Here is a 56,921-nt window from a genome sequence, read left to right on the forward strand (position 1 = left end):
TGCCGTCGTTCAGCCGGTAAATCAGCACGTGTTCGCGCGGGCTGGGAGAAAACGTCTTGAGGGCTTCGCGGTTCAGCGCCTTTTCCGCCTTTTTGAGGTCGCGCGGCGAGGTCAGGCGCAGAGCCAGATAGTCGGGCAGGTCGGGCTGGGTCAGCCAGTCCGCGAGGCGGTCGAGCGGCATCAGCCGGCGGGTCTGTTCCTGGTTCATGGGGCGTCCGGCGTAATAGTCGATCCTCGGATCATTGGTCACCAGGCTCGCGCCGGCCGGGATGTTTTCCCGTACCCAACCGCCGACATCGCGCAGGTAGAGCCGGTAGTCGGGAGTCACGACGGCGCTCTTGATGCACAGCACCGCGACCAGTCCTAGCGCAAGCCGCCTGGCCCAGGGCGATCCCGTTCCGGCGGCGATGCGTTCCAGGTATACCGTGCCGGCGAGCAGCAGCAGCGCGGACGGCAGCAGCGCGTAGCGTTTGTCCGGGACGAGCTGGACGGCCAGGAACACCAGCAGGGTGCCGCTGGCCATGGCGGCCGCCCAGAGGATCAGACCGAACCGGGGAGGCAGCCGACCGCCGAATCGATGCACGGCGTAAGCGAAAATCGCCAGCAGCACCGGTCCGAGATTGGCGCCGATCAGCCACAACAGGGTGGCGACGAGACCCGTTCCGAGGATCAGTTTCGCGTACTCCGCGCCGTAGTCGTTGGGGAGTGCTGCGGCCAGCCGATCGGCGTGCAGGGAGAAGAATTTCCAGATCAGCGTGGGGTCATGGTAGCCGTAGGCGGTGATTTCCCACAGCTTGCCGGGGGCGAGCCTGCCGCTGGCGAGGAGAGCAGCGCCCAGGATCAGCACCGGTACGATGCCGCTGATCGGCAAAAGGAAGTTGTGCGCCCTGGCGCGCCAGGGCAACGGCTCGACCAGGAAGTAGAGGGGAACGGAGAGGATCAGCACCAGTGCCTCGATCCGGAACACGAACGCCCCCGCCATGCCGGCTTGCCAGAGCAAGGCATGACCCAGCTTGCCCCGAGGCTCGAAACGGAACTGGACCAGATGCAGCAGTCCCCAAAGGCTGGCCGCCAGAAAGCCCCAGTCCCGGACGATGTTCAGCCGGTCGCCCAGCGCCGGGAAAGCCAGGATGAGCAGCACCGGCGTCCAGCCGGAGGGCGTTTCCCCGGCCCCCCGCAGGACGAAATGCAGCCGGACGAAGCAGTCCGCGATGACCAGGAAACAGAATGCGCCGAGCGCGTGGGCGGAAGTCTCCAGAGGCCAGCCGGTGAGGCGGGACACCGCCGCGATCAGCAGGGAATAGCCAGGCCAGCCGTAGACCGCCACCGCAGCCTTCACGCCCTGGTCGAGAAAGGCCGCTGCGGCATCCAGGTACAGAACGCCGTCTTTGTTGATGACATCGCCCACGGTCAGCGAAATGGCGAAGAAGCCGGTCATGAGCGCAGCCGCGGCGAGACGCGCGCCGGATTCATGACGGGGAATGAGGTACGGGGGACAGGACATGGCGGGCATCAAGGCGCGTGGGCGAAGGTTCGGACCCCGTCGGGGCGGGCGAGGAGCCGGCCGGCCACCAAGACGGCCCCCTTCACCGTGAGGTGGTTGCCGTCGAACTGGTAGATCAGGTCGTCGTCGTGATGGGCGTAGCAGTACCGAGCATCACACAAGACCGCCGCCGGGTCGAACACCCGGACCTTGCCCGGAAAGCGGGCCGCGGCATCTTCGAGCAGGGCGCGTGCGAGCGTCTGGTCACGTTCGTGATCGGCCCGCGGCATCTGGCAGCCGGTTTCCGGGCTTTTGGGAAGCAGCGGGCGCAGCAGCGAATAGCAGGCGGTCATGACGGTTCGGTCCATGTCCGGGTTGTCCAGGCTGAGGATGACGTATTTGTCGGCCTCTGCGAGGCGCTGCAGGGTGTCCGACAGGCCGACGCGGAACAGTCCTGCGGCGCTTTCGGCACCGCCGCCCCGCGTGCTGCGCAGCGTCATTCCGCCGTCCAGGTACTGCTTGTAGAACGCCGCGATGACCACCGTCGTGATCTCCGGCGTCCGCGCGATGAAGTCGATCACGTTGCCGACGAACGGCTGGCAGCCGGCGCTCTTGCCGTTTTTCTTGACCGTGTCCAGTCCGACGAAGGGCAGGCAGCTCCCGCGTCCGAGATTGATGACGGTTTCCGGGCGGGCCACCGCCGTCGCCAGGCCCTGGTAGAGCATGTTGCCGTGGGAGTCGCCGATCACAGCGGTCAGTGGCTGGTCCCTGGGCAAGTCACCGAGCTGGAAGAAGTCGTCGCCCGGCTTGAACTCGCCCTGGAAAAGCGCCCTCGCGACGCCGTTGTCGCGGTAGCCCTCCGTGGCCAAGCGGGGAAGGTCGCGGTCGATTTTCAGCCGGACCTCGGCGAGGGCGGCGCGTTCCGGCAGGCCGTCCGCCAGGAACACGGTGAGGCCCAGGCCAGCCGTGGCGGTGAGCATCAGCCCCAGCGATGCCAGTTTGAGCCGCTGCAACCCGGAAGCGCCGAAACGCAGAGGGCGTTCGACGTAGCGGAAGGTCAGCCAGGCCAGCAGGAAGGCGGCGGCGACGAGGAGCGCGGCACGATGATGCAGCGGCTCGCCCGAGCGCAGGATCAGCCCGAACGACAGCAGCGGCCAGTGCCAGAGATAGAGGGGGTAGCTGATGACCCCGATGAATACCATGGGACGGCTGGCGAGCAGCCGCCGGTTGATCCAGGTATCCGGGCCGGCGCCGATGAGCAACACGGCGCCCAGCGTGGGCAAGAGCGCCCAGGCGCCGGGGAAATCCTTGTCTTCGTCCAGAACCACGACCGCCGCGGCAATCAGCAGCAGGCCGCCAGCCGCCTGCAGCTGGTGGCGCATGTCCGTCGAAGGTTTGGCCGTGGCTCGCCGGAAATGGACGTAGGCCAGGATGCTTCCGCCCAACAGTTCCCAGAATCGGGTGAAGGGCAGGAAGAAGGCGGAAACGGCGTCGCGATGGACCAGGTAGAGGTTGCCGCCGAAGGACAGGGCGGCGAGCGTGAGCAGGGAGTATGCCGGATTGGCGCGGAGACGCCACAGCAGCGCTATGAGCACGGGATAGACCAGATAGAACTGTTCCTCGATGCCCAGGGACCACAGGTGCAGCAGGGGCTTGAAGTCGGCCGCCGTGTCGAAATAGCCCGATTCGCGCCACAGCACCAGGTTGGAAACGAAGCCGGCTCCGGCAGCGACGTGTTTCCCCAAGGCCCGGTACTCGTCGGCCAGCAACGCGAACCAGCCGAATCCCAGACCGCCCAGCAGCACGGTGATCAGGGCCGGGAAGATCCGCCGGGCCCGGCGTGCGTAGAAGTCCGCGAAACCGAAACTGTCGGCGTCGAGGTTTCTGAAGATGATGCCGCCGATCAGGTAGCCGGAAATGACGAAGAAGACATCGACCCCGGCGAAGCCGCCCGGCAGCGAACGCGGATAGGCGTGAAACACGATGACGGCCAGGATGGCGACGGCGCGCAGACCGTCGATGTCGGGGCGATAGGCGAGATGTCTGTGGATGCGCATGTCCGGTTCAGCAACGCCGGCGGAGGTGGCCGGCATGAGCCGGGCGCGGGGAGGCCGGCGGTGGGGTGGAAATTACGGTTTGCCCGGGGCGGAACGGCGGTCGAAATGACGTATGTGCTTGTCGGCGTTGTAACTTCGCTGTCGGTTGGGCATCATTGTAACGATGGCCGCCAGGCATTTCGAGATTTCCCCACGTTTTTCGCATGAAACATTCAGCTTCGGAGTCCAAGCCGCTGTCGAGCGGACTGGCCATCTACCGCCGCCTGCTCCGCTATGGATTTCCGTACTGGAGGTCGTTCTGCGTCGCCGTGGTGGCGATGATCGCCTATGCCGCCATCACGCCCTTCTTTGCCAAGCTGATCCAGCCGCTGATCGACGGCAGCTTCATCGACAACGATCCGACGGTGCTGCGCCAGGTGTCCCTGATGCTGATCGGCCTTTCCGTCCTGCGCGGCATCGCCGGCTTCCTGAGCGAATACTGCTCCGGTTCGGTCGGGCGGCGCGTGATCGCCGATCTGCGCCGGGACATCTTCGACCAACTGCTGAATCTGCCCTGCAGCTTTTATGACAACGCTTCGGGCGGCCAGCTCCTCTCCAAACTGCTCTATAACACCGAACAGGTATCGGCGTCGCTCCAGCAAGGCATCATCACCTGCATCCGCGAAGGCTTCACCGTCATCGGTCTGATGGCGCTGATGGTTTATCAGAATCCGGTGCTGTCCCTGGTCTTTCTGGTGCTGGGGCCGGTGCTGGGGCTGAGCGTCCGCTTCGTGAGCAAGCGGTTCCGCCGCCTGAGCATGCGCATCCAGGAATCCATGGGCAAGGTGAGCCATGTGACACAGGAAGTGATCGATGCCCAGCGCATCGTCAAGGTGTTCAACGGCAAGGCCTACGAGGCCGCCAAGTTCGCGACGGAAAACGACCGCAACCAGAAGCGGCAGATGAAGCTGATCGCCACCGATGCTCTGGGCGGCGGGGTGATCCATCTCATCAGCGTCGCCGGTGTGGCGGGCATCCTCTACGTCGTGTCGCTCGATTCCGTGCGGCAGACGATCACGCCGGGCAGTCTCATGGCGTTCATCGCGGCGATGGCCATGATGCTGAGCCCCATCCGCCGTCTCAGCCAAGTGGTGTCGGTCATGCAGCGTGGCATCGCCGCCGGCGACAGCATCTTTGCCATGCTCGACTTGCCGAGGGAGCGCGACCGCGGCCGAATCAGCCTGAAGCGCGCCCGCGGTTCGATCGAGTATCGGCACGTCAGTCTGGTGTATGACGACCGTCACGGCGCTGCGGTCGACGACGTCTCACTCGTCATCCCGGCTGGCAAGACCGTGGCCCTGGTGGGCCAGTCGGGCAGCGGGAAGACGTCGCTGGTGCGCCTCCTGCCGCGCCTTTACGAGGCGACGGCCGGGGAAATCCTGATCGACGGGCACGACATCCGCGAACTGACGCTGGAGAGCCTGCGCCGCCAGATTGCTTATGTCGGGCAGGAAGTGACGCTGTTCAACGATACCGTTGCCAGCAACATCGCCTACGGCTGCCTGGACAGGGTGGGCCTCGATGCCGTGCGCGAGGCCGCGCGGGCGGCGAATGCGCTGGATTTCATAGAGACGCTGCCGCAAGGATTCGATACCCTCGTCGGCCAGCAGGGCATCGTTCTGTCGGGCGGCCAGCGTCAGCGTATTGCCATTGCGCGGGCCTTGCTTAAAAATGCCCCTATTCTGATCCTGGACGAGGCGACCTCGGCGCTGGACGCGGAATCCGAGCGCTACGTGCAGCAGGCGCTGGAAGTCCTGATGCAGAACCGGACGACACTGGTGATCGCGCACCGGCTGTCCACCATCCAGAATGCGGACCAGATTTGCGTGATGCGCGGCGGGCGTATCATCGAGTGCGGCACCCATGCCCAGCTCATGGCGGCGCGGGGCGGTTATGCCGACCTCTACGCGATGCAATTCGGCTATTCGAGCGTGCCGGAAGCGGTGGCGGTGCACGCCGTGCGCCGCTGACAGGGCCGGGATGACCGGCGTGTGACAAGAACGGGGACCAACCCCGCCAAGCATTTCGAGGAGTGGCGTGATGACCGAGCTTCTGTTTGTCTTCACCGTGGTTTTTGTCGGTTATGTGCTTTACGAGGTGTTCAAGACCGTGTCCCGGCCGGCGTCGACGGCGGAGACGCACCGAGCCTGTGCGCCTGATGCGGCTGTGGAGAAGCACGCCGAAATTCCCCCTGAGCCGGTAGCCGAAGAACCCGCGGCCGAGACGAAAGCGCCGGTCGCCGAGAAAGCAGAGACCGGAGGGGAAGAAAAGGCGGTGTCACTGCGCGATCCGGTCACGGGTGAAATCGCCGCCGTCCCCACCAATTACCGTTTCGCCAAGAAATGGATCAAGGAGGCTCTGGTAACGGAGGGTCTCCTGGACCGCGTCTACAAGAACGCCGAGTTGGAAGGTGAAACGGCGCGGAAGGTCAAGGATGCGCTGGAACGTTTCAAGGGACTGGCCAAGTATCAGGGTTGAACCGAAGGCTCCGCCGCGGCCGGAGCCTTTTCCGTTTTTCGCAGCCGGTGGTGCAGGTACACCACCGCGCCTACGGCGGGGGCGTTCACGTCGTCAGCCCGCATCTTCAGTTTATTCAGGTCGATACATGAATCTCCACGAATACCAATCCAAGCGGCTGCTCGCCGACTACGGCGTGCCCGTGCCGCGCGGCGGTGTCGCTTTTTCCCCGGACGAGGCCCGCTCCTGCGCGCTGCAAATCGGTGGCGAGCGCTGGGCCGTGAAGGCGCAGGTGCATTCAGGCGGACGCGGCAAGGCCGGCGGCGTGAAGCTGTGCAGCAGTGAAGACGAGGTGGCCGCGGCGGCGCACGCATTGCTGGGTTCCGAACTCGTGACCAGTCAGAGCGGTGGCAAAGGGCTGCCCGTCCATGCCGTCCTGGTCGAAGAGGTGCGCGGCATCGCGCGTGAGATCTACCTGAGTGTCCTGGTCGACCGCTCCAGCGCGACGATCATGTTCTTGGCCTCCGGCGAAGGCGGCATGGACATCGAAGCCGTGGCGGCCGGATCGCCGGAGAAGATACTTTCCAGCCGTATCCATCCGGCCGCGGGGTTCCAGCCGTACCAGGGACGGGACATCGGTTATGCCCTGGGGTTGGATGCGGCCCAGATCGGCACATTGGTCCGGCTGATGGCAGCCATGTACCGCCTGTTCGTGGAGAAGGATCTGAGCCAGATCGAGATCAATCCCCTGATCGTCACGGCGGACGGCGAATTGCTGGCGCTGGACGCCAAGATCGGCATCGATGACAACGCGCTGTTCGCCCACCCCGAGCTGGCCGGGCTTCGCGATGCAAGCCAGGAGGACGCGCGCGAGAATGCCGCGCGCGAGCACGGGCTGAGCTATGTCACCCTCGGGGGCAACATCGGCTGCATGGTCAACGGTGCCGGTCTGGCGATGGCCACCATGGACATGGTCAAGCTGCACGGCGGGGAGCCCGCCAATTTTCTCGACGTCGGCGGCGGCGCAACCGCGGAAAAAGTGGCCGAGGCCTTCAAGCTGATCCTGTCCGATTCGGGGGTGCGGGCCGTGCTGGTCAACATCTTCGGCGGTATCGTCCGCTGCGATCTGATCGCGGAAGGGCTGATCGCCGCGGTGCGCGAAGTGCGGGTCGGTGTGCCGGTGGTGGTCCGGCTGGAAGGCACCAACGCCGGCGAGGGCCGGGCTCTGCTGGAGAGTTCGGGTCTTGCCATCATCGCCGCCGATGAACTGGACGAGGCGGCGCGCAAGGCGGTGGAGGCGGCGGCATGAGCATCCTGATCGGCAAGGACACCCGCGTCATCTGCCAGGGTTTCACCGGCAAGCAGGCGACTTTCCATTCCCGCCAGTGCCTGGACTACGGCACGCAACTGGTGGGCGGCGTCACTCCCGGCAAGGGCGGCAGCCGCCATTTGGACCTGCCGGTGTTCAACACCGTGCGCGAAGCGGTCGCCGCCACCGGCGCGAACGCCAGCATGATCTACGTGCCCCCGCCGTTCGCGGCGGATGCCATCCTCGAAGCCGCCGATGCCGGGATTTCGGTGATCGTGTGCATCACCGAAGGCATCCCTGTCCTGCACATGCTCAAGGTCAAGGCGGCGCTTGCCTCCTACGATGCGGTGCTGATCGGACCGAACTGTCCGGGCATCATCACGCCCGACGAATGCAAGATCGGCATCATGCCCGGATTTATCCATCGCAAGGGCAGCATCGGCATCGTCTCGCGTTCCGGGACCCTGACCTACGAGGCCGTCTACCAGACCACCCGGGTCGGCCTGGGCCAGAGCACCTGCGTCGGCATCGGCGGTGATCCGATCAAGGGGCTGGATTTCATCGATGTGCTCGGTATGTTCGAGGAGGACCCGGACACCGCCGGCATCATCATGGTAGGCGAAATCGGCGGCAGCGCCGAGGAAGATGCCGCTGAGTTCATCCAAGCCCACGTCAGCAAGCCGGTGGTCGGCTACATCGCGGGTCTGACCGCGCCGCCCGGCAAACGCATGGGCCATGCCGGCGCCATCATCACCGGCGGCAAGGGAACCGGCGCCGGTAAGGTGGAGGCGATGCGCCGGGCCGGTGTCGAAATGGTCGATTCGCTGTCCGACATGGGGCGGCGGATGCTGGAATTGCTGAAGAACTAAGGCCGACCGCCGATCGTAAGCCCGGCGCGCAACCGTCTTGAATCTCCGTATCGCCATCGCCCAGCTCGATTTCCTCGTCGGTGACGTCGGGGGGAATGCCGACCGGGTGCTCGCCGCCGCGGTCCGTGCACGTGACGAGCTGGGAGCCCACGCCGTGGTGTTCCCGGAGCTCGCCCTGGCCGGTTATCCGCCCGACGACCTCATCTTGCGTCCCGATTTCCTGACCGCCGTGGAGACGGCGCTGAAGGCCCTGGCCGAACGGGTGCGCGGGATCGATGTGATCGTCGGTTTTCCGGAGCGGCACGACGGTCTGCCCTTCAACAGTGCGGCGGTGCTGCGCGACGGCGGCATCCACAAGGTTTACCGCAAACAGATCCTGCCCAACTACGGCGTATTCGACGAGAAACGGCATTTTCTGCCGGGCAGCGCGCCTTGTGTGTTCGACCTCCGGGGCGTGCCGGTGGGCCTGACCATCTGCGAGGACGTCTGGTTTCCCGGACCGGTCGAACAGGCCGCGGCGGCGGGTGCAAGGCTGGTGCTGAACCTGAACGCTTCGCCCTTCCATGTCGGCAAATCGGTGGAGCGCGAGCACGTGGTACGCGAACGCATCGCCGCGGCGAGGGTGCCGCTGGTGTACACCAATCTGGTGGGGGGACAGGACGAACTGGTGTTCGATGGCGGCTCGTTCGTGATGGATGCCGCAGGCGGGCTGGTCTATCGGGCACCGCAGTTCGGCGAAACGCTGGACGCGGTCGGATTCACCGTCGATGAAGACGGGGTGAATCCCCTGCCAGCTAGGCTGGTCGAGCCCATGGGGGAGGTTGAGAGCGTTTACGCCGCGTTGGTGACGGGGATCCGCGATTACGTCGGGAAGAACGGATTCCGCGGCGCCGTGCTGGGGCTGTCCGGCGGCATTGATTCGGCGCTGACCCTGGCGTTGGCGGTCGATGCGCTGGGGGCGGATCGGGTCGAAGCGGTGCTGATGCCCTCACGTTACACGGCGGACATCAGCATCGAGGACGCGCGTCAGGAGGCCGAGACCCTGGCCGTGGCCTGGCATCTGATTCCGATCGAGCCTGTGTTCAGGAGCTTTCTGGAACTCTTGGCGGGACCGTTCGCCGGAGCGCCGGCGGACGTCACGGAAGAAAACATCCAGGCGCGCTGCCGCGGCGTCATCCTGATGGCCCTGTCCAACAAGCAGGGCCGGATTCTGCTGACCACCGGCAATAAAAGCGAGATGAGCGTCGGCTACGCCACCCTCTACGGCGACATGGCAGGTGGATTTGCGCCGCTCAAGGACGTGTCCAAGCTGCTGGTCTACCGGCTGGCCGAGTACCGCAATGCGGTTTCAGCGGTCATTCCGCCACGGGTGATCGAGCGCCCGCCCTCGGCTGAACTGCGGCCGGATCAGAAAGATGAGGATTCGCTGCCGCCTTATGCCGTGCTCGATCCGATCCTGGCCCTGTATGTCGAGCAGGACCGTTCGATCGCCGAGATAGTGGCCGCAGGTTACCCGGAAGACGTGGTGCGGCGGGTGGTCCGGCTGGTGGATCGCAACGAGTACAAGCGTCGCCAGGCGCCGCCGGGCATCAAGATCACCCGCCGCGCCTTCGGCCGCGAACGGCGTTATCCCATCACCTGCGGTTTCGAGCCATAGCCGGCGAGTAGCCGCTCCACGTCGGCACCGGACGGTATGCCCGGCCGTGCGCCCAGCCTCGTGCAGCAAAGCGCTCCGGCGGCGCTGGCGTAGCGCAGCATCTCCGGCCAGTCCATGCCGGCGGCGAGACCCGCGGCATAGGCGCCATGGAAGACATCGCCGGCGCCGGTGGTGTCCACCGCCTCGACCGGAAAGGCCGGCAGCCTTCCGGATTCCGCGCCGCGGCGCCAGATCAGGCCGTGCTCACCCAGCGTGATGACCACACAGGGCGAGTGTTCCGCCAGAGCGGCCAGAGCCCGTTCCGGATCGTTTCTACCCAGCCATTGTGCGGCAAATTTTTCCGAGGCGACGAGATGGCCGACACGGAACATGAGCCATTCGCTGCCGCCATGCAGAGAGCCCGCATCCAGGACGGTGGCGGCATCGTGGGTCCGCGCCCAGGCCAGGGCCGGTTCCGAAAGATCGGGTTCATGACCGTCGAAGAGGATGCAGCGCGCAGGCGTCGCAGGAGGAACAAAAGCTTGCGGAGGGAGAGGCCGGGTGTCGCCCTTGTGGTTGACCAGGGCACGCCTGCCGTCCGGTTTGACCAGCACGACCGACAGCGGCGTCGGGGAAGAGCCGCGGACCACCGCCCGCGTATCGATACCCGCCGCGCGCAGTTCCTCCAGATGGCGTTCGCCGTAGAGATCCATGCCGAGGTATCCGGCGAAGCCGGCTTTCCGTCCCAACCGGGCCACGGTCACGGCGGCGTTGGCGGCGGGGCCGCCGCCGCAGGCCAGCAGCGCGTCGGCGACGATCTTCTCGTCCGCGGCCGGATGGTGCGGGACGGAGAAGACCAGATCGAACGAGGCATGGCCGATGCAGAGGACGTCAAGGGGCCTCGTTGTCATTTGTCGAAGCCGATGAAGTCCCATACTTCCTCCATGACCGTGCGTTCGTAATCCTCGTCCTTGCTCAGGCGGCCTTCGGCATAATTCAGGGCATAGACGCGGGCGATGTCATCGGCCATCTGCGGCATGTCGAGCTGGCGGTAGGCGTCTTCCATGATCCTGAGCGCGTGGGGGATGGCCTGGGTCCGTTGGTACTTCTGGACCACTTCCGCCGACCGCCGGATCGCCGCCACGTAGGCCCGGCGTCTCATGTAGTAGTCGGCCACATGGATGTCGTACATCGCCAGGTTGTTGCGCAGGGCGATCGCGCGCTGTCTGGCGTCTTCGCGGTAGACGCTGTTCGGGAACTTGTTGAGCAGGGTCTCGAAATCATTGTAGGCGTCGCGCGCGGAGCCCGGGTCGCGCTGAGAGGAATCGGTGGGCAGCCAGCGGTCGATGAAGCCGATGCCGCGGTTGTAGTTGATGAGGCCCCGTAGGTAATAGGCGTAATCGACATGGGGTTCGGTCGGGTTGAGCTTGATGAAGCGGTCGACCGCGGCGATGGCCGATTCGGGCTCGTTGTTCTTGTAATAGCAGAAGGCCACGTCGATCTGGGCCTGGGTGGCATAGTCGCCGAACGGATAACGGGCCTCCAGTTTCTCGTATAATTTGATGGCTTTGTCGTAAGAGCCGTCCATCATCGCGTGTTTGGCTTCGGCGTAGAACTGGGCCGGGCCCCAGTCGGCATGCTCATCCTTGATGTCCGTGTCTTCTTCCTTGCCCGCCGACCAGAACGGGAAGCTGGAGCAGGCGGTGAGTCCGGATACCGCGCCTCCCAGCAGGGCGGCGATCAGTACGATGCTGCGGGGGAAGCCCATGGGGGGGAACTACCTCGTGTGAGCGATTGACGGGCGCGTCAGCCATGCGAAAGGCCACGCAGTATAACCTATTCACAGACCTTTTCCTCCTCACCTTTACCGTGACCCGAAGCCGAATCCTGACGACCGAAATTCCACATCATCTGGCCGGTTTGCGGCTGGACCAGGCGCTGGCAGTACTGTTTCCGGACTTTTCCCGCGCCCGCCTGCAGACCTGGATCAAGGACGGCCATGCACTGCTGGACGGCATTCAAGTGGCGCCCCGCCAGAAACTGCTCGGCGGCGAGCGCGTCGAACTGCGGGCGGAGGCCGATGCGGCCGTGGAGTGCGAGGCCGAAGCGATCCCTCTCACTGTCGTGCATGCCGACGAGTCTATCTTCGTCATCGACAAGCCCGCCGGCCTGGTGGTGCATCCCGCGGCGGGGCACCCGGCCGGCACGCTGCAGAATGCCCTGCTGCACCTCGATCCGGCGCTCGCGGCGATCCCCCGCTGCGGCATCGTGCACCGGCTGGACAAGGACACCAGCGGCCTGCTGGTGGTCGCCCGTACGCTGGAGGCGCACAAATCCCTGGTGGATCAGCTCAAGGACCGGAGCGTGAACCGTGAATACCTGGCCCTGGTCCAGGGGATGGTCACAGCCGGGGCGACGGTGGACGAGCCGATCGGGCGGCACCCCGCGGACCGCAAACGCTTCGCCGTGCGTCCGGACGGCAGGGAATCGGTGACCCATTACCGGGTGGAGGAGCGTTTCTTGCACCATACTTTGCTGCGGGTGCGGCTGGAAACCGGGCGGACCCATCAGATCCGGGTCCACATGGCGCATCTGCATCATCCCCTGGTCGGCGATCCGGTTTATGGCGGCCGTGCACGCATCCCGGCCGCCGCCGATCCAGTGCTGATCGATGCCTTGCGCGGGTTTCGCCGGCAGGCCCTGCATGCGGCGCGGCTGGGGCTGATTCATCCGGAGAAGGGCGGGGAGATGGCTTGGGAATCGCCGCTGCCACCGGATTTCGACGCCTTGCTTCGTCTCCTGCGGAGCCTGGGGTGATGCTCTGGCTCGAGCCCGACTGGCCGGCGCCGCCGGGCGTGCGGGCGGCATCGACTCTGCGCCCGGCGGGGGTGAGCGCGGGCGTCTATGCCGGCCTGAATCTCGGGTCCCATGTCGGCGACGATCCGGCCGCGGTTGCCGCGAACCGCGCGTTGTTACGCCGCGATTTGGGGCTGCCGGCGGAACCCGCCTGGCTGCGTCAGGTACATGGGAACGAAGCGGTGGAAGCCGGCCGGGAGGCCGAACCCGAGGCGGATGCCAGCTATACCTGGAACGCCGGGGTGGTGTGCGCGGTGATGACCGCCGACTGCCTGCCGGTCTTGCTGTGCACCCGCGACGGGGCGGGCCTGGCCGCGGTGCATGCCGGCTGGCGGGGGCTGGCGGACGGTGTGATCGAGCGGGCGGTCGCGGCCTTGGGTACGTCCGATCTGCTGGCCTGGCTCGGTCCGGCGATCGGGCCGGAAGCCTTCGAAGTCGGCGACGAAGTGCGTGCCGTGTTCCTGTCGCGGGATGCCGGAAGTGACGCGGCCTTCCGGCCCGGCGATAATGGCCGCTGGCTGGCCGATATTTATCTGCTCGCCCGGCTGCGCCTTCGGCGCCTCGGCATCAGCGACGTCTACGGCGGTCACTGGTGCACCTATAGCGACGAAAGCCGCTTTTTCTCCTACCGGCGCGATGGAGTGACGGGCCGGATGGCCACGCTCGTCTGGCGCGACCGCTAAACACCTTCGAACGTTTTTCGCCGATGAGCGTATTACTCTGGATTCTGCTGTTTTCTCTGCTGGGCGGTGTGCTCAGCGTCATTGCCGCTTCGCTGTTCCTGCTCATTCCGGAAGACCATCACCCGCACCTTCTGCCGCATGGCGTCAGTTTCGCCCTGGGATCCCTGCTCAGCGTGGCGTTCCTGCACCTCATTCCGGAGGCTGCCCAAGGCGTCGGCGTCGGCAACGTCGAGAGGCTGTTCGCCACGGTACTGGCGGGTATCCTCGGCTTCTTCATCCTGGAAAAGCTGCTGCTGTGGCGCCATTGTCATGCCGGCGACTGCGAGACACACGGCGAGGGCCATTTCCACCAGCCTGCCGGTACGCTCATCGTCATCGGTGATGCGATCCACAATCTGGTCGATGGCGTGCTGATTGCGGCGGCTTTCCTTACCGACATCCGGCTCGGCATCGTCACCGCCCTGGCTGTCGCCGCCCACGAGATTCCGCAGGAGGTGGGGGATTTCGCCATTCTGTTGCAAAGCGGCTACGGCCGGGGCCGTGCGCTGTGGTACAACCTGATGGCCAGCCTGGGGACAGTGGTGGGCGGGGTGGCAGCCTATTTCGCGCTGGAGCGGATGAACGGCGTACTGCCTTACGTGCTGGCGCTGGCCGCCTCCAGCTTCATCTATGTCGCCGTCGCCGACCTGATCCCCTCTCTGCACCGCCGGACGCACCTCTCCGCCGCTCTTCAGCAGCTCGCGATGATCGCGGCGGGCATTGCTCTGATCGTGATGGTCAACCATTGGGCCGAAGGCATGCATCCGGACACGCCGGAGACGGCTTCCGTCATATCGCGATGACGGTGCCGAGTTCCACCACCCGGTCCACCGGCAGCTTGAAGTAGCCGGTCGGATTGTAGGCGTTGCGGAACATGGAGATGAACAGCACTTCTTCCCAGCGGTTCAGACCCCGCTCGGCGGAGCGGATCAGCGTTTCCCGGCCCAGGAAGAACGTGGTCTGTTCCAGATCGATGTGCAGCCCGGCATGGCGGCAAAGGTTCAGCATGCGCAGCACATTGGGGCGTTCCATGAAGCCGAAGCGGGTCGTGATGCGGAAAAAATTGTGCTCCAGTGCCTCGATGGTGATCTTTTCCTTTTCCGCCGCGTAGGGCTTGTCGAGCGTGGTCATGGTGAGCAGGATCACCCGCTGGTGGATCACCTGGTTGTGCTCGTAGTTGCGTAGCAGGGCGAAGGGCAGGCTGAGGTTGCGGGCGGTCAGGAAGATCGCGGTGCCGACCGGCCGGAACGGCGGCGGCTCGTCGGTCAGCCGCTGCAGGAACCGGCTCAGGGATTCGGACTCCTGTTGCAGGCGGGCGAACAGGACGTCGCGGCCTTTTTTCCAGGTCGACATGACAGTGGCCAGAATCAGCCCCAGGCTCAGAGGAATCCAGCCGCCGTCGCCGAGCTTGGCCAGATTGGCCGTCAGGAACGACAGGTCGACGGACAGCAGGACCGCGCCGGTGACGAGCAGCGCCAGGCCCGGCCAGCGCCAGGTGTCGTGGGCCACGACCAGGGCCAGCAGGGTGGTCACCACCATGGTGCCGACCACGGCCAGACCGTAGGCCGAGGCGAGGCGGGAGGAGGAGCCGAACGCCAGCACCAGGGCCAGCACTGAGACCAGGAGCAGGCGGTTCACCGCCGGGGCATAGATCTGGCCCCGTTCGGATTCCGAAGTGTGGACCATGCGTTGACGTGGCAGGTAATCGAGCTGGATGGCCTGATGGGTGAGTGAGAATGCGCCAGAAATGACCGCCTGCGAGGCGATCACGGTGGCGGCCGTGGCCAGTCCGATCATCGGATAGAGTGCCCATTCCGGCACCAGCAGATAGAACGGATTCTGCACCGCTTCGGGGTTGCGGATCAGCAGGGCACCCTGGCCGAGGTAGTTCAGGATGAGGCTCGGAAATACCACGGCGAACCAGGTGACGCGGATCGGGGCTTTGCCGAAATGGCCCATGTCGGCGTACAGCGCTTCGGCCCCTGTGACCGCCAGCACCACCGCGCCCAGCGCCGCGAAGCCCAGACCCTGGTGGGCGGTGAGAAACCGGAATCCATGGAGCGGATTGAGGGCGGCGAGCACCTCCGGCGTCTGCCGCAGACTGACGAAACCCAACGTGCCGATGGAGAGGAACCACAGCAGCATGATGGGGCCGAACAATCGACCGACGCGTTCGGTTCCCCGTCGCTGGATCAGGAACAGCGCCAGCAGGATCAGGATCGAAGCCGGAACCACGTAGTGCGACAGCGCCGCAGTGGCTATCCCCAAGCCCTCCATCGCGCCGAGCACCGAAATGGCGGGCGTGATCATCCCGTCGCCATAGAAAAGCGCCGTGCCGAAGAGACCCAGGGAGATGATCCAGGCCCGGTGCTTGCGCCGGTGCCGCTGCCGCAGCGCGAGGGCGGTCAGGGCCATGATGCCGCCTTCGCCGTGATTGTCCGCATGCATGACGAACACCACGTATTTCACGGCCACGATGATGAACAGAGCCCAGAAGATCAGGGAGAGCGCGCCCAGGATGTTCTCCTGTGTCAGCTGGATCGCGTAAGCGCCGCCGAAGATTTCCCGCACGGTGTACAGCGGGCTGGTGCCGATGTCGCCGTAGACCACCCCCAGGGCGCCGGCGGACAGGGTCAGGAATCCGGAAGATTTCGATTTGGTTCGGTCCATGGACGTATCACGAGCTCCGGGTCGGAAGGAAGCGGCGTCGGTGGGAGCCTCGGCGCGAAGATTACCCAGAAGGAATCAGCTTTCCCACTGGCCTTGACTGATGCGGGCGCCCTTTCCGACCTCCAGTACGTAAACCGTCCCGGCGCCGGGTTGATGGGTATTGGCGGTTTCCAGGATGACGGCAGCGATGTGCTCGGCGAGGTCGTCGGGGGCGAAGATCTCGATCCGTTTCTTCGCCATGAAGGGGCTGAAATCCTGGGAGGCGCTGGCCTTGCCGCGGCCGAAGCCTTCGCAGTCCGACACGCTCATCCCGGGGAATCCGGGGATGTCGAGCAGCGCCATGGTCAGTTTGGACAGCATGAACGGCTGGATGTAGGCGCGTATTTCTTTCACGAGGCGGCTCCTCCGAAACGCCGGTAGAGGACAGGGAGCAGAGTCAGGGTCAGCCCGGTGGCGCTGATCAGCCCGCCGATGATGACCACGGCGAACGGCCGCGCCGTTTCCGAGCCGACCGAGTGCGACAGGGCCGCCGGAAACAGGCCCAGCATCGCCATCGATGCGGTCATGACCACCGGTCGCAACCGGCTCACCGAGCCGTCGATGATCGCATCCGTCATGCCGCGTCCTTCCCGTCGTAGCTGATTGATCTGGGACAGCAGGATGACCCCGTTCTGCACCGCGATGCCGAACAGGGCGATGAAGCCCACGGCGGCCGAGACGCTCAGGTGGATGCCGGTTGCCAGCAGGGCGCCGACTCCACCGATGAGCGAGAACGGCACGTTCATCACGATCAGTCCCGCGTGGCGCATCGACTTGAATGTCCAGAATAGCAGAAGAAAGATCAAAACCAGGCTGATGGGCACGATGATGGAGAGACGCTTCATGGCCCGCTGCTGGTTTTCGAACTGGCCACTCCATAACAGCCGGTAGCCTGGGGGCAGCCGGACCTCCCGGGCGACGCGCGCCTGGGCTTCGGCCACGAAGCCACCCTGATCGCGGTCGATCAGGTTGCATTTTACGGCGATGCGCCGCCGGTTGTCCTCCCGGCTGATGCGGGAGGCGCCCTGGTCGACCTTGATATCGGCCAATTCGGCCAGCGGCACGCGGCTGCCCTGTGGCGTCGCGACCGTGAGATCGGCGATGGCGCCGACCGAGTCGCGCGCCTCTTCCTTCATTCGGACCACGACGTCGAAACGCCTCTCGCCTTCGAGAAAGCGGGTGGCGCTTCGGCCGCCGACGGCGATACCGAGGGTGTCCTCCACGTCGTCGACGCTGACGCCGTAACGGGCGATGGCGGCGCGGTCGATCTCGATCACGGCCTGGGCCAGACCGGACTGCTGTTCGGCGGCGACGTCGGTGGCGCCACGGATGGAGCGCAGGATACGGGTGACCTGATCGGCTTTTTCCTGCAGGACTTTCAGGTCGTCGCCGAAAATCTTCACCGCGATTTCGCCCTTGACGCCGGAAATCGCTTCTTCCACGTTGTCTTGGATCACTTGCGAGAAGTTGAACTGCAGTCCGGGGAAGACGTCGAGGTTACGCTGCATGGCCTCGACCAGCCGGTCCTTGTCCGCAAAGCGCCAGGTGTCCTTGTCATGCAGATCGACCAGAATCTCGAGATTGTTGAAACCCTTCGGATCGGTGCCGTCTTCCGGCCGGCCGAGCTGGGTCGTGATCGAGCGGACTTCGGGAAATTCCAGCAGGCGTGCGCGGATGTCGCGCGCCAGCTCTTTGCCCTTGGTCAGCGAAATCGGCGTCGGCAGGGTGATGGTGAGCCAGACGTTGCCCTCGTCGAGTTTGGGCATGAACTCGGTGCCGATGAAATGGGTCGAGCCGCCGGCCAGCGCCAGCAGGAGGCCACTGGCGACGTACAATCGGACCGGCCGCCGCAGAATGCCGGCTAGCAGCCGGCGGTAGCGGTGTTCCATGAAAGTCACCAGAGGGTTGTGTGCCTCCGACAGACGCGGTCCCAGCAGATAGGTCAGCAAGACCGGGACAAGGGTCAGGCTGACGACCAGGGAGCCGAGGAGGGCCAGGCTCAGCGTGTAGGCCATCGGCGAGAAGATCCTGGCCTCCACCCGCTGGAAGGTGAAGATCGGCAGGAAGGCGGTAATGATGATGGCTTTCGAAAACAGCACCGGCCGTCCCATCTCGACACTGGTGTCGAGCAGGGTCCGCCGCATTTGCGGGAGCCCCGCCTTGCGGTCCAAATCGAGCGAGATGCGCACGATGACCGCCTCCACCAGCACGACCGCCGTGTCGACGATGATGCCGAAATCGATCGCACCCAGTGAAATCAGGTTGGCGGAGATGTGCAGGGCATCCATGAGGATGAACGCGAACAGCAGGGAGAGCGGGATGACCACGATGACCACCAGGGCGGTCGCCAGTCGGCGCAGGAACACCAGCAGGACGGCGAGGATCAACAAGGCTCCTTCCAGCATGTTGTGCTCGACCGTGTGGATGGTGTGGTGTATCAGCTCCGTACGGTCGTAGAACGGGACGATTTTCACGCCGGGCGGCAGGCCGTGCCGGTTCAATCCATCGATTTCGGCCTTCACCCCGGTCAGGACCTCGATGGCATCACGGCCCTTGATCAGCAGCACCACGCCCTCGACCACTTCATCGGTCTGGTTGAAGCCGACGATACCGGTGCGCGGCTGGGGACCGATGCTGACGGTGGCGACGTTCTGGACATGGACCGGCACGCCGTCGCGGGTAGCCACGACGATGGACTTGATTTCGTCCATCGATTTGAGCAGCCCGACGCCCCTTACCACCAGCGCTTCGTAGCCGTGCTCGATGTAGCCGCCGCCGGTGTTGCCGTTGTTGTTCGCCACCGCCTGGTAGACGTCCTGCACGGTCAGGCGATAGTCCTTCAGGCGGTTGGGATCGATCTGTACCTGGTACTGCTTGACCCCGCCGCCGAACGACACCACGTCCGCCACACCCTGCACGGTGCGCAGGCGCCGCTCGATGACCCAGTCCTGCAGCGCGCGCTGTTCGATCAGGGACAGTCCCGGGGCTTCGATCCGGTAGCGGTAGATTTCGCCGATTCCCGTACTGAGCGGCCCCAGGCTGGTGCTGGCCGAGGCAGGGAGACTCACCGCGCGCAGCCGCTCCAGCACCTGCTGGCGGGAGAAGTAGTCTTCGGCGTCGTCATCGAAGGTCAGTGTGACGACGGACAGTCCGAAGATCGACACCGAGCGCAGATTGATGAGATGGGGCAGACCGTTCATTTCGCGCTCGATCGGCAGGGTGACCAGTTTCTCCACTTCCTCCGGCGCCTGACCGGGAAATTGGGTGACGACCTGCACGAAGACGTTCTGCACGTCGGGAAAAGCCTGCACCGGCAGCTTTTCGAACGACAGGATGCCGCCCGCCGTCAGCAGCACGGCGAGACCGAGGACCAGCAGGCGCTGTTGCAGACAGAATGCAATGACCGGGCGAATCATGGTTTTTTCCCGCCGTCGCCCGCTGCCGTATCCAGTTCGGAGCGCAGCAGGAGGGCGCCGTCGGTCACGATCCGTTCGCCTGGCTGGACGCCCTCCAGCAGCACGGCTTCCTTCTTCAGCCGCAGTCCGACCCGTACCTCGCGTTTCTGGTAGCGGCCTTCACCGAGGGAGACGAACAGCCAGTCCGATTCCCCTTCCGTGAACAGGGCCGTGAGCGGGACGACGATCGCCTTGTCGTCGGGCGGGCTTTCTACTTCCACCGAGGCATACATCGACGGCAACAGTTGGCCTTCCGGATTGGGCAGCAGGCAGCGCACCTTCACCGTCCGGGTCGTTTCGTCCACCACCTTGCCGATGTAGTCGATCCTGGCCGGGAACCATCGGTCCGGGTAGGCCGGCACCGTGAGTTTGACGTCCTGTCCCGGATGGATCACGGCCAGGTCCTTTTCGAAAACATCGAGGAGAACCCAGAGCCGGTCCAGATCCGATATCACGAAGAGCGGCGTCGGAAGGTCCGGGCGGACCTCCATGCCGGGATTGACGTTGCGTTCGGTGACGACGCCGGCGATCGGCGCCTTGAGCGTGAAGTGGTTATCGGGGCGTTTTTCATGTACGCCGAGATTGGCCAGTCGTAGGCGGCTGCGTTCGGCCTCGCTGCGGGCACGTTCCAGCGCATCCTCGGCCTGATGGAATTCCTTGTGGGGCGCGATGCCATTGTCGTACAGACTTTTCAGACGCTCGAAATCGCGTTCCGCCAACTTTAGATCGGCGGTGGCCTTCGCGTACTCCGCCTGGGCTTGGCCGAGTTCGGGACTGTCCAGCTCGAGCAAAGGCGTACCGACCCGGACGACGGCGCCGGGCTGTGCCGGTATCGCGGTGACGCGGCCGGCGATGGGGGAGGATACGCGTACCGTACGGGTTTCATCGTAAGTGATCTTGCCGGTGAGCGGCTCCAGCAGCGGCCGCTGCTCCGGAATGGCTTCTGCTTCCCTGATGTGACGGATCTTGGGGGAGTCCACCGGCAGCTGGAGGATGTCCTGCGGATTGATGGACAGTTCGGCCCGGTCCTCGTCATCGGCACCGTGGCAGGCGGCGAGCGCGAGCGCACAGGGAAGGAGCCATTGCCAGGGGCGATGGAGTTTCATGTCGTCGGACTCCTGGAGATTTGACCGGGGGACGGTGGGAATGTCGAGGGTAAGCCGGACTTCCGTCCGCTGTTTCGGTCGGAGGCCAAAGCAACATTCACGCCCAATGATACGATATGTCCGAACTGGAGACTGTTACCGATTTTAGCGCAGGCCGTGGGAGGATCATGCGGACGGGATCTCCTGCCACGGTGGTAAAGCCCCGTCTGTCAGGGTACTTTTAGACCGATACCGCTATACTTAGGCGAGCGTCGCCGCGGTCGGCGACAGCGTCCGCTGTCCGGGCAACGGGCCCGGCTTTTCGGTGTGTTCTCGAACGTTTTGGAGGTGCATGTGATGGCCAAGAAAGAAGCGCATGAGAAGGAATCCACGGGGAAGGAAGTGAAGGCCGCCGAGCCCGTGGCGACGAGAGCCTACCCGAGTCCCTGGGAGGAAATGGAGCGGTGGATGGAGCAGGTGTTCCCGGCGGGATGGCTGGAACACGAGCCTTGGGCGCTGATGCGCAGGCCCTGGCCTTCCTTGTTCCGAACCGGTCTGTCCGGCGTCCGGGTGCCGAAGGTCGATGTGATCGACCGTGCGGACGAAGTGGTGGTCAGGGCGGAACTGCCGGGCATCACCAAGGATGACCTGGAGATCACCCTGAGTGAGGACATGTTCACGTTGCAGGCATCCTCGCAGTCCGAAAGCAAAGAGGAGAAAGGCCAGTACTTTTACCGTGAAATGAGCCGCGGCGAATTCAGCCGGAGTCTGCGGCTGCCGTGCGCCGTGGATGCGGACAAGGCCAAGGCCTCCTTCAAGGACGGGATACTGGAAGTGGTGATTCCCAAGGCGGCGGGCAGCAAACGCCAGAGTATCAAGATAGACTGAGGGGAGCATGGCCGGACCGGAGTACCATGCGTCCGGCCCCCGCTCATTCAGACGGGTCAAGCAAGAGAACGGTGTTCGCCATGCGATATCCACGATAAGGCCGGGGCATTCCATGCGCGGACCTTTTTCCCCCCTGTATTTCCTGTTTTTTGCCGGCTTGTTGCTGTGGCTCGTCTTCAGCATCAATTTCCAGATCATTGCGCTGACTTTCGAGAAGCTCGGTCTCGACCCGTCTTCCGCTCTCAGCCTGGTCCTGACTTCTTTGCTGGGCAGCGCCATCAACCTGCCGGTGGCCACCATCGAGGCGGACCGCCCCCCTGTCGTTCCGCCACCGCCGTTCCGGGGCTTGCTGCGCCTGCCGGAAATTCCGTTCACCGGCCGGACGAAGATCATGGTCAACGTGGGGGGCGGACTGGTTCCGGTGGCCTTTTCGTTTTACCTGCTCGCCAATGATGGCATCCCGCTGCCGCAGTTGGCGCTGGCGACAGCGATCGTCGCGGCGGTGGCGTATGGCTTCAGCCGGCCCATTCCCGGCTTTGGCATCGGCATGCCGATCCTGATCGCCCCCCTGGCGGCGGCGCTGGTTGCCCTGGTGCTGGGCGGCGAACACCGGGCGCCGGTCGCCTACATCGCCGGAACCATGGGCGTGCTGATCGGGGCTGATCTGCTACGCATCCCCGACATTCGCCACCTCGGCGCGCCGGTGGCCTCCATCGGCGGCGCGGGAACTTTCGATGGCATCTTCATGACCGGTCTGGTTGCCGTCCTTCTGACCTGATGGGCGGGGCAAGGGAGATGGCGGTGATCGACGGACCGGGGGAATTGGTGGGGCCATCCGGCCTTCTTCCGGCGGCTGCCACCTGTATTCTGGAGCAGCACCCGGATGGCCATGTCACGGTCGTCCATGCCGACCCCGCGATGGAGGACATGTTCGGGGCGGAGCCCGGCCGCCTCCTGCACGCCGCCGGCATCGAAGCATCGATGTGGCCGGAGGATCGGCGGCGGGCGGAGCCGCGGCAGGAAACGGCCCAGCGCGGTCCGATGCCGCTCAGGACGGAGTTCCCGGTCGAACATCCCGTCCGGGGGCCACGCTGGCTCGAGCTTTCCGCAGTGCCAGAGCCTCTGTCGGACGGCGCGATCCGCTGGCACGGGTTTCTCACGGATGTCACCGAACGCAGGCAGGCCGAGGTGCAAGCCGGGCTGGTCGGCAAGGCGCTGGATCACCTCGCGGAAATGGTGTCGATCTGCAATGCCGAGGGTCGGTTCGTCTATGTCAACGAAGCGTGGCGAAAGGCCCTGGGTTACCGCGGCGAGGAGTTTCTGAACCTGTCCGTCGCCGAGGTCGTGCCCGATTTGGGGTCACGGTCCTGGGCCGGTCATTTCCGCGAAATCCGGGAGAAGACTTCCGCCCAGTGGGAAACCATCCACCGTACCCGAGACGGACATCGGGTGCCGGTCGTCGTCGACGCCCGCTATCTGGAGCACGAAGGCTGCGGTTACGTGCTGGCATTGGTGCGCGACACCCGCCTCCTCAAGCGGACGGATACGGCATTGCTCCGGCGTGAACGCGAGTTCCGCTCGCTCGCCGAGAATTCACCCGATAGCATCATGCGATACGACCGGGATTGCCGCATCGTCTACCTCAATCCCAGTCTGGAGAACACGCTGCTGTTTTCCGCCAGTGACATGATCGGCCGGACACCGACCGAGCTCCATCCCGGTGACGAGCGGTTCGAAACTTACGAGAGCAAGCTCAGGGCGGTCGTCGCCACCGGCAAGGCCGACGAAATAGAACTCCTGCTGCAGGGTACGCACAAAGGTCCCCGCCTGCTTCACATCCGTCTGGTGGCGGAACACGATCCGGATGGCGAATGCACCGGTGTGCTGGCGGTCGGTCGGGACATCACCGAGGTGGACGAATACCGGCGGCGCATTCAACGCCTGGCGTTCTTCGATCCGCTCACCGACCTGCCCAACCGGGCATTGCTCAACGACCGGATCCGCCAGTGTCTGACCGATGCCGCTGCCCGAGGCAGTCAGTTCGGTCTGATGCTGCTCGACCTGGACCGCTTCAAGGAGGTGAACGACACGCTGGGGCACAGCGCAGGCGACCGGCTGCTGTGCGAGGCTGCCCGGCGCCTGAACGCATGCGTCCGTGGCTACGACACCGTGGCGCGGCTGGGTGGAGACGAGTTCTCGATCCTGTTGCCAGTGGTGCGCGATCGGGGCGATCTCCGCGCCATCGCCGGCAGGATACTCGAGGCCTTCGGCGAGGCCTTTATCATCGAAGGCAAGGAGCTGTTCGTTTCGGTCAGCATCGGGATCGTCCTGCATATGGAAGGCCAGTGTGACGCGGACCGGCTGTTCAAGCAGGCGGATCTGGCCATGTACCATGCCAAGCGACAAGGCCGGAACAATTTCCAGTTCTACGCGGAGGAGCTCGCCGTCCAGGTATCGGACCGTACGGCGATGGAAGGGGCGCTGCGCAAAGCGCTCGGGAATGGCGAACTGGAACTGTACTATCAGCCGCAGGTGGCCTTGCCGGCCGGACGCATCGTCGGCGCAGAGGCCTTGCTGCGGTGGCGGCATCCGCAGGAAGGTATCATGACGCCCGACCGTTTCATTCCCATAGCCGAGGAAACGGGGTTTATCCGCGACCTGGGGCACTGGGTCCTGACGACCGCCTGCCGCCGGGCGGTCTACTGGCACCGGACCGTCGATTCGCCCTTCAAAGTCGCGGTGAACCTTTCCACCCGGCAGTTCGTCCGCAACGATCTGCCCGGCGAATTGCAGCGCATCGTCCAGGATACCGGCTGCCGTCCGGAATGGCTGGAACTCGAGATCACCGAGAGCCTGTTGCTCGGGAACGATGCCGAGGTCGGCGCAGCCTTGGAGGAGCTGCACGACATGGGCTTCGCGATTTCCATCGACGACTTCGGCACCGGCTATTCGGCGTTGAGTTATCTCAACCGTTTTCCGCTGGACCAGATCAAGATCGACCGCTCCTTCATCCAGGGTTTTCCCGCGGACAGGGAAAAGGTGGAACTGGTCAAGGCCATCATCTCGATTGCCGGTGCTTTGCAACTCGAAGTGATCGCAGAAGGGGTGGAAACGTCTCATCAGGCGGAATATCTCCATGCCCAAGGCTGTCGGCTGGCGCAGGGGCATTTGTTCGGCAGGCCGCTGCCGCAGGACCGGTTCGAGCGGCTTCTGGCGGGCAACGCCTGATCCCGCCAGTTTTCGGGGGCATTCACGCCGTAAGTTCGTGACGGAGGCTGGGTTGGAACGCAAGGAAACCTTGGCATGGGACAACGTCATGTTCCAGGCGATGATCGAATGCCTCCAGGATGAGGTGGTGACGGTCCACGACATCGAAGACTGCGCCCGCATCATCTACGCGAACGAAGCGGCCTGTCGCCATTTCGGCGTGGGTCTCGAAACCCTGTTGACCTGGTGCCCGCTGGATTTCGATCCCACATACGACGAAGAATCCCTGCGCCTAGCCCTCGAACGGCACCGTCAGACCGGGGGCACGAAGTTCGAGACGCTGCACCGAGTTGCGGAGGGGATGGAGATTCCTGTCGAGGTGACGGCGAACCTGTTCGAGCAGGACGGCAGGTTACTGGCGATGTGCATCAGCCGCGACATTCGCCCCCGCCGTGAGGCCGAGGCGCGCATGAAGGAGCTCGAGAGGCTGCAGGCCGAGCGGGAAGGGCTGGACCGTCTCGCCCGTTTCGCCCAGTGTGCGCCGGGATTCATGTATACCGTGGAGGCGCACGCCGACGGACGCCTCGTGATGACGTACGCCAGCTCCGGCGTGGAGGACATCCTGGGACTGAGCGTGGAAGCGGTCTTGGCAGACATCGGCCATGTTCATTCGCGCATCGTTCCCGAAGACCGTGACCGGGTCATGCGCTGCAAAGAGGCCTCGGCTCGTGAGCTGCAGCCGTTCACGGAGGAATACCGTATCCTTCACCCCGTCAAGGGCGAGCGTTGGCTGGAGGCCCGCTCCGTGCCGGAGCGGCAGAAAGACGGCATCACCCTGTGGCACGGTTTCCTGATCGACATCACCGAGCGGAAGCGGATGGAGGAAACCTTGCAGTTCATCGCACAGCGCAGCTGGGCCACGGAAGGCGAAGCATTCTTTTCCGCCATTGCGCATTACCTCGGCAGGATTCTCGGGGTCGATTACGTCGTCATCGACCGGCTGGCCAGGGACGCCGAACTCGCCGAGACCGTCGCGCTGTATGCCCGCGGCGAAGACTTGCCCAACATCTGCTACAGACTCGCCGGAACGCCCTGCGAAAACGTCATGGGCCGCAGCCTATGCTGTTTCCCCCGCCAAGTACGCCGGCTGTTTCCTGACGACCTCATGCTGCAGGACATGGGGGTGGAAAGCTACGTCGGCGTGCCGCTGTGGGATTCGGCCGGAACCGCGATCGGCCTGATCGCGGTGATGCACGGCGAGCCGATGGCGGAGCCGGAGTCCGTGACCGCCCTCCTGCAGCTCGTGGCGACCCGGGTCGCGGCGGCTCTGGAACGCGACCGCTCGGAGCGGCAGCTCAAGGCGCGTGAACAGGAGTTCCGTTCCCTGGTCGAGCACTCGCCCGACACCGTCGCCCGCTATGACCGGGACTGCCGCCGTATCTACGCCAATCCCCGGCTGGTGGAAGAAGCCGGCGTGCCTCTCTCGGAACTCTTGGGGAAAACGCCGGTCGAGTTTCCGGGCGGCGAAAGTTCCCGTGCCTACCAGGCGAAGATTCGGCAGGTTTTCGAAACGGGGGAGCCGGCGGAGTTCGAGCTGAGCTGGAAAACGGCGCAGGAACGGGAGCTGATCTCCCATATCCGGCTGACGCCGGAATTCGGTTTCGACGGCGAAGTCATGCATGCGCTGGCGATCGGGCGGGACATCACCGAAATCGACGCCTATCGGCGGCGTATCCATCACCTCGCATTTTTCGATTCCTTGACCGGACTGCCGAATCGGGAAATGCTCAACAAGCGTATCCGGGAGGTCATGGATGGCAATCCCCGTCCGGGCCGGCAGTTCGCCCTGATGATGCTGGACCTCGACCGCTTCAAGGAAATCAACGACACCCTGGGACACGGGATCGGCGATCTGCTGCTGGGAAGAGCCGCCCGCCGTTTGCTGGGGGCGGTCGGCAAGGACGATACGGTGGCGCGGCTGGGCGGCGATGAATTCGCCGTTCTGGTGCCGGCGCCGGCCGCTTCCCAAGAACTCACGGCGCTGGCTGGCCGGATACTCGACGCCTTTGCCCGGCCTTTCCTGATCGAGGGCCGCGAGCTGTTCGTTTCGGTCAGTCTCGGTATCGCGCTTTACCCCCGCGACTGCACCGGCATCGATACCTTGTTCCGTTATGCCGACACCGCCATGTATCACGCCAAGCGGCAGGGGAGGAACAACTTTCAGTTCTATTCGGCCGAGCTCACGGCTCGGGCGGCGGAGCGCATGCGGATCGAATCCGCCCTGCGCCGGGCGCTGGGGCGCAACGAACTGGAGCTGCACTTCCAATCGCAGATCGACATGGTTTCCGGAACCATCGTCGGCGCCGAGGCCCTGCTGCGATGGAACAGGCCGGGACGCGGCATCATACTGCCGCGTAAATTCATCCCGATCGCGGAGGAAACCGGTCTGATCGTCGGCATCGGCGACTGGATCCTGGTCCAGGCCTGCCAGGCCGTCGTTGCCTGGAACCGCCACCGCGAGCAGCCGCTGCGCGTAGCCGTCAACCTTTCCACTCGCCAGTTCATCCTGAACGACTTGGCCGGTACGGTGCAGCGCATTCTGGACGAGACCGGCTGCCGGCCGGAGTGGCTGGAGCTGGAAATCACCGAAAGCCTGCTGCTGGAAGACAGCAGGGGGGTCCACGCGACCCTCGATGCCTTCGACCGCATGGGGCTGTCGATCGCCATCGATGACTTCGGTACCGGCTATTCCGCCTTGAGCTATCTGCATCGCTTTCCGGTGAAACGGATCAAGATCGATCGCTGTTTCGTCCACGGCATTCCGTCCGACCGCTGCAAATCGGAGCTGGTCAAAGCCATAATCTCGATTGCCCAGGCCCTGGGCCTGGAGGTGCTGGCGGAAGGCGTGGAAACCCCACGACAGGCCGTCTATCTCCAGGCGCATGGCTGCCGTCTGGGCCAGGGCTATCTGTTCGGTGAGCCGCAACCGCTTGTCGGTTTCGAGGCATCGATCGGACAGGACCGGAGCGCCATTTCCTGAATCGCGGCCATCGCCGGCGGGCGAGACCGGCGGCGACGCTGAGCCGTCATCTTTCCGTGTTGTTCAAGGGAGGATTTTTTTGGGAGATGAGGGAATGCCCGGATGAACATGCCGCGTCCGTCGTGCTGGGCCGATGCGCCGACCATCGTCAATCTGAGCTGCGGGGTATCGGCGAAATTCGCGGCTATCCAGGGGCATCCGGAAATCGGCGCGGCGCTGATCGCGCTGGCGGTGGTGTGGGACTCGCTGGATGGCAAGGTGGCTGCCTGGACCCGCCACGGCGGACGCGAATTCGGCAAGCAGCTCGATTCCCTCGGAGACCTGGTTTCCTTCGGCCGGGTCCCAGCCTGCTCGTTTGTCGGGATGAACGAGCCGTCCTGGCCGGCCATTGCGCCGCTGCCGTGCTTCGTCGGCTGTGGCATGCCCAGGCTGGCGCGTTACAACATCTCCACGGGCAAGGTTTCGAGGGAGTACCGATCACGGTCAACGGCGGCGTGCCGTTTCCGCTGCTGTATCTGCTTTCGGTGATTTTTCCTCCCAGTCTCAGCGTCTGGCCCGCGGCGTTCCCGGTGATGGGCCTGCTGATGGCCTCCAGCCTCAAAGTGCGCCGGCTGTTCTAATCCCAGCGGGCGTCTCGGATCTGGACCATGCCGTCTGCGACGCGGACGGCGAAACAGGTGAGGTCTTCGTAGGCGGGAGGTGAAAGGACCTTGCCGGTCTTGAGGCAGAAGCGGGCGCCGTGGCGGGGGCAGACGATTTCGTCACCGTCCAGCCGGCCGCTGGCGATCTCTGCGCCATCGTGGCTGCAGGCGTCCTCGATGGCGTAGAACTCGCCGCCCAGCTTGAATATGGCAACGGGGATGCCATCGAGATTGGTCACGACGTGCCCCCCTTCGGGCAGGCAGTCCGCCGGAGCTACGTCGATCCAGTCGTTCATCGGCGGCGAATCCTCACTCTGTGGTGACGGTCGTTTCCTGGTTTTCCAGCGCGGCTTCCAGCGAGTGCCAGGCCAGGGTGGCGCATTTGACCCGCGCCGGATAGGCGCGCACGCCGGCCAGCACGGCCAGCTTGCCCAGTTCTTCCAGGTTGACGGCGTCGTCCTTGCCGGTGGCGATGCGGTGGAAGGTCTCGAACAATGCGTGGGCCTCGCTCTCGTGCATGTTCCGGACGATCTCGGTCATCAGCGAGGCCGAGGCGGTGGAAATGGCGCAGCCCGAGCCCTGGAAGCTGACGTCCCGGATGACGCCGGCGTCGTCGATCTTGACGTAGAGGGTGATCCGGTCGCCGCACAGCGGGTTGAAGCCCTCGACGGTGCGGTTGGCGTCTTCCATCACCCGGAAGTTGCGCGGATTGCGGTTGTGGTCGAAGACCACCTCCTGGTAGAGATCCCGAATCTGGTCCAGCATCAGCCGAATACCTCGATGACCTTGTGGATGCCTGCGATCAACGCGTCTACCTCTTCAAAAGTGTTGTAAAGCCCGAACGACGCCCGCGCCGTCGCGGGAATGCCGAAAAAGTCCATCACCGGCATGGCGCAATGATGCCCGGCGCGGATGGCGATGCCGAGGTGATCCAGGATCGTGCCGATGTCGTGGGGGTGGATGCGGTGCAGGGTGAACGACAGGATGGCACCCTTCTCGGCGGCCTGGCCGAACAGCTCTAAGCCCGGGATGCGTAGCGCCTGTTCGGTGGCGTAGGCCAGCAGCCGCTGTTCGTGTCCGGCTATGGTTTCCATGCCTATGCCGTTCACATAGTCGATGGCGGCACCCAGGGCGATGGCGTCGACGATGCTCGGCGTGCCGGCTTCGAACTTGTAGGGCAGGGTGTTGTATTCGGTCTTCTCGAAGGTCACCCGGCGGATCATGTCGCCGCCTCCCTGATAGGGCGGCATCTTGTTCAGCAACTCTTCCTTGCCGTACAGGATCCCGATGCCGGCGGGGCCATACAGCTTATGGCCGGAGAAGGCGTAGAAATCGCAGTCCAGCGCCTGCACGTCCACCGCCATGTGCGGTATCGCCTGGGCGCCGTCGACCAGCACCGGCACGCCGTGGCGATGGGCCTGTTCGATCAGCGTTTCCACCGGGTTGATCGTGCCCAGCGCGTTCGACATGTGCGCCACCGCCAGCAGCCGGGTACGGTTCGACAGCAGGGCTTCGAACCGGTCCAGTTCCAGGGTGCCGGTGCGGTCGATCGGGACGACCTTCAGCACGGCGCCGGTCTGCTCGCACAGCATCTGCCAGGGCACGATGTTGGAATGATGCTCCATGGCCGTGATGAGGATTTCGTCCCCCGCCTTGAAGCGTGGCCGTCCGTAGGACTGGGCGACCAGGTTGATCGCCTCGGTGGTGCCGCGGGTGAAGACGATCTCGTGCGAATGGCGGGCGTTGAGGTGGCGCTGCACCTTTTCCCGTGCCCCCTCGAACAACTCCGTGGCGCGCTGGCTCAGGGTGTGTACGCCGCGGTGGACGTTGGCGTAGTCTTCCGTGTACACCTTGGCGATGCAGTCCAGCACCGCCTTGGGTTTCTGGGCGGTGGCGGCGTTGTCCAGATAGACCAGCGGCTTGCCGTGAACCTGCTGTCCGAGGATCGGGAAGTCCGTCCTGATCCGGGCTACGTCGAAAGCCGGGACGGCGGCGGGGGCGGTGTTCATGACGACTCCTTGCTCATTGTGCGTTCGGGAAACGGGCCAGCAGCAGGCCGCGCAGCCGCTCGCGCAGCGGGCCGAACCGTTCGACGATTTCGGCCGCGAAAGCGAAGGTCAGCATCTCGCGCGCCGTGGCCGCGTCGATGCCGCGCGATTCCAGGTAGAACACCGAATCCGGATCGAGCTGGCCGATCGTGACACCATGGACGCACTTCACGTCGTCGGCATGGATCTCGAGCTGGGGCTTGGTGTCGATCTCGGCGTCATCGGACAGCAGCAGGTTGCGGTTGTTCATTTCCGCGTCGGTCTTCTGGGCATCCGCGTGCACCACGATTCGCCCCTGGAACACGCCGCGCGAGCGGTCCTCGAGGATGCCGCGATAGCTCACGCGGCTGCTGCCATGCGGTTCGTCGTGGTCCACCCGGATGTGGTTGTCGACATGCTGCCGGTTTTCGCTCAGGAACACTCCGTTCATCTCGGTCTGGGCGGCGTGGCCAAGACGGGCGTGCACCTCGTTGCGGACCAGCAGTCCGCCCAGCGACAACAGGTGATGGCCGAAGCGGCCGTCGCGGGCGACGCGGGCGTAGCTGCCGCCGAAGTGGTAGGCCCTGCCGCCGTCGAGCTGGAGCTTGTAATGGTTCAGCCCGCCGTTGTCCGCGACTTCGATCTGGTTGACCACGGCGCCCAGATAGCCGGTCTCCGGCGGGCCGACGTGGGTTTCGACGACGCGCGCCTCGGCGTTCCTGCCGATCCGGATCAGGTTGCGCAGCGTGGAGCGGCCGTCGTTGCGAGTCGAGACGAAGAACAGCTGGACCGGTTTTTCCAGCGCGACGCCCTCTTCCAGGCGCAGTACGGCGCCGTCGGTGAAGAAGGCGGTGTTGAAGTCGAGGAAGCCGTGCCGATCGGATTCGGTTTCTTGTTCGAGTCCGTATTCCAGCCAGGCGGCATTTCCGTCGGCTTCGCTCAGGGCGAGCAGCGAGGCGAGGCTTTCCAGCGTGACGCCGGCAGGCAGGCCATGCCGCTCGGACAGCTCGGGCACGAACATGCCGTCGACGAACACCAGCGACCAGGCGTCGGCGATCCGGCAGCTTTCGATCAGCGCTTCGGCAGCGCCGGTGTCGGCGGAACCGGTCGCAGCGGTGAACAGCTTGCGCTCGATCGGCGCGACATGGGTGTAGCGCCATTCCTCGTCGCGCGGGGAGGGAAAGCCGGACGCCTCGAAACGCGCCAGCGCCTGCCGGCGGAGCCGGCTCAGCCAGGCAGGTTCATTGGTGGCCGGTTCGCGGTATGAATCAACGTAAAGGCTGTGAGATAGCGCACTCATCTCAGGCCCCCGCGGCGGCCGCTTCGATCCAGCCGTAGCCTTTCCGTTCGAGTTCGTGTGCAAGACTTGCGTCGCCGGACCTGACGATGCGGCCATGCGCCAGCACGTGGACGTGGTCGGGCTTGATGTAATCCAGCAGGCGCTGGTAATGGGTGACCAGGATGAAGGCCCGTTCCGGCGAGCGCAGCGCGTTGATGCCGTTCGCCACCACCTTGAGCGCGTCGATGTCCAGGCCGGAGTCGGTTTCGTCGAGGATGCACAGGGTGGGTTCGAGGATCGCCATCTGCAGGATCTCGTTGCGCTTCTTCTCGCCGCCCGAGAAGCCCTCGTTGACGCCGCGGTACAGGAACTGCTCGTCCAGGTCGACCATGCGGGTCTTTTCCTTGACCAGCTTCAGGAAGTCCAGCGCGTCGACTTCGTTGAGGCCGCGGTGGCGCCGTATGGCGTTGTAGGCCGCTTTCAGCAGATAGATGTTGCTGACCCCGGGAATCTCCACCGGGTACTGGAAGGCCAGGAACACGCCCTCGCGGGCGCGCTGTTCCGGCGGCAGCTCCAGCAGGTTCCGGCCGCGATAGGTCACCGTGCCCTCGGTCACTTCGTAGCCGGAGCGCCCGGCCAGGACGTTGGACAAGGTGCTCTTGCCCGAGCCGTTCGGGCCCATGATGGCGTGGACTTCGCCGGGTTTGACCGTCAGGTCGATGCCCTTGAGGATGGCTTTGCCGTCGACGCGGGCGTGCAGGTTTTCGATGCGGAGCAGGGTGTTCATGTACGGGCTCATTGGGCTTTCAATCCGATTCAACCGACGCTGCCTTCCAGGCTGATGCCCAGGAGCGCCTGGGCTTCCACGGCGAATTCCATGGGCAGTTCCTTGAAGACCTGCTTGCAGAAGCCGTTCACGATCATGGAAACGGCATCCTCCGCCGACAGGCCGCGCTGCTGGCAGAAGAACAGCTGGTCTTCGCTGATCTTCGAGGTCGTCGCCTCGTGCTCGACCTGGGCGGAGGGCTGCTTCACCTCGATGTAGGGGAAGGTGTGCGCCCCGCAGCGGTCGCCGATCAGGAGCGAATCGCACTGGGTATAGTTGCGGGCGTTCTCGGCGCTCTTGAGGATCTTCACCAGGCCGCGGTAGCTGTTCTGGGCGCGGCCGGCGGAAATGCCCTTGGATATGATCGTGCTCTTGGTGTTCTTGCCGATGTGGATCATCTTGGTGCCGGTATCGGCCTGCTGGCGGTGGTTGGTGACCGCCACCGAATAGAACTCACCGACCGAGTCGTCGCCGCGCAGGATGCAGCTGGGGTATTTCCAGGTGATGGCTGAACCCGTCTCCACCTGGGTCCAGGAAATCTTGGAGCGCGCCCCCCGGCAGTCGCCGCGCTTGGTGACGAAGTTGTAGATGCCGCCGCGGCCTTCCTCGTCGCCCGGATACCAGTTCTGCACGGTCGAGTACTTGATCTGGGCGCCTTCCAGCGCGACGAGTTCGACCACCGCCGCGTGCAGCTGGTTCTCGTCGCGCATCGGTGCGGTGCAGCCCTCCAGGTAGCTGACATAGCTGCCTTCGTCGGCGACGATCAGGGTGCGTTCGAACTGGCCGGTCTTGGCCGCATTGATGCGGAAATAGGTCGAGAGTTCCATCGGGCAGCGCACGCCCTTGGGGATGTAGACGAAGGAGCCGTCCGAGAACACCGCCGAGTTGAGCGCTGCGAAGAAATTGTCCCCCGCCGGCACCACGCTGCCCAGGTATTGCCGGACCAGGTCGGGATGCTTCTCGATCGCCTCCGACATGGAGCAGAAGATCACGCCGGCCTGGGCCAGCTTGTCCTTGAAGGTGGTCGCCACCGACACGGAATCGAACACCGCGTCCACCGCGACGCCGGCCAGCTTTTCCTGCTCGTACAGCGGGATTCCGAGCTTGTTGTAGGTCTCCAGCAGCTTGGGGTCGACCTCGTCCAGGGATTTCGGGTGGTCCGTGGTTTTCGGCGCCGAGTAGTAGCTGATGGCCTGATAGTCCACCGGAGCATATTCGACGAAGGCCCAGTGGGGCTCCATCATCGTCAGCCAGTGGCGGTAGGCGCTCAGGCGCCATTCCAGCATGAATTCCGGCTCGTTCTTCTTCTTCGAGATGGCGCGGATGACGTCTTCGTTCAGGCCGGGCGGAAGCGTGTCGGTTTCCAGCTCGGTGACGAAGCCGGGCTTGTAGTCCTGTTTGATCAGGCGGTCCAGGGTTTCTGCCGTGGCGGACATGGCGGTGCTCTCGCGGGGGTTATCGGGGTTGGGGTTGCAGCCGGGCCAGCGAAATCGGCACTTCGGCAGGCGCAGCGGACACCGGGCGGATCATGTCCGCCAGGCTGACCGATTCCAGCGCGGTCTGCACCGCCCGGTTGATCACGTTCCAATGGCTGCGGACATCGCAGGACGAGGACTGCTGACACAGTGCCTGTTCGGCGCTGCATTCGGTGAGCGCGATCGGTCCTTCGATGGCATCGATGATTCGGGCGACGCTGGTGTGTTCCGGCTTCTGCGCCAGGGCATAGCCGCCGCGGGCGCCCCGTGTCGAAGTGACGATTCCGGCCCGCGCCAGCGCCTTGAGGATCTTGCTCGTGGTCGGCATGGCGATCGAGGTCTGATCCGCCAGCTCGGCGGCGGCGAAGGTCTGTTCTCCCGCGCGGGCCATCTGGCCCAGGAGGATGATCGCGTAGTCGGTCAGTTTGCTTATTCGCAGCATTGCGGCACCTGCTCAAATTCCGGACCATTTTAGTCCTGATTAATTTCCAAGTAAACAACTCGGGTAAGCTGCGTCGGGGCCCGAAGGGGAACGATTTTTCGCGACGGTTTTCCGTGTGCCGCCCTCGTCACCGTCCTGCAAACAAACCCTTCTAGGATCCGCGTCTCGGCAACTTTTTTCCACACACTGGAGGACATCGTGAGACACGAGAGAGATTCCCGGCCGGTTCGATGGGTGACGCGCGGACGAGGTGCAACGGCACTGTTTCTGCCTCTGCTGGCGACTGTCGCCCTGGTTTCGCCCAATGTTTCCGGAGACGAGATGGGACGCGGCCTTCCTTATGCCATCGGGCTCTGGGGCGACCTGCCGTATTCCACGGCCCAGGCGGCCGGTGTCAACAACCTCATTGCAGACATGAACGCTCAGTTCCTGGCCTTCACCGTCCACGACGGCGACCTGAAATCGGGGGGCAGCGAGTGCACCGACGCGGTTTACACCACGGCGCTCGGCTATTTCAATGCGCTGAAGGCGCCCGCCATGTTCACGCCCGGCGACAATGACTGGACCGATTGCGACCGCAACCCCAATTACAACTCTCTGGCCCAGCTCGACAAGGAACGGAAGCTGTTCTTCTCGACCCCGTTTTCCCTGGGCCAGCGCCGTATGCGTCAGGAGGTCCAGACCAGTCCGCTTTGCCTCGGCGCGGACGGTTCCTACGTCGCTTGCGTCGAGAACCGCCGCTGGAGCGTCGGCCGGGTGATCTACGCGACGTTGAACGTCCAGGGCTCGTGCAACAATCTCTGCGACGTCAAGCCCGATCCGGTGGAATATGCCGCACGCAACGCGGCGAACATCGCCTGGATGAAGGAGACCTTCGAGCTGGCCAAGACCCGCAAGGCCGCGGCCGTCATGTTCATCTCGCAGGCCAATCCCGGCTGGGACCTGAACGATCCGGAGCGGGCGCCGCTGCGCGATCCGAAGACGCTCGCGGAAACCGACGGCTACCCCGATGGATTCCAGGAGTTCCTCAGCGCGTTGCGTGATGAGGTCATCGCATTCCGCCGGCCGGTCGCCTACGTGCACGGCGATTCGCACTATTTCCGCGTCGACAGGCCGTTCCTGGACGCCCAGGGACGCCGGCTCGAAAACTTCACCCGCGTCGAAACCTTCGGCGACAATCAGGGCAACGGCACCAACGACGTACAATGGCTGAAGGTGCTGGTCGATCCGGGCAGCCGCGAAGTGTTTTCCTACCAGCCGCAGATCGTTCCGGCCAACCGCGTGGCGGTCCCGGCACCGTAAGCGGCGCAACCCGTGGGAGCGGACTGCAACCGGGCGCGGTTCGCCTCCCGCTTCAGATGTCCCCGGCGGGGCCCCGCGCCATCTGTACAAGCATCACGAACTCCTGTAATTGGTATTTGTCACCGTCATCGAGACGGTGCCTCGAGGTCGGCAAGCTGCCGGGGAGGAGGGGATGGGCACGGTTGAACCAGGCGCTATCGGACAACATCTGCTCGCCTGCCTTTACCAGGCGGGCGTCGGGCACATCTTCGGCGTTCCCGGCGATTACGTGCTGGGCTTCTACGATCTGATGGCCAAAGGTCCCGTCCGGCATATCGGGACCACGCGGGAGGACACCGCCGCCTTCGCCGCCGACGGCTATGCCCGCTGCCGGGGCATGGGCGCGCTGGCGGTGACTTACGGGGTCGGTGCGCTCAACACCGTCAACGCCGTCGCCGGCGCCTATGCGGAATCCTCGCCGGTGGTGGTCATCAGCGGTGCGCCGGGGGTGCGCGAGCAAAGGGAAGACCCGTTGATCCACCACCGCTTCGGGCCGTTCCGGTTCCAGCGCGAGATATTCGAACGGATCACCTGCGCCGCCGTGGTGCTGGACGATCCGGTGATCGCCTTCCGGCAGGTGGAGCGTGCGCTCGCGGCCGCCCGTCAGCACTGCAAGCCGGTGTACATCGAGATTCCCGCCGACCGGGTGATGGCGCCGGGATATCCGATTCCACAGGAAACCCCGGAAACGCCTTCCAGCGACGATTCGGCCCTGGCGGAGGCGGTCGCCGAGGCCGCGGAGCTCCTGGGCCGTGCGGTGTCGCCGGTGATCCTTGCAGGCGTCGAGTTGCACCGGCGAGGGCTCCAGGACGCCCTCGTCGGCCTCGTCGAGCAGGCGCGCCTGCCGGTGGCGGCGACCTTGACCGGCAAGTCGGTGTTCGCCGAGCGCCATCCCGCCTATCTGGGGGTGTACGAGGGTGCGATGAGCACGGAAAACGCGCGCTACATGGTCGAGCAGTCCGACCTCCTGCTGATGCTCGGGGTCACGCTGAACGACGTCGACACGGGCATCTACACGGCGCGTCTCGATCCGCAGCGCATCGTCCGCGCAGCCCAGAACGAGGTCGTGATTCGCCATCACCGCTATCCCCGCGTCCTGCTCGCGGACTTCGTCACGGCCCTGGCGCGGTCCGTCAAGGCCCGGGGCGAGGCGTTTCCGATGCCGGCGGGGCCGGAACCGTGGGACTTTCCCGCGCCGGACCGGCCGATGACGATCGCCCGGCTGGTGGAGCGGCTCGACCGCGCGCTGACCTCCGACATGATCGTAGTGTGCGACGTCGGCGACTGCCTGTTCGCCGCCACCGACCTGCGCGTGCACGAGCGCAGCGAATTCCTGGCGTCCGCCTTCTATACCTCGATGGGGTTCGCGGTGCCCGCCGCCCTCGGGGCGCAGATCGCCCGTCCGGACCACCGGGCGCTGATCCTGGTCGGCGACGGTGCCTTCCAGATGACCGGAACGGAGCTGTCGACCCATGCCCGTCTCGGCCTGGCGCCCATCGTGGTGGTGCTCGACAATCGCGGTTACAGCACCGAGCGCTTCATCCTCGACGGAGCCTTCAACGACATCGCCGACTGGCGCTTCCACCGGCTGGGCGAAGTGTTCGGCCCCCTACAGGGCTACGACGCGCCCGACGAAGCGGCGTTCGAAAACGCGCTCAGCGAAGCGCTGGTCAACCGAAGCATGCCGAGCCTCATCAACGTCCGTCTTTCCCCCGGCGATGCCTCGATAGCCATGAAGCGTCTCGCCGGGCATCTGCAGTCCCGGGTCAAGGGCGAGGGCTGAACGGGCTTTCCGTCCGCCGGGTCTTCGAAGCCTCGCGGCTTTGGCGGCGTCACCGCCGGATCGAGGAAAGCCGCGACGGTTCGGCTCGTCCGGCGATGGCCCGTGGGGATACGGCATAGATGCCGATGTCTCCGGAGGCGAAAACCCGCGGATAGCGCTGCTCGAAATAGCTTCCATCGCGCTTGAACCTGTCCCGCTCGTAGCTGCTGAAATAGACATAGTCGACCTTGTATTTGGCGCTGAGTTCGGGAAAGGCGGCGGGATCGCCGTACATCCTTTCCAGCTCGGACCAGCGCGTCTCATAGCCGATGCCGTGGAAGAACAGGTAGATGGGCGTGCCGACCAGGATGTTCCGTCCGGCCAGGGCGGCCACGGCGTTGTTGTGGTTGTCCGCGGTGATGAACAGCGCGTCCTTCGGGGTATGGAGCCGGATGAATTCCGCGGCCGAGACCTGGTGGCGGTCGAAGAGCTGGTAGTCGGAGACGGCCTCCCTGCCGATCGAGAGGATCGCGGAGAAGCTCGCGACGAACAGGATCAGGGCCGAAGCGATCCAGCGGCCGCGCAGTCCTTCGAGACGCCGGTGCAGATCGTGCAGGAAGCCGCCGACCAGGATGCAGCTCAGGAGGTACCAGACGTAGAACAGCTTGTTGTTGTCGTATTCGTTGGGCTGGAACAGCACCAGCTCGGCCAGCACGAAGATGCCTACGGCGCCGGAATACAGGGACAGCATGCGCCGGTTCGCCGCCCATAGCGCCGCGGGCAGCAGCACGAACACCAGTCCTACGTTCTTCACCCAGAACCAGGGCCAGATATCGTCGTGGTTGGCCCAGTCGAAATGGAATTTCAGGAAACCGCCTTCGTCGGCCTGCTGGAAGGTCCAGGCGAAAAGCTGCGGCGCCGCCAGGCCGACCGCGATTGCCCCGTAGAGCATCCAATCCTGAAGATAAGGCCTGACGGTCCGCCGCGTCTGCTGCACCAAGTACACCGGCAGCCAGATGGCGGAGATGATGCCCAGCCCGAGGAAGGAATGGGTATGGATCATCGGCAACAGGCCCGCGCCGATTCCCGCGGCGACCGAATACTTGCGCCGGCGGCGGGTGAGGCCGGCGTACAGCAGCCACAGGCACAGCATGAGGAAGCACCAGCCGGCCAGGGTGGTGCGCTGGGGCACGAGCATGTCGCAGATGACGTTCGACCAGCGGATGTTTTCTTCCACCAGGTTGGTGGGCGTCTGGTAGAAACCGGTGAAGATGCGGAAGAAGTTTTCCGGATTCTTGCTGGCGCCTTCCAGGAAATAGGCAAAACCGAAGCCGCCGTTGAGAAAGAACAGCACCTGCGCCCACAGCACGGCCGAGCGGTTTTGCAGGATTTCCCTTGCCAGGCTGGTGAAGCCGGCGACCACGCAGAAGGCCATGACGAAGCTGGGCAGGAGAACGGCCCAGCGCAGCGGCGTGCCGAGCAGGTAGAGGCTGGCGGAGAGCGAATTCACCAGGAACGGATAGTTCAGGCGGTGGCCGGGGAAGATCGAATAGTCGGGCGGAAACTCGCCCTGTTCCGCGATGCTGGTGACGATCCCCAGGTGCAGGGCCAGATCGCCGTAGGTCGACTGGCCCACGCTGAGCCCGCCGTCCGCATTGGGGTAGATCACGTGGGTGTAGAGCAGCAGGCAGATCAGCAGGGTGAACAGCGCCACCATGCCTGTTTCCGCCCGGCTCGGCCTGTCCGCGGGGGGCATTCGAACCGGCGCGGAGGCGAAGCGCAGCGTCAGCAGGGTCAAGACGCCCATCATGCCGGCCGCGATCCACTGGCAGCGGGACGTGAAGCCGGTCAGCAGGGCGGTGGTGGCCGGCAGCCAGATGAGTCCCAACAGGCCGCCGGCCAGCCCCGCCCAGGCACGCACCCAGGGGCTGTGTTCGGCGAACAGCCGGTGGGAAATCGCCAGTCCGCAGCCGAGAAAGAAGACGAAAAATGCGATGCCCATGGGCGAATATCGTGGCCGGTGAGTAGTCGGAAGGACGGTTCATCGGTACGCCTCCACCTGCAGTCGCACCATGGCGACGTGCACCCGTCCCGAGGCATCCGGCGGGTGCGCCGCCAGATAGCGTCCGGCCGCGGCATCGATGAAGCGGTCCCGGCGATCCGCCGGAACCCGCGAAGTATACGGATGCCAGGCGGTCCGCAGCCAGCCGGCGAAGGCCTCGCGGCCGGTGTGGACCATGTCCCTGGGGACCGATTCGACCCTGGCCGGATGCAGGCCCGCTTCGCCGAGCCAGCGGCGATAGCCCTCCGCATCATGGAAACCATAGCTGGATTCGAAGTCCGTGAAATGCCAGCGCCATTCGTCTTCTTCCGCAAGTCCTTCGAAGGCGGCGATCACCCCGGCCCCATTGCCGTGGCCGCCCATCTCCAACAGGCAGCGCCCGCCCGGCTTCAGGGCGCGGGCGATGCCGGCCAAAGCCGGCCGGTGGTCCTTGATCCAGTGCAGGGCGGCGTTGGAGAAGACGGCCGTGAATTCGGCATCGAACGGCAGGTTCTGGGCGTCAATCCGCCTGAATGCGAGATTGGGGCGGTGATGGTGCGCCTGGGCGTGGCCGATCATGTCGGATGACAAATCCACGCCGACGACCCGGCCTTGCGGTACCCGGTCGGCGATGGCGGCGGTGATGCGCCCGTCGCCGCAGCCGACGTCGAGCACCGCGTCGTCCGGCCGCAGCTTCAATCCGGCCAACAGATCCCGCGCCCAGGCCTCCTGGCCGGCGGAGTTGCGGGCGTAGTCTTCGGGGTTCCAGCGGTACATGGCTTGCTCCAGAGGTTGAACGTCCGGAGGCAGGATGCCGCAGGCGGCAGGACGGGAAAATCGATCGTTTGCGAGGCCGCCATCGCCGTTGGCGATGGCCGGTCAGGAAGGCAGGCCGGTGAGATGGTCCAGCAGCAGCCGGGAAGCGGCGGACAGGCTTTCCTTGGAGCGCAGGCAGATGTGCAGGCGGCGCTTGCTCCAGGCGTCTTCCAGCGCGACCGCCACCAGCCCGAGCGATGCCGTGTAGGCCGCGGCGGCGGCCCGCGGTATCACGCCGATGCCTAGGCCCGCCGCCACCATGGCGCAGACGGCATCGAAGCTGGTGACCTGGATCTTGAGTTTGAGCGGCCGTCTGGCCTCGGCGGCGGCGCGGAGCATCAAGTAGTGCAGGGCGCCGTCCGTGTGCAGTCCGACGAAGTCCGAATCCAACGCCTCGCCGAAGCCGGCGCTGCCCCGTGCCGCCAGCGTATGGTCCGGCCGGACCAGCAGCACCAGTTCGTCCTCGCGGAAGGGTATAGCCACGAGCTTGCTGCCGGAGGGCAGCTCGCTCAGTATTCCCAAATCGGCGCGGCTTTCGGCGACGGCCTCAGCGATGTCGGTGCTCACCCGCTCTTCCAGCTCCACTTCGATTTCGGGATGGGCGGCGAGAAACGAGGCGAGCGCCGAAGGCAGGAATTCCACGATGGCCGAGATGTTGGCGAACACCCGCACCCGTCCGCGCAGCCCTTTCGAATAGCCGCGCAGCTCCTGCTCCAGCTGGCCGGCCTGATGTAGCACGGCCCTTGCGCGGCCGAGCAGGGCGAGACCAGCGGCTGTCGGCGCGATGCCCTTGCTGCTGCGCAGCAGGAGCGCCGTGCCGTAGGCGGCTTCCAGGTCGGACAGCCGTTTGCTGACGGCGGAGGCCACGGTATGGCAGCGCTCGGCCGCCTTGGCGATGCTGCCGGCCTCCGTCGCGGCGACGAACAGCTCCAGGTCTTTCAGATCGAAACGCATGGCGGGATGATGCCGGGTAGGAACAGGGGGGCTTTTGGGATTCGAGCATACCGGTTCCGTTGCCGGGAGCGAAGACGAGGGGAGGGTACCTTGCGACGAAAAGAGAGACTGCTGCTGGTCCTGGCGGTTTTGGCCGTGACCGGTGCCTTGTTCGTGCCGGCCATTCCGCAGGATCCCGCCTATCACCGGTTCGCGGACGGGACCGCCCGCTTCGGCATTCCCAATTTCTGGAACGTCGTCAGCAATCTGCCGTTCCTCGCGGTCGGCCTGGCGGGGGTGCTGGAAGTGTACCGGGGAAGGCCGGCCATCCTGGGGGAATTCCGCGCCGCCTACCTGGTCTTTTTTGCCGCGGTCGCGCTGGTGGCGCCGGGTTCGGCGTACTACCACCTGAATCCGGACAACGCCACCCTGGTGTGGGACCGGCTGCCCATGACCGTCGCCTTCATGGCCCTGTTTTCCATAGTCCTCGCCGAGTACGTGTCGGTTGCCCTGGGGCGGCGCCTGCTGTGGCCGCTGCTGGCGATCGGCATCGTGTCGGTGTTCTACTGGGATTTCACCGAAGCGCGAGGCCGCGGCGACCTCCGCCTCTACGGTCTGGTCCAGTTTCTGCCGATGCTGCTGATTCCGCCGATCCTCCTCCTGTTCCGGTCGAGGTTCGGCGGCACGGCCTACCTGTGGGCGGTGCTCGGCGCCTATGCCGCCGCCAAGGCCGCGGAACTCCTGGACGAGCCCATCTTCCGGATGTTCCATCCCTTGAGCGGACACGCCCTCAAACATCTGCTGGCGGCCTTGGGGGTGTATGTTTTCCTGGCCGCGATCCGGAGGCGAAGTGCGGTTTCACCGTCACCTATGTAACGTCATGAACAGGAAACCCCATGAGCCTGACCCTGGTCATCGGCTACAAGAACCATTCGTCCTGGTCCCTGCGTCCCTGGCTGTACCGGAAGCACCACGGCCTGGCCTTCGAGGAGATCCGGATTCCGCTGTACCGGGAGGACCCGAAGGCGGAGATTCTGGCCCATTCCCCGGCGGGGAAGGTGCCGGTGCTGATCGACGGCGACCTCGCGGTGTGGGATTCCCTGGCGATCCTGGAATATCTGGCGGAGCGTTTTCCCGAAACCGCCGGCTGGCCGCAAGCGCCGGCGGACAGGGCGCGTGCCCGTTCGCTCGCGGCGGAAATGCACTCGGGCTTTCTGGCGCTGCGGACGCACTGTGGCATGAATTGCCGCCGGCCTTCCGCCGTCAAGGCGGTGCCGGAGGCCGTGCAGCAGGATGTTGCCCGCGTCGGGCAAATCTGGCGGGATTGCCGGGAGCGGTTCGCCGGCGAGGGTCCGTGGCTGTTCGGCCGCTTCAGCATCGCCGACGCGATGTACGCGCCCGTCGCGCTGCGGTTTGCGACTTACCGGCTCGAGGCCGGTCCGGTAGCGGCCGAGTACGTGAGCACAGTGCTCGGCCATCCGGCGATGTGGGAATGGATGGAAGCCGGTCGGGCCGAGATTGAGGTGATCCCGGCGTTCGAGGACTGACGGGACGCCCGCATCGCCTCGCGTATGGCTGAGATTACCGCCTCGGGCTTTTCCAAGGGAATGACATGCCCGCTATCGACCCATATTTGCTTGGAGCCGGGATAAAGCCGGGCGATGTCTTTGCGTTTTGCGTTGGCATCGTCCGCCAACGGCGATTTTTCTTTCATCGGCTCGGATGCGCTTAGAACGAACACCGGTTTATTCGACAAGGGCGGGAAGCCAAGCACTTGCCCGCCGGTTTGAGGCAGCAGGTCGAGTTCCTCCCTGGCCGTACCCGTCACCAAAATGCCGAGTAAACCCCGAATCAAGAATGGCAGCTTATCCAGAGAGCCTTCGCCCTCGAACTGTTTTGGATGAGTGGAGTCGACGAGAATAAGCGCGCTCACCTCGTCCGGGTACCGTCGGGCAAAAAGCTGCATATACAAACCGCCGAGCGAGTGGCCCACCAGAACGTAGGGCGGGTTCATACCTTTGCTTCGGAGCAGCACGCGCAGCTCATCCACGATGTGCAACCCGTCTCGGGGTGTCGATACGGGATCGCTATCCCCGTAACCAGGACGGTTGTATGCGAATGTCGTGGTATCTGTTGAGATATCGGCAATTACCTTTTCCCACAACTCCATTCTTCCGCCCAGTCCGTTTTCGAAAACAACGGGGACGGTGTCGCGCCGAGTCAATGCGAACTCGGTGCGGCGATCATTGATTTTCTCTGTAATCGAATGGGGCAGCGATGCGCAACCGGTCAGCAAGGCTGCCAGCAGGACGGTAACGCCTTTTGATGGCGGTATCTTCAACACTGGCCGGCAGCTCTTAATAGGTCGTTGCAAGCGGGAGCGGGCTTGCTTTTCGACGCATTTCCTTCCATTTGCGCGCAAACCGCATCGGAAGTGCCTGACATTCCAAAAGTCACGACCTTGGTAAGGCAACCCGAATCCACGATGTAACACTTGTAAAATGCGCCATCCTTGGTGCGGGCATCATACGTCGTTTTCGATGTGGCTGCCCCGCCTTCATTGACCACATTCGATATGCTGAATTGTCCGATTTCCCGGCCAATAGCGAACGAAGTCTTTTTGTCGATATCTTCTGGCTTGAGTTTAACGCCGGTGCAACCACAAGCCAATACCACGGGTATCAACAATAGCTTTTTCATGAGTATCCTTAAACGAATGACGAAAACAAAGACTAAAATCCATCGGTAAGATCGAGTTGGCCCAGTCTTGGGTCAGGCTATGCGCCACATGCCGCCTATACCATCAGCAAAGACAGGCCCGTGAATTGTAATGGCAAGTGATGGTGCCGCTTGGCCAACTTCTGCCAACCGGCCGACGGCTGCGGCAGACGGCAAAAAATTCTGCGAATGGCGATTTTTTCTGGATGAACGGTGCTTTGCCAGTGCCTCCGGCAGGGAGATAATGTGCCCATGAACAAGACCGCCGACATTGCCGCCACCACCAATGAGTCCTGCAGCGTCATGCAGGCCACGCTGCGCCTCAACCTGCTGTATTGGCTCTGCATGTTTGCGGCCGACAGCCTATTGGGTTATTTCATCAATATCGATCCGATTGAATCAGCCCCGCTGAAACTCGTGTTATTCGGCTTCAGCGCGTTGATGACCTATGCGATGGCGAGATTATTGTTTCGCCTGCGTCACAGGCTGTCATTTCTGCAAAAGGCCTTTCTCTGTTTCCTGATGGCGGCAGTCGCCGCGCCGGTCTACACCGCGATAGATTTTCTCAACTACACCCTCTGTCAATATCCAAAACCCGTCACCCTCGATCCGGTGTATTCCGGTTATACCCTGATTGAAGGCGCCTCCATGCTGTTCGGATGGAGTTGTCTATTCGTCGCGGTGCTCGATAACTTTGAAGTCCTTGAGCGCGAACGCCTGCTGGCTGTCGCGCGCAAAGAAGCGCTGGCCGCTCAAATGCAGGCGCTCCGCTACCAGATCAACCCGCATTTTCTGTTCAACACGCTCAACTCCATCGCCGGACTGATCGAAGAAGGCGCCGCCACCCGCGCCGAACGCATGGTGCTTTCGCTCTCAACCTTCATGCGTACCACGCTTGCACTCGATCCCATGCATGACGTGTCGCTCGCCGACGAAATTGCTCTGCAGGAAGAATATCTGGAGATCGAACGCGAGCGATTCGCTGACCGCATGACGTTCAAAATCGACATGCCGGATAGCGTGCGCAACGCACTGGTGCCCAGTCTCATCTTGCAGCCGTTGATCGAAAATTCCGTTAAGCACGGCGTCGGCGCTACCAGCGGCCCGGTCGAAATCGTGCTTAGCGCCTACCGCGCCGCCGATCGCCTCCATATTGCCCTGGAAAACGACATGCCACGCGACGACGCAAAAGAATATCGTCGTCCGGGTATGGGCGTCGGGCTGCGCAACGTAGAAGAGCGCTTGAGTGCCAGATTTCAAGAAGATGCACACTTTTCAGCCGGGTGTATTGCGCTCGGCCGCTACCGCGTTGCCATGGAACTACCCTGGAGGCAGGCATGACGGGTCTCAATGTGCTCGTTGTGGATGACGAACCGCTTGCCCGACGCCGGTTGGTTCGCCTGCTGGGCAAACTTGATTGGGTTGGCTACATCGAACAAGCAGCCGATGTGGCGGAAGCCCGCCGCAAAATACTCGATTTGCAGCCGGACCTCCTGCTGCTGGATATTTTGATGCCCGGAGGCTCAGGTTTTGAAGTATTGGAACAATTAGGCCCGGAGCCGCCCATTGTCGTCTTCGTCACCGCCTTCGATCACCACGCTTTGCGCGCGTTCGAAGCCAATGCCGTCGATTACCTCACCAAACCGATCGAACCTGGCCGTTTCGGGCTGGCGATGGAAAAGGCAAAATCCGCTGTCGCCGCGCGCAACCAAAGCGACCGTATCACCGAATTGCAAGAAACCATCGCCGCCCTCAAACGCAGCCTGCGCGAACAACCCAGGCAAAAACACGAATTCTGGGTCAAGGTTCGGGGAGAACACATCCGCATCGCGCAAGAGGGCATCATCCGGTTCCAAGCCGAACGCGACTATGTGCGCATCCATGTCGCGGGGGCGGAATATCTCTACCACGAAACGCTGACAGCCCTCGAACGACGCCTGGACCCCGAAGAGTTCATCCGTATCCATCGCAGCGCCATCGTGCGCTGCAGCGCCATTGCCCGTCTCAAATCCGCTCCCTTCTCCGCATTGATTGCGGTGCTGGAAGATGGCTCGGAAATTCGTGTCGGCAGAACCTATGCTCCTGGCGTTCGCGGCAGGCTTATTCAAGGTTAAGCGCCCGGTCACGGCCTTTAGAATCGGCGCGACGCTCCCCGGCGGCGGAATGAACCGAGGCGCCAATGCGGGAATCGAGGTGATCCCGCATTGGAGAGGATTGACGGAGCGGGTTTCAGCCTGCCTTGAAGGTGGAGCAGAGGACGATTACGGCGGCCCGGCCGAAGCCGTAGCTGGTGAGGGTCACGCTGGCGACGGCGTACAGTCCGAAGGCCGCCTGCGCCGAGTTGCCCGGCGCGGGTGGCGCATCCAGCGCGGGGACGATCGCCTGCAGCAGAAACAGGCTGGAGTTGGTGAAGGCGCCGAGCACCATGGCCCAGCTGACCGGGCGGGGCAGAAGGATCTTCGCGGCATGGAAGCCGAACAGCAGGGCGCTCATCAGCAGCAGATCCAGATGGGCCTGCACCAGACGGGTGAATTTGCCCGCGAAGAGGGAAGGCAGCAGGGGCAGGCCGAAGTTCAGTCCGACCAGGCACCAGGCCAGGATCAGGGCCAGCAGCAGCCACAGGGCGGCGCCTTGCAGCAGCAGCTTGTTTTCCGGCGGTGAAGATTGGGGCATCGATCGTTCTCCTTTGCGGAGCGGGGTCATACCGGCCCGCCCGCCGAAACCGGGATTATGCCAGCGTCGGTTATGAACGCCATGTCCGCGTAGCGCCCGTCGCCTTCGCGGCCCTGGAACAGACTGAGGGCGATCAGCCATACGCGCACGATGTTGCCCGGCAGCAGGCCGCCGATGTAGTCCTGATAGTCCTGGAACACGTTCCGCTCCTCGTCGAGCCACTGGCCCAGACCCTCGCGGCCGGAACGGATCGCCACATGGGTTTCGCGCGCGGTCCAGGTGGGAATCGGGCAGCGGTAGGCGGTGCCCACGGGCAGCTCGGCGCTCCAGTAATAGGTGATGTCCTGGCCGTTGTCGAATTCCACGGCGATGCTCATGTAATCGTGGGTCGCGAGCGTGTCCTCGCGCACCTCCGAGGGCAGGCGATCCATGCGCCAGGCCCAGCGCAAGCGCGTGTTCGGCTCGAATGGCAGGGAAACGTCCTTCTGCAACAAACCCACATCGCGATGGGTGTGGCAGCAGATGGCCGGTTCCTTTTCCGGAGTCCGGCAGGATCGGTAGATTTCCGCAGGCCCCACGAACCACAGATAGTTCCAACCTGGCGGCGGGACGACCGGATCGGTCAAACGGTCGATTTCGGACGCGACTAGGCCGTCCACGTCGCCGAGCGCCGCCAGCCTTTTCAGCCCTTCGATCGGTTCGACCCGCCAGCGTACGATCAAGGCCGCCAGGCAACCGCTCGCCTGCTCGTAGACTTCGTCCGGCGTCGCCAACTCGCCGGTTCGGGTGGCCCATTCGCCGGGAAAATAGCTGGCGAGATACAGCCGATCCGGCTTTTCTACGGCGAAGGTATTGCTCGCTCGGGTGCCGCGGAAGATTTCGCCGTCCGGACCGATTCGGCACCATAGCTGGAAATCGGCGCCGAACCAGAGATCGGTGCCCTTGAGGCAGGTCTTGCCCACGGCAAAGGTGGTCACCCGCTCGCCCGCGGACAAGTCGATGCCGGTATCCAGCCAGGGTTTTCGATCCGAGGGAATATCGATGAAGGCGTAATCGATCATATTGTCCTTTGAGAGCTGGCTCAGCAAAGCCTCGAAACGCGATTGAAATTCCGTGCGTGTCAATGTGTCGTTCATGGAAATCCTCCCGGAAAAGTTCTGGAAAACGCCGGTTCCGGTTCATTATGATGGACGGCGTATCACTATGGATTGCCGAGCCGCCAGACCGTCTCCGCCTATGGCCGGCGCTCGGGATTGTACTCACGTCTCGCCGACAGGACTTGCATAAACTGGCTATGCGCGCGCTTTATCCCGGGACTTCGCAGCTTTACATGGGACACGGACGGGTACTCTATTGCGGTCCGATCCAGCATCTGGAAACCCACGTCTATGGCGCCAACGTGCTGCACGTGGGCATCTATCGCCCGTTTCGGATCAGGCTGGCAGACGGCGAATGGCGGAGTTGCCGTTGCGCGGTGGTGCCCGCGGGGATTCGGCATGCCCTGGATATGGCCGGCGGCGTGCACGGAAAGCTGTTCGTGGAGCGAAACGGCCCCGACGCGACAGGATTCCGGAAGCGTTTTCCGTATTCGGAAACGACAGTAAGGTTTTTCGAGGATGCGGAAACGATCGAATGCTTTCGCTGGGTCCACGAGGAAGACCCGAACCGTATCGCCGTCGAACAGCGCCTGGATCGGCTGCTGAATACCCGCGATCAGCCGCCGATCGAGTTGGATGAACGCATTCGGCAGGTCATCGAGCGAATTTGCCGCGAGCCGGACCGGAATTTCTCGCAAGAGGAGTTGGCGAAGCTGGTCGACCTTTCACCCTCCCGCTTCCTTCATCTGTTCCGCCAGTGCACCGGCCTGCCTTACCGTCGATTCCGTCTGTGGAAGCGGATGGTGTCGGCCTTGGAACTGCTGCATGCCAGCGACACTCTGACCCGCGCCGCGCTGGACGCGGGTTTCGCCGACGCGACCCATTTCAGCCACAGCTTCCGCGCCACCTTCGGCGTCAATCCGGCGCCGGTGTTCCGAAATCTGGGCCGGTTCGAGCTCGGGCGTTGATTTTCGCGCGGCTTGCTTACGGGGTGCATGTCCTGTGGTATATCCAGAAAGCCGGCAAAAACCTTGGCGTCCTGACAAGAGGCGCTCGGCAGTTTTCCGTATCGCAGTGTTTTAGAGGCTTATGACCGCTGTTTTTGCACCCCTGGTCTTTATCGTTTTCATCGGCGCATTGCTTCGTCTTCGAAATCCACAGATGGAGGATGTCCGGCGAGCGATGAACCGGCTGGTTCTCGTCGTCTTCCTTCCGGCGCTGGTCTTTCGGACCGTCATGGAAACGAACCTTGACCGGCTCTTTTACGAAATTCCTCTCGCTGCAGCCACCGGCATCGTGGGATGTCTCTTGGTGTCCCTGATGGTTTTCCACTTCTTGCCGATTCCAGGCCGTACCAAGGGCGCGATGGTCCTGGGCGCCAGTTTCGGCAACGTCACCTACTTGGGTCTGCCTGTCCTGCTCGAAACCTTCCCGAATGCGTCCGAGCAAGTATCCGAGGTGAGCGTTCTGTTCGAGGTCACCAAATCTTCGATCAATCTGACCGTAGGGGCCATGATCGCTATCCATTACGGAAGCCGCGAGGCGATTACCTTTCGAAAAACGGCATTCGAGGCGTTTAAGCTCCCCCCTATCTGGGGCCTGTTCCTCGCGATACTGTTCAAGGTCAACGGGATTCCCTGCCCGGCATTCCTACAGGAGGCCATGCATATCCTGGCATCGGCAGTGAGTGGCCTGATGGTGCTGTCGCTCGGCATGGCCTTTCACTTCAGGGGCTCACGCCTGTTCTGGCTGGTCATACCGGTTTCCGTGATCAAACTGATCCTCTCTCCCTTGCTGATGGCTCGAGTAGTCTCCTGGTACGACATCGCCGGTGTGTATGCGGATGCCGCGATCTTGGAGGCTGCCATGCCCAGCCAGTTGCTTTCGTTTGTCATTTCGTCCCGGTTCGAGCTGGATGAGGAAACGTTGGCCGTCGTTATCCTGCTCGATATGCTGCTGGCCTTTCTGAGCATCCCGCTGATAGGGAAATATATGGTGCCGGGCTGACGGCGGGAAATCGTTTGCTGATGCGGCCGTTCGTCCGCAAACTCAGTACGGGGTGCCGTCCTTGTGCCGAAATGCGTAACTGGCTCGTGTGGCGTGGGCTTCCAGATCCTCTTCGGGATAATGCGCCCGGTCTCCCGGCAGCCGGTCGCCGACTTCCAGGTAGACCGCGACGCGGCCGCTCCGGTTGACCAGCTGATGCCCGTCCGGCTTGCCGGCGGGGAAGCCGGCGCAGGTGCCCGCCGCCAGGCGTTGCTCGCCGGTCTCGGTGACCAGGGTGAGTTCGCCCTCCAGCACGTAGACGAATTCGTCCTGCCGGCTGTGCCAGTGCCGGAAGGCAGAGATCGCGCCGGGCTCCAGCCTGACCAGGTTGACGCCGAAGTTCTGCAGTCCCAGGGCATCGCCCAGTGCCTGCTTGCTGCGGCCCTTGACCCGCTCGCGCTGCGCCTCGGTCGGGTAGATGGAGGAGGTCCGGACGGGCACGTCCGCGGGGTCGAGGGCCGGTAGATCGAGTGGCGTTGTCATGGTGTTACGGTTTGCTGGTGCCGAAGAATGCTTCCAACGCCTCGGCCCGGTCCGCCGCGACCTTTTGCGCGGCGGGGCGGGCCGCCACCACCGCCAGATACTCGGCCAGGGCCGGAACCTGGGCGGAGACCAGGTCTTCGCCGTAGACGCGGAGGGTGGCGAGGCCGATCAGGGTCAAATGCGGCCAGGCGGCGCAGTCGGCGGCGCCGAAATCTTCGGAGCACACATACGGGTTGAACCGTGCCAGCCGCATCAGGCCTTTGAGGCCCGCTTCGACCTTCGGTCTGACCTCCGCCTTGGTTTCCTCGGAGACCTCGCCCCCGAAGAAGGCTTCCGGATAAAGCCTGCGGGCGATGAGTTCGACGTTCAGTTCGAGGTGCTGGATCAGTTCGCGGCATTTGGCGCGGGCGTAAGGGTCGGCGGGGTAGAGCGGTCTTTCCGGGTGAGCGTCTTCCAGGTATTCCAGGATGGCCTGGGATTCCGACAAGCAGCCCCGATCCGTTTCGATGAACGGGATCTTTCCGAGCGGCGATTTCGCCAGAATAGCAGGTTCCTGGGAAGGAATCGTCCGTTCCTCGCGGAATTCGATGCCCTTTTCGAGTAGGGCCAGCTTGACCTTGTTGTAGTAGTTGCTGATGGCGGAACCGTACAGGGTGATCATGGGTGGTGCCTCGCGGTCGTGGATGGAGCGCCGATTGTAAGCCGAAGGAAGCCATTGGCGGGCCTGCCAGGTTGCCGCACCCCGGCTTGCCGGCCATCGCGGGTATACTGTTGCCAATGGGCAACGATGCGTGGCGGATGACGATGAAAAACGGGCGGGAAAGGAACATGGGCGGCTTCCCACGGGGCCGGTTGGTCGCACTCGTGGCGGCATTTCTGATCGGCGCCGATGCCGCGGGCACCACACCGGATGCGGCGGCGCACATCGATGGACTGCTCGCTTCGGGTGTCCACCCCCGCTTGCGCTGGGAGCGTTTCACCGATTTCCAGGAGCCCTTGCGTGCCCTGTATCTTGCCCAGGGTTCACGGCCTTTGTGGCTGGACGGGGGCAGGCCGGTGAAGCAGGCTTCCGCCGCTCTCGAGTGTCTGCGCATGGCCGACGACCAGGGCTTGAACAGCAGCGACTATGACGCCGATCTCCTGGGCGGCTGGATCGAGAAGCTCAACGACGACAGGGCGGCGAGTGCGGAAGAGGTGGCGCAGTTCGAGGTGGCGATGAGTCTCGCTCTGATGCGCTACGGCTCGAATCTCGCCCGCGGCCGGGTCCACCCTCGCGCCGCCGGTTTCGCTCTGGACGTGGCGTCGAAGCGGCTCGATCTGCCGGCGCTGGTGCAGCACCTCGCCCGCGACCCCCGGCCCTGCGAGGCCATCGCCGGGCTGGAGTCGAAGCTGCCACTGTACCGGAACCTCAAGGCGGCACTGCCGCGTTACCGGGGATTGGCCGAGAACAACGATGTCTCGGCGCTTGCCCTCCCGCCCAAGCTCAGCCCGGGTGACCGCCACGGGGAGGTTCCCGCCTTGCGCAAGCGTCTGGCCGCTTTGGGTTTCCTGTCGCAAGAGTCGTCCTCCAAAGAACCGGAGGTCTATGCCGGCGATCTGGTCGAGGCGGTCGCGCGGTTCCAGGAGCGCCATGGTCTGGCACCGGACGGGGTGATCGGCAAGGGCACGCTGGCGGCGCTCAACGTGCCGCCTGCCGCGCGTCTCAGGCAGATCCGGCTGGGGCTGGAGCGGCTGCGCTGGCTGCCGGAGCGGTTCGAAGGCCCCTTCATCCTGGTGAACATCCCCTCCTTCCGTTTGTACGGCTACGGCCAGGACCCCGAGCGGCCGGAGGTGTCGATGAACGTGGTCGTGGGCCGGTCGTCGGGGGGACACAACACGCCGGTGTTCCATTCCGACATGACCTACGTGGTGTTCCGCCCCTATTGGAACCTGCCGCGCGCCATCACGGTCAAGGAGATGCTGCCCGGCATTCTGCGCGACCCCGGCTATCTGGCCCGCCACAACCTGGAGCTGGTGCCCAGCTTCGGCAACGGCTCCCAGGTCTACGAGCCCAGCCTGGAAAGCCTGGAGATGCTGTCGGCCGGCTCGCTCAAGCTGCGCCAGCGGCCGGGGCCGAAGAACGCGCTGGGGCTGGTCAAGTTCGCTTTTCCCAACAACGACAACATCTACCTGCACGGCACGCCCAGCGTGAACCTGTTCCAGCGGGCGCGGCGGGATTTCAGCCACGGCTGCATCCGCGTCCAGGATCCCGTGGGCCTGGCGGAATTCATCCTGAAACGCCAGGGCGAGACCTGGACTCAAGAGCGGATCGAGGAGGCGATGAACGGCGCCCAGTCGCGCACGGTCACGCTGAAGCAGCCGCTGCCGGTCTACATCTACTACTCGACCGTGCTGGCCGAGCCGGACGGTACCGTGCGGTTCTTCGAGGACATCTACGGACTCGACCGGGTACTGGAGCAGTTGCTGGAGAAGGGTTTCCCGTATCCCTCCTGATCTAGCCCTGCCGTAGGAATCCCGCCAGCTTGATCCGTTCCGTCCCCAGGAACACGGCCACCGCCGACGCCCCGGCAACGGCCAGATCGCCCAGGGAGAGCGCGGTGGTCTGGAAGGCGGTCTGCAAGGGCGGCAGGTAGACGATGGCGAGCTGTAGCAGCACCGTGGCGGCGACGGCGCCGAGCAGCGCCGGGTTCGATCCCCAGCCGAGCTGAACGGTGGGCCGGCTGCGGCTGCGCAAGGCCAGGGCCACGGCCATCTGGCTGAACACCAGTACGGTGAGCAGCATGGTCTGCCAGGCCGCATTTCCTCCCAGCCAGTAGGCGAAGCCTATGCCTAGGCTCAGCTCGGTGATCAGCGCGCCCACCAGCAGCATCAGGTACAGGCCCTGTTTCCCGAAGATCAGCTCGCCGGCGGTCTGGGACGGCCTCTCCATCAGGTCGTCCTCCGCCGGTTCCATCCCCAGCGCAAGGGCCGGCAGGCCGTCGGTGACCAGGTTCATCCACAGTATCTGCAGCGGCAGCAGCGGCAGGGGCATCCCCAGGAAGGGCGCGAAGGTGACCACGGCGATTTCGCTGACGTTGCAGCTCAGCAGGTAGACGATGAACTTGATCAGGTTGTCGTAGATCGCCCGGCCCTGGCGCACCGCGGCGGTGATGGTGGCGAAATTGTCGTCCAGCAGGACGATCTGGGCGGCCTCCTTGGCGACGTCGGTGCCCATCCTGCCCATGGCGATGCCGATGTCGGCCTTTTTGAGGGCCGGTGCGTCGTTGACGCCGTCGCCGGTCATCGCCACGCTCCATCCTTCGCTCTGGTAGGCCTCGATCAGCCGCAGTTTGTCTTCGGGCGCGACCCGGGCGAATACCGTTGCGCGTTTCACGGTCTCCCGCAGCTCGGCCGGTGTCATGGCGGCGATCTCGCTGCCACCGATCACGCCAGCGGCGGTGTCGATGCCGACTTCCTCCGCGATGTGGCGGGCAGTCAAGGGGTGATCGCCGGTGATCATCACCGCCTTGATGCCGGCCTGACGGCACTCGGCGATGGCGTGCGTGACGGCGGGGCGCGGCGGGTCGTAGATGCCGATCAGGCCGATGAAACTCAGGCCGTTTTCCAGCGCAGCTCTGGCATCCTTGTCCGGGAGGGTGGCCAGGCGGCGCATGCCCACGGCCAGCACCCGCATGCCTTTTTCGGCCAGTGCATCGTGCGCCCGTGTGATCCGCTCGCGCCAGGCGGCATCGAGGACCCGTTCGTCGCCATCGACCCAGATGGTGTCCGCGCGCGGCAGCAGGGCTTCCACTGCGCCCTTGGTCAGGACGAGGTAGCGGCCGCCGTCGAGATACCGGCCCACGACGCCAGGACCAACGCCGTCGGTCGCGACCGGGCCGTGTACGGTCGTCATGAGTCTGCGGCCGGCGTCGAAAGGGATTTCCGCGATCCGCGGCAGGGTGGCTTCGAGCGCCGTTTTGAGTCGTCCGCCGCGGGCGGCGGCCAGCACCAGCGCCGCCTCGGTGGGTTCTCCCCGGACCCGGTAGGCGCCGTGTGGGTCTTCCGGGTTCTCGAGCAGACCGTCGTTGCAGAGCGCGCCGCCGATCAATAGCAGATCGATGGCCGGGTGGCCGGCGATTTCCGCCGCCAGTCCGCCGGAGTCCGGTTCGGCCAGTTTGAGTTCGAGCCGGTGTTCAGCCACGTCCAGTACCGACACGGTCATGCGGTTTTCGGTCATCGTGCCGGTCTTGTCCGCGCAGATCACCTCGATCGAACCCAGGGCTTCGACCGCCGGGAGGCGGCGGATCAGGGCCCCTTGGCCCAGCATCTTCTGGGCGCCCACGGCGAGGGTGATGGCGACCAGTGCCGTCAGGGACTCGGGCACGGCGGCTACGGCGAGGCTGACTGCGGTGAGGATCATGGTGCGGAAGTCCTCGCCACCGGCGATTCCGAGTAGCAGGACCACGACGGCGACGCCAGCCACGCCATAGGCCAGCATCCGGGCGAGGCCGTCGAGCTGCTTCTGCAGCGGCGTGGGTTCGGCGGTCACGGATTCCAGCAATCGGGCGGTGGCGCCCAAGGCGGTGGAGACGCCGGTCTCGGTGACGATGAAGCTGCCGCGGCCGTAAACCACCTGCGTGCCGAGGTGGACCCGGTTGGTCCGGTCGGCGAGCGCGGTGGCGGGTTCCAGCACGGCGGCAGCGTCCTTGCGGACGGGGGCGGATTCGCCGGTCAGCGCGGATTCCTGAACGCTGAGGTCGATGCTTTCGAGCAGCCGGCCGTCGGCAGGGATGCCATCGCCGGTCTGCAGCAGCACGATGTCGCCGGGCACCAGCCGGTCCGCGGGGATTTCGCAGATCCGCCCGCCGCGCTGTACCGTCGCCTGCCCGATCGCCATGCGCCGGAGGGCCACCAGTGCTCTTTCTGCCCTGGCTTCCTGGAGGAACCCCAGGACCGAGTTGAGGAGGACCAGCGCCAGGATCACGCCGGCTTCCAGGATTTCACCAATGGTGAGCGCGAAGGCGGCGGCGGCGATCAGGATCTGGATCAGCATCCCGGAGAACTGTCCTGCGAAGATACGCCAAGGCGGGCGCATGCCGGTGGCGGGAATCTCATTCGGGCCAAACGAAGCAAGCCGGTTTCCGGCTTCGGTCTCACTCAGTCCCTGGCGGAGATCGACGTCCAGGCGGGTGGCCGTTTCCTCGGCGGTCAGCGAATGCCAGGCTTGGTTCATGGTTGCGGCTCCTGTCCATGCAGACCTTCATGATCACTCGAAGTGGGCCGTTTGCCTAGAGCGGGGACTGTCACACGCAGGCAATGCGACTGTCTTATGGTACGAGGCGGGACGGATCTTTCATGCCCTCTGTCGTATCGCTTTCCCTCTCCTTCAGGACGGGTGCTTATGGTACAGAATGCTCGTGAGGCGGTGGCGGCGCCCATTGCGGCGGTAGTGGAAAAACCGAAGCTGGAAACCCGCGCCGGACCGGTCGGGTCGATCGTTTTCATGGGGCTTCTCGGCGTCGGCGTCGCCTTCACGGCGTACGGCCTGCAAAGCGACGTGGCCGGTGCCGGTACCGCGCTGGCTTTGGCGCCTTTGCTGCTGCTCGGGCTGTCGCTCCTGATCGCCCTGGGTTTCGAGTTCGTGAACGGATTCCACGATACGGCGAATGCCGTCGCCACCGTCATCTACACCCATTCGCTGCCGCCGATGGTCGCGGTGGTGTGGTCGGGTGTCTGGAATTTCGTCGGCGTGCTGGTGTCGTCCGGGGCCGTCGCCTTCGGCATCGTTTCGCTCCTGCCGGTCGAACTGATTCTCCAGGTGGGGAGCGACGCGGGCTTCGCCATGGTGTTCTCGCTGCTGATCGCGGCCATCTTGTGGAATCTCGGGACCTGGTATTTCGGCCTGCCGGCCTCCAGCTCGCACACCCTGATCGGCTCGATCATCGGCGTCGGGCTCGCCAACGAGCTGATGCATCGGGGCGGGTCCACCACCTCGGGGGTGGACTGGTCGCAGGCGGCGAAAGTGGGCCAATCACTCTTGATGTCGCCACTCATCGGGGCCGTCGCCGCCGGTCTGCTGCTGGTCGTACTCAAGTTCGTCGTCGCCAATCCCAAGCTCTACCGCGCCCCGGAAGGCTTGCGGCCGCCACCGTGGTGGATACGCGGCGTCCTGGTGCTGACCTGCACCGGCGTCTCCTTCGCGCACGGCTCGAACGACGGGCAGAAAGGCATGGGGCTGATCATGCTGATCCTGATCGGCATCGTGCCGACCGCCTATGCCTTGAATCGGGCGGTGCCGGACTCCTACGTACCCGAATTCCTGGCCTTGTCGCATGTCGTCGGGCAGGCACTGCTGGAAAAGTCGGAAGGGGCGAAAGAATTCGACGGTGATCCCCGGCCTGCCGTGACCGACTTCATCCGGACCCGCCAACCGGGGCCGGATACGCTGGCGGCGACCGCGAAGCTGGTCGGGGAAATCGCCGGCACCATCGAAAAAACCGGTTCGCTCGCCCACATTCCCGTGACCAAGA

At 64.4% G+C, this 56,921-nt stretch carries 47 protein-coding genes and 1 pseudogene (2 of these 48 cut by a window edge); 23 read left to right on the forward strand and 25 right to left on the reverse strand.

Going from position 1 to position 56,921, the window contains the following annotated elements; translation table 11 throughout:
• Positions 1–1,504, reverse strand: partial view of a hypothetical protein gene (locus ACSHWJ_RS12620; RefSeq protein ID WP_432539880.1) — the 5' portion only. Its footprint begins 17 nt before the window's first position; only the first 1,504 of its 1,521 coding nucleotides appear in the window; its start codon is at positions 1,502–1,504; the stop codon falls past the left edge of the window.
• Between the two features lie 8 nt (positions 1,505–1,512).
• On the reverse strand, positions 1,513–3,540 hold the full coding sequence (locus ACSHWJ_RS12625) for an acyltransferase family protein (protein WP_282213477.1): 2,028 nt from the start codon (positions 3,538–3,540) through the stop codon (positions 1,513–1,515).
• Positions 3,541–3,743: 203 nt separating this feature from the next.
• Here ACSHWJ_RS12625 and msbA point away from each other — a divergent pair, with 203 nt between their 5' ends.
• The 5 genes from msbA (at position 3,744) to ACSHWJ_RS12650 (ending at position 9,871) form a co-directional block, all read left to right on the forward strand.
• Positions 3,744–5,549, forward strand: coding sequence for a lipid A export permease/ATP-binding protein MsbA (gene msbA / locus ACSHWJ_RS12630; RefSeq protein WP_017364746.1), 1,806 nt, complete (start codon positions 3,744–3,746; stop codon positions 5,547–5,549).
• A 70-nt stretch (positions 5,550–5,619) separates the two neighbouring features.
• The gene (locus ACSHWJ_RS12635) at positions 5,620–6,057 is read left to right on the forward strand and encodes a hypothetical protein (RefSeq protein WP_010960271.1); all 438 of its coding nucleotides are present in this window, start codon (positions 5,620–5,622) and stop codon (positions 6,055–6,057) included.
• Between the two features lie 127 nt (positions 6,058–6,184).
• Positions 6,185–7,345 carry an ADP-forming succinate--CoA ligase subunit beta gene (gene sucC, locus ACSHWJ_RS12640; RefSeq protein WP_282213476.1) on the forward strand — a complete coding sequence of 387 codons (1,161 nt, stop codon included), beginning with the start codon at positions 6,185–6,187 and terminating at the stop codon, positions 7,343–7,345.
• Complete coding sequence (gene sucD, locus ACSHWJ_RS12645; protein ID WP_010960273.1) at positions 7,342–8,214, forward strand: succinate--CoA ligase subunit alpha; 873 nt, start codon at positions 7,342–7,344, stop codon at positions 8,212–8,214. The genes sucC and sucD overlap by 4 nt, the downstream gene beginning before the upstream one ends.
• 37 nt (positions 8,215–8,251) lie before the next feature.
• Complete coding sequence (locus ACSHWJ_RS12650; protein WP_432539881.1) at positions 8,252–9,871, forward strand: NAD+ synthase; 1,620 nt, start codon at positions 8,252–8,254, stop codon at positions 9,869–9,871.
• Here the strand turns inward: ACSHWJ_RS12650 and ACSHWJ_RS12655 are convergent.
• Positions 9,841–10,785 carry a carbohydrate kinase family protein gene (locus ACSHWJ_RS12655; RefSeq protein ID WP_432539882.1) on the reverse strand — a complete coding sequence of 315 codons (945 nt, stop codon included), beginning with the start codon at positions 10,783–10,785 and terminating at the stop codon, positions 9,841–9,843. The two genes, ACSHWJ_RS12650 and ACSHWJ_RS12655, sit on opposite strands and share 31 nt — an antisense overlap.
• Positions 10,758–11,618, reverse strand: coding sequence for an outer membrane protein assembly factor BamD (locus ACSHWJ_RS12660; protein ID WP_010960276.1), 861 nt, complete (start codon positions 11,616–11,618; stop codon positions 10,758–10,760). The genes ACSHWJ_RS12655 and ACSHWJ_RS12660 overlap by 28 nt, the downstream gene beginning before the upstream one ends.
• 44 nt (positions 11,619–11,662) lie before the next feature.
• Between ACSHWJ_RS12660 and rluD the strand changes: the two genes are divergently transcribed.
• From rluD to ACSHWJ_RS12675, 3 genes are read left to right on the forward strand one after another with little or no spacing between them, the layout of a single operon-like run.
• Positions 11,663–12,667, forward strand: a complete 1,005-nt coding sequence (gene rluD / locus ACSHWJ_RS12665) for a 23S rRNA pseudouridine(1911/1915/1917) synthase RluD (RefSeq protein ID WP_017364741.1) — start codon at positions 11,663–11,665, stop codon at positions 12,665–12,667.
• A complete protein-coding gene (gene pgeF / locus ACSHWJ_RS12670) occupies positions 12,667–13,389 on the forward strand; it encodes a peptidoglycan editing factor PgeF (RefSeq protein WP_218798540.1) in 723 nt (240 codons plus the stop codon). The genes rluD and pgeF overlap by 1 nt, the downstream gene beginning before the upstream one ends.
• A 23-nt stretch (positions 13,390–13,412) precedes the next feature.
• Positions 13,413–14,231: a ZIP family metal transporter gene (locus ACSHWJ_RS12675; protein WP_218797506.1), complete on the forward strand. Its 819-nt coding sequence runs from the start codon at positions 13,413–13,415 to the stop codon at positions 14,229–14,231.
• Here the strand turns inward: ACSHWJ_RS12675 and ACSHWJ_RS12680 are convergent.
• The 4 genes from ACSHWJ_RS12680 to ACSHWJ_RS12695 all read right to left on the reverse strand — a co-directional run bounded on the left by ACSHWJ_RS12680 (position 14,218) and on the right by ACSHWJ_RS12695 (position 20,698).
• Positions 14,218–16,098: a potassium transporter Kup gene (locus ACSHWJ_RS12680; RefSeq protein ID WP_017364739.1), complete on the reverse strand. Its 1,881-nt coding sequence runs from the start codon at positions 16,096–16,098 to the stop codon at positions 14,218–14,220. The two genes, ACSHWJ_RS12675 and ACSHWJ_RS12680, sit on opposite strands and share 14 nt — an antisense overlap.
• Positions 16,099–16,173: 75 nt before the next feature.
• Complete coding sequence (locus ACSHWJ_RS12685; RefSeq protein ID WP_010960282.1) at positions 16,174–16,491, reverse strand: P-II family nitrogen regulator; 318 nt, start codon at positions 16,489–16,491, stop codon at positions 16,174–16,176.
• On the reverse strand, positions 16,488–19,553 hold the full coding sequence (locus tag ACSHWJ_RS12690; protein WP_432539883.1) for an efflux RND transporter permease subunit: 3,066 nt from the start codon (positions 19,551–19,553) through the stop codon (positions 16,488–16,490). The genes ACSHWJ_RS12685 and ACSHWJ_RS12690 overlap by 4 nt, the downstream gene beginning before the upstream one ends.
• On the reverse strand, positions 19,550–20,698 hold the full coding sequence (locus ACSHWJ_RS12695; RefSeq protein WP_218801150.1) for an efflux RND transporter periplasmic adaptor subunit: 1,149 nt from the start codon (positions 20,696–20,698) through the stop codon (positions 19,550–19,552). The genes ACSHWJ_RS12690 and ACSHWJ_RS12695 overlap by 4 nt, the downstream gene beginning before the upstream one ends.
• A 336-nt stretch (positions 20,699–21,034) precedes the next feature.
• On the opposite strand from ACSHWJ_RS12695, the gene ACSHWJ_RS12700 reads away from it, so the two are divergent.
• From ACSHWJ_RS12700 to ACSHWJ_RS12720, 5 genes are all read left to right on the forward strand, one after another.
• The gene (locus ACSHWJ_RS12700; RefSeq protein ID WP_432539884.1) at positions 21,035–21,565 is read left to right on the forward strand and encodes an Hsp20/alpha crystallin family protein; all 531 of its coding nucleotides are present in this window, start codon (positions 21,035–21,037) and stop codon (positions 21,563–21,565) included.
• Positions 21,566–21,677: 112 nt separating this feature from the next.
• On the forward strand, positions 21,678–22,343 hold the full coding sequence (locus ACSHWJ_RS12705; protein ID WP_010960287.1) for a DUF1614 domain-containing protein: 666 nt from the start codon (positions 21,678–21,680) through the stop codon (positions 22,341–22,343).
• 17 nt (positions 22,344–22,360) lie between these two features.
• The gene (locus ACSHWJ_RS12710; RefSeq protein ID WP_218797508.1) at positions 22,361–24,793 is read left to right on the forward strand and encodes a sensor domain-containing protein; all 2,433 of its coding nucleotides are present in this window, start codon (positions 22,361–22,363) and stop codon (positions 24,791–24,793) included.
• Between the two features lie 52 nt (positions 24,794–24,845).
• Positions 24,846–27,812, forward strand: a complete 2,967-nt coding sequence (locus ACSHWJ_RS12715; RefSeq protein ID WP_432539885.1) for a sensor domain-containing protein — start codon at positions 24,846–24,848, stop codon at positions 27,810–27,812.
• Positions 27,813–27,914: 102 nt separating this feature from the next.
• Positions 27,915–28,340: a CDP-alcohol phosphatidyltransferase family protein gene (locus ACSHWJ_RS12720; RefSeq protein WP_218797509.1), complete on the forward strand. Its 426-nt coding sequence runs from the start codon at positions 27,915–27,917 to the stop codon at positions 28,338–28,340.
• Positions 28,341–28,428: 88 nt separating this feature from the next.
• On the opposite strand, the gene ACSHWJ_RS12725 is transcribed toward ACSHWJ_RS12720, so the two are convergent.
• The 7 genes from ACSHWJ_RS12725 to ACSHWJ_RS12755 are packed head-to-tail and all read right to left on the reverse strand — an operon-like array spanning position 28,429 to position 34,502.
• A complete protein-coding gene (locus ACSHWJ_RS12725; RefSeq protein WP_218797510.1) occupies positions 28,429–28,749 on the reverse strand; it encodes a non-heme iron oxygenase ferredoxin subunit in 321 nt (106 codons plus the stop codon).
• 13 nt (positions 28,750–28,762) lie between these two features.
• Positions 28,763–29,218 (reverse strand): Fe-S cluster assembly sulfur transfer protein SufU, encoded by a 456-nt coding sequence (sufU, locus tag ACSHWJ_RS12730; protein ID WP_017364732.1) that lies wholly within the window; start codon positions 29,216–29,218, stop codon positions 28,763–28,765.
• Positions 29,218–30,462, reverse strand: coding sequence for a cysteine desulfurase (locus ACSHWJ_RS12735; RefSeq protein WP_218797511.1), 1,245 nt, complete (start codon positions 30,460–30,462; stop codon positions 29,218–29,220). Before ACSHWJ_RS12735 ends, sufU begins: the two co-directional genes overlap by 1 nt.
• Positions 30,463–30,475: 13 nt before the next feature.
• On the reverse strand, positions 30,476–31,780 hold the full coding sequence (gene sufD / locus ACSHWJ_RS12740; RefSeq protein WP_432539886.1) for a Fe-S cluster assembly protein SufD: 1,305 nt from the start codon (positions 31,778–31,780) through the stop codon (positions 30,476–30,478).
• A 1-nt stretch (position 31,781) separates the two neighbouring features.
• The gene (gene sufC, locus ACSHWJ_RS12745) at positions 31,782–32,537 is read right to left on the reverse strand and encodes a Fe-S cluster assembly ATPase SufC (RefSeq protein WP_432539903.1); all 756 of its coding nucleotides are present in this window, start codon (positions 32,535–32,537) and stop codon (positions 31,782–31,784) included.
• Positions 32,538–32,575: 38 nt separating this feature from the next.
• On the reverse strand, positions 32,576–34,021 hold the full coding sequence (gene sufB / locus ACSHWJ_RS12750) for a Fe-S cluster assembly protein SufB (protein WP_010960295.1): 1,446 nt from the start codon (positions 34,019–34,021) through the stop codon (positions 32,576–32,578).
• 19 nt (positions 34,022–34,040) lie between these two features.
• A complete protein-coding gene (locus tag ACSHWJ_RS12755) occupies positions 34,041–34,502 on the reverse strand; it encodes an SUF system Fe-S cluster assembly regulator (RefSeq protein ID WP_017364728.1) in 462 nt (153 codons plus the stop codon).
• A 198-nt stretch (positions 34,503–34,700) separates the two neighbouring features.
• Between ACSHWJ_RS12755 and ACSHWJ_RS12760 the strand changes: the two genes are divergently transcribed.
• Both ACSHWJ_RS12760 and ACSHWJ_RS12765 read left to right on the forward strand, forming a co-directional pair.
• The gene (locus tag ACSHWJ_RS12760) at positions 34,701–35,804 is read left to right on the forward strand and encodes a hypothetical protein (RefSeq protein ID WP_282213473.1); all 1,104 of its coding nucleotides are present in this window, start codon (positions 34,701–34,703) and stop codon (positions 35,802–35,804) included.
• 172 nt (positions 35,805–35,976) lie between these two features.
• A complete protein-coding gene (locus tag ACSHWJ_RS12765; RefSeq protein ID WP_282213472.1) occupies positions 35,977–37,626 on the forward strand; it encodes an alpha-keto acid decarboxylase family protein in 1,650 nt (549 codons plus the stop codon).
• Between the two features lie 49 nt (positions 37,627–37,675).
• Here ACSHWJ_RS12765 and ACSHWJ_RS12770 read toward each other — a convergent pair whose 3' ends face one another.
• From ACSHWJ_RS12770 to ACSHWJ_RS12780, 3 genes are all read right to left on the reverse strand, one after another.
• A complete protein-coding gene (locus ACSHWJ_RS12770; RefSeq protein ID WP_282213471.1) occupies positions 37,676–39,607 on the reverse strand; it encodes a hypothetical protein in 1,932 nt (643 codons plus the stop codon).
• A gap of 39 nt (positions 39,608–39,646) precedes the next feature.
• On the reverse strand, positions 39,647–40,423 hold the full coding sequence (locus tag ACSHWJ_RS12775) for a class I SAM-dependent methyltransferase (RefSeq protein ID WP_282213470.1): 777 nt from the start codon (positions 40,421–40,423) through the stop codon (positions 39,647–39,649).
• 102 nt (positions 40,424–40,525) lie between these two features.
• Positions 40,526–41,416 carry a LysR family transcriptional regulator gene (locus tag ACSHWJ_RS12780; RefSeq protein ID WP_282213469.1) on the reverse strand — a complete coding sequence of 297 codons (891 nt, stop codon included), beginning with the start codon at positions 41,414–41,416 and terminating at the stop codon, positions 40,526–40,528.
• Positions 41,417–41,506: 90 nt separating this feature from the next.
• On the opposite strand from ACSHWJ_RS12780, the gene ACSHWJ_RS12785 reads away from it, so the two are divergent.
• Positions 41,507–42,271: a ceramidase domain-containing protein gene (locus ACSHWJ_RS12785; RefSeq protein WP_218797518.1), complete on the forward strand. Its 765-nt coding sequence runs from the start codon at positions 41,507–41,509 to the stop codon at positions 42,269–42,271.
• A 20-nt stretch (positions 42,272–42,291) separates the two neighbouring features.
• Positions 42,292–42,942, forward strand: coding sequence for a glutathione S-transferase family protein (locus tag ACSHWJ_RS12790; protein ID WP_282213468.1), 651 nt, complete (start codon positions 42,292–42,294; stop codon positions 42,940–42,942).
• 44 nt (positions 42,943–42,986) lie between these two features.
• Here ACSHWJ_RS12790 and ACSHWJ_RS12795 read toward each other — a convergent pair.
• Positions 42,987–43,739: pseudogene (locus ACSHWJ_RS12795) on the reverse strand (alpha/beta fold hydrolase); the annotation flags it as partial.
• Positions 43,733–44,095: a hypothetical protein gene (locus tag ACSHWJ_RS12800; RefSeq protein ID WP_282213467.1), complete on the reverse strand. Its 363-nt coding sequence runs from the start codon at positions 44,093–44,095 to the stop codon at positions 43,733–43,735. The pseudogene ACSHWJ_RS12795 and the gene ACSHWJ_RS12800, both read right to left, overlap by 7 nt.
• Positions 44,096–44,365: 270 nt before the next feature.
• Between ACSHWJ_RS12800 and ACSHWJ_RS12805 the strand changes: the two genes are divergently transcribed.
• Complete coding sequence (locus ACSHWJ_RS12805; RefSeq protein WP_282213466.1) at positions 44,366–45,454, forward strand: sensor histidine kinase; 1,089 nt, start codon at positions 44,366–44,368, stop codon at positions 45,452–45,454.
• Entirely contained in the window at positions 45,451–46,227 is a 777-nt protein-coding gene (locus ACSHWJ_RS12810) for a LytR/AlgR family response regulator transcription factor (RefSeq protein ID WP_282213465.1), read from the forward strand. Before ACSHWJ_RS12805 ends, ACSHWJ_RS12810 begins: the two co-directional genes overlap by 4 nt.
• Positions 46,228–46,342: 115 nt before the next feature.
• On the opposite strand, the gene ACSHWJ_RS12815 is transcribed toward ACSHWJ_RS12810, so the two are convergent.
• Positions 46,343–46,786 (reverse strand): hypothetical protein, encoded by a 444-nt coding sequence (locus ACSHWJ_RS12815; RefSeq protein ID WP_282213464.1) that lies wholly within the window; start codon positions 46,784–46,786, stop codon positions 46,343–46,345.
• A 26-nt stretch (positions 46,787–46,812) separates the two neighbouring features.
• Complete coding sequence (locus ACSHWJ_RS12820) at positions 46,813–47,922, reverse strand: DUF3047 domain-containing protein (RefSeq protein ID WP_282213463.1); 1,110 nt, start codon at positions 47,920–47,922, stop codon at positions 46,813–46,815.
• Between the two features lie 143 nt (positions 47,923–48,065).
• On the opposite strand from ACSHWJ_RS12820, the gene ACSHWJ_RS12825 reads away from it, so the two are divergent.
• The gene (locus tag ACSHWJ_RS12825; protein ID WP_282213462.1) at positions 48,066–48,851 is read left to right on the forward strand and encodes a helix-turn-helix domain-containing protein; all 786 of its coding nucleotides are present in this window, start codon (positions 48,066–48,068) and stop codon (positions 48,849–48,851) included.
• A 121-nt stretch (positions 48,852–48,972) separates the two neighbouring features.
• Complete coding sequence (locus ACSHWJ_RS12830; protein ID WP_282213461.1) at positions 48,973–49,890, forward strand: AEC family transporter; 918 nt, start codon at positions 48,973–48,975, stop codon at positions 49,888–49,890.
• Positions 49,891–49,932: 42 nt separating this feature from the next.
• On the opposite strand, the gene ACSHWJ_RS12835 is transcribed toward ACSHWJ_RS12830, so the two are convergent.
• Positions 49,933–50,412, reverse strand: a complete 480-nt coding sequence (locus ACSHWJ_RS12835) for a cupin domain-containing protein (RefSeq protein WP_249385433.1) — start codon at positions 50,410–50,412, stop codon at positions 49,933–49,935.
• Positions 50,413–50,416: 4 nt separating this feature from the next.
• A complete protein-coding gene (locus ACSHWJ_RS12840) occupies positions 50,417–51,073 on the reverse strand; it encodes a glutathione S-transferase family protein (protein ID WP_282213460.1) in 657 nt (218 codons plus the stop codon).
• A gap of 137 nt (positions 51,074–51,210) precedes the next feature.
• On the opposite strand from ACSHWJ_RS12840, the gene ACSHWJ_RS12845 reads away from it, so the two are divergent.
• A complete protein-coding gene (locus tag ACSHWJ_RS12845; RefSeq protein ID WP_282213459.1) occupies positions 51,211–52,905 on the forward strand; it encodes a L,D-transpeptidase family protein in 1,695 nt (564 codons plus the stop codon).
• Between the two features lies 1 nt (position 52,906).
• Here the strand turns inward: ACSHWJ_RS12845 and ACSHWJ_RS12850 are convergent, their stop codons facing one another.
• Positions 52,907–55,624: a cation-translocating P-type ATPase gene (locus tag ACSHWJ_RS12850; protein WP_282213458.1), complete on the reverse strand. Its 2,718-nt coding sequence runs from the start codon at positions 55,622–55,624 to the stop codon at positions 52,907–52,909.
• Between the two features lie 168 nt (positions 55,625–55,792).
• Between ACSHWJ_RS12850 and ACSHWJ_RS12855 the strand changes: the two genes are divergently transcribed.
• Positions 55,793–56,921 carry the 5' portion of an inorganic phosphate transporter gene (locus ACSHWJ_RS12855; RefSeq protein WP_282213457.1) on the forward strand. The gene runs 503 nt beyond the window's last position, so the window shows 1,129 of its 1,632 coding nt (coding positions 1–1,129); the start codon lies at positions 55,793–55,795; its stop codon lies off the right edge, out of view.

Origin of the sequence: Methylococcus sp. S1M, assembly GCF_051295855.1 — a bacterium.
Taxonomy (GTDB): domain Bacteria; phylum Pseudomonadota; class Gammaproteobacteria; order Methylococcales; family Methylococcaceae; genus Methylococcus; species Methylococcus capsulatus.

Bases quoted from the DNA above. Each gene is read 5' to 3' on its own strand.
- pgeF (WP_218798540.1), top strand. From the start codon at position 12,667: ATGCTCTGGCTCGAGCCCGACTGGCCGGCGCCGCCGGGCGTGCGGGCG.
- ACSHWJ_RS12765 (WP_282213472.1), top strand. From the start codon at position 35,977: ATGGGCACGGTTGAACCAGGCGCTATCGGACAACATCTGCTCGCCTGC.
- sufB (WP_010960295.1), bottom strand. From the start codon at position 34,021: ATGTCCGCCACGGCAGAAACCCTGGACCGCCTGATCAAACAGGACTAC.
- sucD (WP_010960273.1), top strand. From the start codon at position 7,342: ATGAGCATCCTGATCGGCAAGGACACCCGCGTCATCTGCCAGGGTTTC.
- ACSHWJ_RS12695 (WP_218801150.1), bottom strand. From the start codon at position 20,698: ATGAAACTCCATCGCCCCTGGCAATGGCTCCTTCCCTGTGCGCTCGCG.
- sucC (WP_282213476.1), top strand. From the start codon at position 6,185: ATGAATCTCCACGAATACCAATCCAAGCGGCTGCTCGCCGACTACGGC.
- ACSHWJ_RS12735 (WP_218797511.1), bottom strand. From the start codon at position 30,462: ATGAACACCGCCCCCGCCGCCGTCCCGGCTTTCGACGTAGCCCGGATC.
- ACSHWJ_RS12840 (WP_282213460.1), bottom strand. From the start codon at position 51,073: ATGATCACCCTGTACGGTTCCGCCATCAGCAACTACTACAACAAGGTC.
- ACSHWJ_RS12625 (WP_282213477.1), bottom strand. From the start codon at position 3,540: ATGCGCATCCACAGACATCTCGCCTATCGCCCCGACATCGACGGTCTG.
- ACSHWJ_RS12815 (WP_282213464.1), bottom strand. From the start codon at position 46,786: ATGCCCCAATCTTCACCGCCGGAAAACAAGCTGCTGCTGCAAGGCGCC.
- ACSHWJ_RS12755 (WP_017364728.1), bottom strand. From the start codon at position 34,502: ATGCTGCGAATAAGCAAACTGACCGACTACGCGATCATCCTCCTGGGC.
- ACSHWJ_RS12700 (WP_432539884.1), top strand. From the start codon at position 21,035: ATGGCCAAGAAAGAAGCGCATGAGAAGGAATCCACGGGGAAGGAAGTG.
- ACSHWJ_RS12805 (WP_282213466.1), top strand. From the start codon at position 44,366: ATGAACAAGACCGCCGACATTGCCGCCACCACCAATGAGTCCTGCAGC.
- sufD (WP_432539886.1), bottom strand. From the start codon at position 31,780: ATGAGTGCGCTATCTCACAGCCTTTACGTTGATTCATACCGCGAACCG.
- ACSHWJ_RS12780 (WP_282213469.1), bottom strand. From the start codon at position 41,416: ATGCGTTTCGATCTGAAAGACCTGGAGCTGTTCGTCGCCGCGACGGAG.
- ACSHWJ_RS12820 (WP_282213463.1), bottom strand. From the start codon at position 47,922: ATGAACGACACATTGACACGCACGGAATTTCAATCGCGTTTCGAGGCT.
- ACSHWJ_RS12720 (WP_218797509.1), top strand. From the start codon at position 27,915: ATGAACATGCCGCGTCCGTCGTGCTGGGCCGATGCGCCGACCATCGTC.
- ACSHWJ_RS12770 (WP_282213471.1), bottom strand. From the start codon at position 39,607: ATGGGCATCGCATTTTTCGTCTTCTTTCTCGGCTGCGGACTGGCGATT.
- ACSHWJ_RS12680 (WP_017364739.1), bottom strand. From the start codon at position 16,098: ATGGACCGAACCAAATCGAAATCTTCCGGATTCCTGACCCTGTCCGCC.
- ACSHWJ_RS12845 (WP_282213459.1), top strand. From the start codon at position 51,211: ATGACGATGAAAAACGGGCGGGAAAGGAACATGGGCGGCTTCCCACGG.
- ACSHWJ_RS12810 (WP_282213465.1), top strand. From the start codon at position 45,451: ATGACGGGTCTCAATGTGCTCGTTGTGGATGACGAACCGCTTGCCCGA.
- ACSHWJ_RS12790 (WP_282213468.1), top strand. From the start codon at position 42,292: ATGAGCCTGACCCTGGTCATCGGCTACAAGAACCATTCGTCCTGGTCC.
- ACSHWJ_RS12800 (WP_282213467.1), bottom strand. From the start codon at position 44,095: ATGAAAAAGCTATTGTTGATACCCGTGGTATTGGCTTGTGGTTGCACC.
- ACSHWJ_RS12635 (WP_010960271.1), top strand. From the start codon at position 5,620: ATGACCGAGCTTCTGTTTGTCTTCACCGTGGTTTTTGTCGGTTATGTG.
- rluD (WP_017364741.1), top strand. From the start codon at position 11,663: ATGCGAAAGGCCACGCAGTATAACCTATTCACAGACCTTTTCCTCCTC.
- ACSHWJ_RS12675 (WP_218797506.1), top strand. From the start codon at position 13,413: ATGAGCGTATTACTCTGGATTCTGCTGTTTTCTCTGCTGGGCGGTGTG.
- ACSHWJ_RS12705 (WP_010960287.1), top strand. From the start codon at position 21,678: ATGCGCGGACCTTTTTCCCCCCTGTATTTCCTGTTTTTTGCCGGCTTG.
- ACSHWJ_RS12690 (WP_432539883.1), bottom strand. From the start codon at position 19,553: ATGATTCGCCCGGTCATTGCATTCTGTCTGCAACAGCGCCTGCTGGTC.
- ACSHWJ_RS12775 (WP_282213470.1), bottom strand. From the start codon at position 40,423: ATGTACCGCTGGAACCCCGAAGACTACGCCCGCAACTCCGCCGGCCAG.
- ACSHWJ_RS12835 (WP_249385433.1), bottom strand. From the start codon at position 50,412: ATGACAACGCCACTCGATCTACCGGCCCTCGACCCCGCGGACGTGCCC.
- msbA (WP_017364746.1), top strand. From the start codon at position 3,744: ATGAAACATTCAGCTTCGGAGTCCAAGCCGCTGTCGAGCGGACTGGCC.
- ACSHWJ_RS12710 (WP_218797508.1), top strand. From the start codon at position 22,361: ATGGCGGTGATCGACGGACCGGGGGAATTGGTGGGGCCATCCGGCCTT.
- ACSHWJ_RS12850 (WP_282213458.1), bottom strand. From the start codon at position 55,624: ATGAACCAAGCCTGGCATTCGCTGACCGCCGAGGAAACGGCCACCCGC.
- ACSHWJ_RS12655 (WP_432539882.1), bottom strand. From the start codon at position 10,785: ATGGGACTTCATCGGCTTCGACAAATGACAACGAGGCCCCTTGACGTC.
- sufU (WP_017364732.1), bottom strand. From the start codon at position 29,218: ATGCTGGACCAGATTCGGGATCTCTACCAGGAGGTGGTCTTCGACCAC.
- ACSHWJ_RS12830 (WP_282213461.1), top strand. From the start codon at position 48,973: ATGACCGCTGTTTTTGCACCCCTGGTCTTTATCGTTTTCATCGGCGCA.
- ACSHWJ_RS12660 (WP_010960276.1), bottom strand. From the start codon at position 11,618: ATGGGCTTCCCCCGCAGCATCGTACTGATCGCCGCCCTGCTGGGAGGC.
- ACSHWJ_RS12725 (WP_218797510.1), bottom strand. From the start codon at position 28,749: ATGAACGACTGGATCGACGTAGCTCCGGCGGACTGCCTGCCCGAAGGG.